50 protein-coding genes and 2 pseudogenes (2 of these 52 running past the window's edge) are annotated in these 56,766 nt (G+C 70.8%); 35 read left to right on the top strand and 17 right to left on the bottom strand.

Annotation, left to right across the window (positions count from 1 at the left end; genetic code table 11):
• Positions 1-319, bottom strand: partial view of a PhoH family protein gene (locus AB0N14_RS05700; RefSeq protein ID WP_366024439.1) — the 5' end (the start) only. 752 nt of this gene lie to the left of the window's left edge; the window shows 319 of its 1,071 coding nt (coding positions 1-319); it begins with the start codon at positions 317-319; its stop codon lies off the left edge, out of view.
• 276 nt (positions 320-595) lie between these two features.
• Here AB0N14_RS05700 and AB0N14_RS05695 point away from each other — a divergent pair, with 276 nt between their 5' ends.
• The 4 genes from AB0N14_RS05695 to AB0N14_RS05680 all read left to right on the top strand — a co-directional run bounded on the left by AB0N14_RS05695 (position 596) and on the right by AB0N14_RS05680 (position 4,640).
• Positions 596-1,666 carry a M4 family metallopeptidase gene (locus AB0N14_RS05695; RefSeq protein WP_366024438.1) on the top strand — a complete coding sequence of 357 codons (1,071 nt, stop codon included), beginning with the start codon at positions 596-598 and terminating at the stop codon, positions 1,664-1,666.
• Positions 1,667-1,687: 21 nt separating this feature from the next.
• On the top strand, positions 1,688-1,954 hold the full coding sequence (locus tag AB0N14_RS05690) for a protealysin inhibitor emfourin (RefSeq protein ID WP_366024437.1): 267 nt from the start codon (positions 1,688-1,690) through the stop codon (positions 1,952-1,954).
• A gap of 57 nt (positions 1,955-2,011) precedes the next feature.
• Positions 2,012-3,343, top strand: coding sequence for a GH1 family beta-glucosidase (locus AB0N14_RS05685; RefSeq protein ID WP_366024436.1), 1,332 nt, complete (start codon positions 2,012-2,014; stop codon positions 3,341-3,343).
• Between the two features lie 118 nt (positions 3,344-3,461).
• A complete protein-coding gene (locus AB0N14_RS05680; RefSeq protein WP_366024606.1) occupies positions 3,462-4,640 on the top strand; it encodes an MFS transporter in 1,179 nt (392 codons plus the stop codon).
• A 15-nt stretch (positions 4,641-4,655) separates the two neighbouring features.
• On the opposite strand, the gene AB0N14_RS05675 is transcribed toward AB0N14_RS05680, so the two are convergent.
• Positions 4,656-5,465 (bottom strand): SDR family oxidoreductase, encoded by an 810-nt coding sequence (locus AB0N14_RS05675; RefSeq protein ID WP_366024435.1) that lies wholly within the window; start codon positions 5,463-5,465, stop codon positions 4,656-4,658.
• A gap of 448 nt (positions 5,466-5,913) precedes the next feature.
• On the opposite strand from AB0N14_RS05675, the gene leuA reads away from it, so the two are divergent.
• Both leuA and AB0N14_RS05665 read left to right on the top strand, forming a co-directional pair.
• Entirely contained in the window at positions 5,914-7,635 is a 1,722-nt protein-coding gene (gene leuA / locus AB0N14_RS05670) for a 2-isopropylmalate synthase (protein WP_366024434.1), read from the top strand.
• Between the two features lie 183 nt (positions 7,636-7,818).
• Positions 7,819-8,526, top strand: coding sequence for a TerB family tellurite resistance protein (locus AB0N14_RS05665; protein ID WP_366024433.1), 708 nt, complete (start codon positions 7,819-7,821; stop codon positions 8,524-8,526).
• A 404-nt stretch (positions 8,527-8,930) separates the two neighbouring features.
• Here AB0N14_RS05665 and AB0N14_RS05660 read toward each other — a convergent pair whose 3' ends face one another.
• On the bottom strand, positions 8,931-9,866 hold the full coding sequence (locus AB0N14_RS05660; protein WP_366024432.1) for a dihydrodipicolinate synthase family protein: 936 nt from the start codon (positions 9,864-9,866) through the stop codon (positions 8,931-8,933).
• 212 nt (positions 9,867-10,078) lie between these two features.
• Between AB0N14_RS05660 and AB0N14_RS05655 the strand changes: the two are divergent.
• Positions 10,079-10,557, top strand: a pseudogene (locus AB0N14_RS05655) (protein phosphatase).
• On the opposite strand, the gene AB0N14_RS05650 reads toward AB0N14_RS05655, so the two are convergent.
• Positions 10,538-11,071 carry a GNAT family N-acetyltransferase gene (locus AB0N14_RS05650; RefSeq protein ID WP_366024431.1) on the bottom strand — a complete coding sequence of 178 codons (534 nt, stop codon included), beginning with the start codon at positions 11,069-11,071 and terminating at the stop codon, positions 10,538-10,540. The pseudogene AB0N14_RS05655 and the gene AB0N14_RS05650 sit on opposite strands and share 20 nt — an antisense overlap.
• A gap of 263 nt (positions 11,072-11,334) precedes the next feature.
• On the opposite strand from AB0N14_RS05650, the gene AB0N14_RS05645 reads away from it, so the two are divergent.
• From AB0N14_RS05645 to AB0N14_RS05620, 6 genes are all read left to right on the top strand, one after another.
• Positions 11,335-12,138: an SCO2525 family SAM-dependent methyltransferase gene (locus AB0N14_RS05645; RefSeq protein ID WP_366024430.1), complete on the top strand. Its 804-nt coding sequence runs from the start codon at positions 11,335-11,337 to the stop codon at positions 12,136-12,138.
• Between the two features lie 72 nt (positions 12,139-12,210).
• Positions 12,211-14,049, top strand: coding sequence for an SCO2524 family protein (locus AB0N14_RS05640; protein WP_366024429.1), 1,839 nt, complete (start codon positions 12,211-12,213; stop codon positions 14,047-14,049).
• 2 nt (positions 14,050-14,051) lie between these two features.
• Entirely contained in the window at positions 14,052-14,969 is a 918-nt protein-coding gene (locus AB0N14_RS05635) for an SCO2523 family variant P-loop protein (RefSeq protein WP_366024605.1), read from the top strand.
• Entirely contained in the window at positions 14,966-15,949 is a 984-nt protein-coding gene (locus AB0N14_RS05630) for an SCO2522 family protein (protein ID WP_366024428.1), read from the top strand. Before AB0N14_RS05635 ends, AB0N14_RS05630 begins: the two co-directional genes overlap by 4 nt.
• Position 15,950: 1 nt before the next feature.
• Entirely contained in the window at positions 15,951-16,919 is a 969-nt protein-coding gene (locus AB0N14_RS05625) for an SCO2521 family protein (protein ID WP_366024427.1), read from the top strand.
• Positions 16,920-16,959: 40 nt separating this feature from the next.
• A complete protein-coding gene (locus tag AB0N14_RS05620) occupies positions 16,960-17,961 on the top strand; it encodes a DUF6879 family protein (protein WP_366024426.1) in 1,002 nt (333 codons plus the stop codon).
• Positions 17,962-17,976: 15 nt separating this feature from the next.
• Here AB0N14_RS05620 and AB0N14_RS05615 read toward each other — a convergent pair whose 3' ends face one another.
• Positions 17,977-18,882 carry a helix-turn-helix transcriptional regulator gene (locus tag AB0N14_RS05615; protein ID WP_366024425.1) on the bottom strand — a complete coding sequence of 302 codons (906 nt, stop codon included), beginning with the start codon at positions 18,880-18,882 and terminating at the stop codon, positions 17,977-17,979.
• Between the two features lie 124 nt (positions 18,883-19,006).
• On the opposite strand from AB0N14_RS05615, the pseudogene AB0N14_RS05610 reads away from it, so the two are divergent.
• Positions 19,007-19,105 (top strand): annotated as a pseudogene (locus AB0N14_RS05610) (tautomerase family protein); the annotation flags it as partial.
• On the opposite strand, the gene AB0N14_RS05605 reads toward AB0N14_RS05610, so the two are convergent.
• A complete protein-coding gene (locus tag AB0N14_RS05605) occupies positions 19,071-19,772 on the bottom strand; it encodes a helix-turn-helix transcriptional regulator (RefSeq protein ID WP_366024424.1) in 702 nt (233 codons plus the stop codon). The pseudogene AB0N14_RS05610 and the gene AB0N14_RS05605 sit on opposite strands and share 35 nt — an antisense overlap.
• Positions 19,773-19,888: 116 nt before the next feature.
• Here AB0N14_RS05605 and AB0N14_RS05600 point away from each other — a divergent pair, with 116 nt between their 5' ends.
• The 5 genes from AB0N14_RS05600 to AB0N14_RS05580 all read left to right on the top strand — a co-directional run bounded on the left by AB0N14_RS05600 (position 19,889) and on the right by AB0N14_RS05580 (position 22,445).
• On the top strand, positions 19,889-20,140 hold the full coding sequence (locus AB0N14_RS05600; RefSeq protein WP_366024423.1) for a hypothetical protein: 252 nt from the start codon (positions 19,889-19,891) through the stop codon (positions 20,138-20,140).
• Positions 20,137-20,358, top strand: a complete 222-nt coding sequence (locus AB0N14_RS05595; RefSeq protein WP_366024422.1) for a hypothetical protein — start codon at positions 20,137-20,139, stop codon at positions 20,356-20,358. The genes AB0N14_RS05600 and AB0N14_RS05595 overlap by 4 nt, the downstream gene beginning before the upstream one ends.
• Positions 20,359-20,402: 44 nt before the next feature.
• Complete coding sequence (gene recO / locus AB0N14_RS05590) at positions 20,403-21,149, top strand: DNA repair protein RecO (protein WP_200417284.1); 747 nt, start codon at positions 20,403-20,405, stop codon at positions 21,147-21,149.
• 93 nt (positions 21,150-21,242) lie between these two features.
• Complete coding sequence (locus AB0N14_RS05585; RefSeq protein ID WP_366024421.1) at positions 21,243-22,076, top strand: isoprenyl transferase; 834 nt, start codon at positions 21,243-21,245, stop codon at positions 22,074-22,076.
• A 168-nt stretch (positions 22,077-22,244) separates the two neighbouring features.
• On the top strand, positions 22,245-22,445 hold the full coding sequence (locus tag AB0N14_RS05580) for a hypothetical protein (RefSeq protein WP_366024420.1): 201 nt from the start codon (positions 22,245-22,247) through the stop codon (positions 22,443-22,445).
• A 7-nt stretch (positions 22,446-22,452) separates the two neighbouring features.
• On the opposite strand, the gene AB0N14_RS05575 is transcribed toward AB0N14_RS05580, so the two are convergent.
• From AB0N14_RS05575 to AB0N14_RS05560, 4 genes are all read right to left on the bottom strand, one after another.
• Positions 22,453-22,869 (bottom strand): transcriptional repressor, encoded by a 417-nt coding sequence (locus AB0N14_RS05575; RefSeq protein ID WP_366024419.1) that lies wholly within the window; start codon positions 22,867-22,869, stop codon positions 22,453-22,455.
• A 183-nt stretch (positions 22,870-23,052) separates the two neighbouring features.
• Positions 23,053-23,955 (bottom strand): metal ABC transporter permease, encoded by a 903-nt coding sequence (locus AB0N14_RS05570; protein ID WP_366024418.1) that lies wholly within the window; start codon positions 23,953-23,955, stop codon positions 23,053-23,055.
• Positions 23,955-24,722, bottom strand: a complete 768-nt coding sequence (locus AB0N14_RS05565; protein ID WP_366024604.1) for a metal ABC transporter ATP-binding protein — start codon at positions 24,720-24,722, stop codon at positions 23,955-23,957. Before AB0N14_RS05565 ends, AB0N14_RS05570 begins: the two co-directional genes overlap by 1 nt.
• Positions 24,723-24,748: 26 nt before the next feature.
• On the bottom strand, positions 24,749-25,708 hold the full coding sequence (locus tag AB0N14_RS05560) for a metal ABC transporter substrate-binding protein (RefSeq protein WP_366024417.1): 960 nt from the start codon (positions 25,706-25,708) through the stop codon (positions 24,749-24,751).
• Positions 25,709-25,869: 161 nt separating this feature from the next.
• Here AB0N14_RS05560 and AB0N14_RS05555 point away from each other — a divergent pair, with 161 nt between their 5' ends.
• From AB0N14_RS05555 to AB0N14_RS05540, 4 genes are all read left to right on the top strand, one after another.
• Positions 25,870-27,252 carry a glycine--tRNA ligase gene (locus AB0N14_RS05555; RefSeq protein WP_366024416.1) on the top strand — a complete coding sequence of 461 codons (1,383 nt, stop codon included), beginning with the start codon at positions 25,870-25,872 and terminating at the stop codon, positions 27,250-27,252.
• A gap of 164 nt (positions 27,253-27,416) precedes the next feature.
• On the top strand, positions 27,417-29,816 hold the full coding sequence (locus AB0N14_RS05550; RefSeq protein ID WP_366024415.1) for a glycosyltransferase: 2,400 nt from the start codon (positions 27,417-27,419) through the stop codon (positions 29,814-29,816).
• 148 nt (positions 29,817-29,964) lie between these two features.
• Positions 29,965-30,363, top strand: coding sequence for a hypothetical protein (locus tag AB0N14_RS05545; protein WP_366024414.1), 399 nt, complete (start codon positions 29,965-29,967; stop codon positions 30,361-30,363).
• 137 nt (positions 30,364-30,500) lie between these two features.
• Complete coding sequence (locus AB0N14_RS05540) at positions 30,501-31,502, top strand: glycosyltransferase family A protein (protein WP_366024413.1); 1,002 nt, start codon at positions 30,501-30,503, stop codon at positions 31,500-31,502.
• On the opposite strand, the gene AB0N14_RS05535 is transcribed toward AB0N14_RS05540, so the two are convergent.
• Positions 31,499-31,957 carry a VOC family protein gene (locus AB0N14_RS05535; protein WP_366024412.1) on the bottom strand — a complete coding sequence of 153 codons (459 nt, stop codon included), beginning with the start codon at positions 31,955-31,957 and terminating at the stop codon, positions 31,499-31,501. The two genes, AB0N14_RS05540 and AB0N14_RS05535, sit on opposite strands and share 4 nt — an antisense overlap.
• 21 nt (positions 31,958-31,978) lie before the next feature.
• On the opposite strand from AB0N14_RS05535, the gene AB0N14_RS05530 reads away from it, so the two are divergent.
• The 5 genes from AB0N14_RS05530 (at position 31,979) to AB0N14_RS05510 (ending at position 35,965) form a co-directional block, all read left to right on the top strand.
• The gene (locus tag AB0N14_RS05530) at positions 31,979-32,599 is read left to right on the top strand and encodes an ABATE domain-containing protein (RefSeq protein ID WP_366024411.1); all 621 of its coding nucleotides are present in this window, start codon (positions 31,979-31,981) and stop codon (positions 32,597-32,599) included.
• Positions 32,600-32,967: 368 nt separating this feature from the next.
• Complete coding sequence (locus AB0N14_RS05525) at positions 32,968-33,705, top strand: chitinase (protein ID WP_366024410.1); 738 nt, start codon at positions 32,968-32,970, stop codon at positions 33,703-33,705.
• Between the two features lie 46 nt (positions 33,706-33,751).
• Positions 33,752-34,558: a thaumatin family protein gene (locus AB0N14_RS05520; RefSeq protein WP_366024409.1), complete on the top strand. Its 807-nt coding sequence runs from the start codon at positions 33,752-33,754 to the stop codon at positions 34,556-34,558.
• 2 nt (positions 34,559-34,560) lie between these two features.
• Positions 34,561-35,421, top strand: a complete 861-nt coding sequence (locus tag AB0N14_RS05515; RefSeq protein ID WP_366024408.1) for a glycoside hydrolase family protein — start codon at positions 34,561-34,563, stop codon at positions 35,419-35,421.
• Positions 35,422-35,518: 97 nt separating this feature from the next.
• Positions 35,519-35,965, top strand: a complete 447-nt coding sequence (locus AB0N14_RS05510; protein ID WP_366024407.1) for a septal ring lytic transglycosylase RlpA family protein — start codon at positions 35,519-35,521, stop codon at positions 35,963-35,965.
• 157 nt (positions 35,966-36,122) lie between these two features.
• On the opposite strand, the gene AB0N14_RS05505 is transcribed toward AB0N14_RS05510, so the two are convergent.
• Positions 36,123-37,550: an MFS transporter gene (locus tag AB0N14_RS05505; protein WP_366024406.1), complete on the bottom strand. Its 1,428-nt coding sequence runs from the start codon at positions 37,548-37,550 to the stop codon at positions 36,123-36,125.
• A 101-nt stretch (positions 37,551-37,651) separates the two neighbouring features.
• Between AB0N14_RS05505 and AB0N14_RS05500 the strand changes: the two genes are divergently transcribed.
• Entirely contained in the window at positions 37,652-38,572 is a 921-nt protein-coding gene (locus AB0N14_RS05500; protein WP_366024405.1) for a helix-turn-helix transcriptional regulator, read from the top strand.
• A 12-nt stretch (positions 38,573-38,584) separates the two neighbouring features.
• Here the strand turns inward: AB0N14_RS05500 and AB0N14_RS05495 are convergent, their stop codons facing one another.
• Positions 38,585-40,030: an MFS transporter gene (locus tag AB0N14_RS05495; protein WP_366024404.1), complete on the bottom strand. Its 1,446-nt coding sequence runs from the start codon at positions 40,028-40,030 to the stop codon at positions 38,585-38,587.
• Between the two features lie 82 nt (positions 40,031-40,112).
• Here AB0N14_RS05495 and dusB point away from each other — a divergent pair, with 82 nt between their 5' ends.
• Complete coding sequence (gene dusB, locus AB0N14_RS05490; RefSeq protein ID WP_366024403.1) at positions 40,113-41,282, top strand: tRNA dihydrouridine synthase DusB; 1,170 nt, start codon at positions 40,113-40,115, stop codon at positions 41,280-41,282.
• Here dusB and AB0N14_RS05485 read toward each other — a convergent pair whose 3' ends face one another.
• The 3 genes from AB0N14_RS05485 to AB0N14_RS05475 form a co-directional block, all read right to left on the bottom strand.
• Positions 41,283-42,845: a CDP-alcohol phosphatidyltransferase gene (locus AB0N14_RS05485; RefSeq protein WP_366024603.1), complete on the bottom strand. Its 1,563-nt coding sequence runs from the start codon at positions 42,843-42,845 to the stop codon at positions 41,283-41,285.
• A gap of 601 nt (positions 42,846-43,446) precedes the next feature.
• Positions 43,447-45,384, bottom strand: coding sequence for a glycogen debranching N-terminal domain-containing protein (locus AB0N14_RS05480; RefSeq protein WP_366024402.1), 1,938 nt, complete (start codon positions 45,382-45,384; stop codon positions 43,447-43,449).
• Positions 45,381-46,958: a hypothetical protein gene (locus AB0N14_RS05475; protein ID WP_366024401.1), complete on the bottom strand. Its 1,578-nt coding sequence runs from the start codon at positions 46,956-46,958 to the stop codon at positions 45,381-45,383. The genes AB0N14_RS05480 and AB0N14_RS05475 overlap by 4 nt, the downstream gene beginning before the upstream one ends.
• A 130-nt stretch (positions 46,959-47,088) precedes the next feature.
• Between AB0N14_RS05475 and AB0N14_RS05470 the strand changes: the two genes are divergently transcribed.
• Together AB0N14_RS05470 and ppdK are read left to right on the top strand one after the other, a co-directional pair.
• Complete coding sequence (locus tag AB0N14_RS05470) at positions 47,089-48,309, top strand: ROK family protein (protein WP_366024400.1); 1,221 nt, start codon at positions 47,089-47,091, stop codon at positions 48,307-48,309.
• A gap of 503 nt (positions 48,310-48,812) precedes the next feature.
• Positions 48,813-51,506, top strand: a complete 2,694-nt coding sequence (ppdK, locus tag AB0N14_RS05465; protein ID WP_366024602.1) for a pyruvate, phosphate dikinase — start codon at positions 48,813-48,815, stop codon at positions 51,504-51,506.
• Between the two features lie 139 nt (positions 51,507-51,645).
• Here the strand turns inward: ppdK and AB0N14_RS05460 are convergent, their stop codons facing one another.
• The gene (locus AB0N14_RS05460) at positions 51,646-52,245 is read right to left on the bottom strand and encodes a hypothetical protein (RefSeq protein WP_366024399.1); all 600 of its coding nucleotides are present in this window, start codon (positions 52,243-52,245) and stop codon (positions 51,646-51,648) included.
• Positions 52,246-52,612: 367 nt separating this feature from the next.
• On the opposite strand from AB0N14_RS05460, the gene AB0N14_RS05455 reads away from it, so the two are divergent.
• The 3 genes in view from AB0N14_RS05455 to nirD are tightly spaced (each overlapping or abutting the next) and all read left to right on the top strand, a layout consistent with a single transcriptional unit that may run on beyond the window.
• A complete protein-coding gene (locus AB0N14_RS05455; RefSeq protein WP_366024398.1) occupies positions 52,613-53,830 on the top strand; it encodes an FAD-dependent oxidoreductase in 1,218 nt (405 codons plus the stop codon).
• Positions 53,830-56,421, top strand: a complete 2,592-nt coding sequence (gene nirB, locus AB0N14_RS05450; protein ID WP_366024397.1) for a nitrite reductase large subunit NirB — start codon at positions 53,830-53,832, stop codon at positions 56,419-56,421. Before AB0N14_RS05455 ends, nirB begins: the two co-directional genes overlap by 1 nt.
• On the top strand, positions 56,418-56,766 hold the 5' portion of the coding sequence (gene nirD, locus AB0N14_RS05445) for a nitrite reductase small subunit NirD (protein ID WP_366024396.1). 5 nt of this gene lie beyond the right edge of the window; 349 of the gene's 354 nt are visible here — the first part of the coding sequence; its start codon is at positions 56,418-56,420; its stop codon lies beyond the right edge, outside the window. The genes nirB and nirD overlap by 4 nt, the downstream gene beginning before the upstream one ends.

Here is a 56,766-nt window from a genome sequence, read left to right as displayed (position 1 = left end):
CGCCCTCGCCGTTCTCGCCCGCCCGGAGCATGGCGATCGAGCGTTCCACTGCGTCCTCCGTCATCGGCTGCCCGGTGCGGAGCACCAGCATCATCTCTGCGAACAGGCGCTGGACCAGGGCGACCTCCGCCGGGTCGCCGACCGCGCTGATCTCGTTGCCCCGGACATGGATGTCGACCCCGGGGAAGGCCGTCTCGATCACGCGCAGCAGGGAGTCGCCGGAACCCAGCACCATCACCATCGGGTGCTGGGCGGGGACGGTGATCTGTGCACTCGCCTGCCCCTGCGCGGGGGTGTGAGCTGTCGGTGTCTGAGTCATGGGCCGGCTCTGTAGGCCTGCGATTCCTCCTCCGTACGGCCGCGCGACTGACGGCGGCCTCGCGACTTCAAGAGTACGACGCGGGGCTGACAGAGCCGTAGGGCTTTTCGTCGCGGTCTTGCACCGCCGCTCGGGTGACCTTCGCCGCGGGCGCCACCCTCAGGCGCGGAGATCCTTACCACCTCTTCGCGGAACACACCGCTCCGTATCGCGCCTTTTCATCAATCATGGTTGCGAGAGGTGACAGAGCGGTGACGCAGTGCAATGGTGCCGCACATGACCAGTCACGGGGGCCACGGGCCCGTCTTCTGCGCCATCGTTCCACCGCACGTCCTCGACAAACTCGCCCAGCACGAGGACGCCGCGCTCGCCACTCCCGCGCGCCGCACCCTGGAGCGCGACGCCCTCGAGCGCACCCGCCGCCGGCTGACCACGGTCATCGGCGCACCCACGGCGGCCCCGCCCCAGGACACCGCCGGCCAGCCGCACCGCACCGTCTACGACGCCGGGCACCATCAGACGCTGCCCGGGAAGAAGGTCCGCGGCGAGGGCGACGAGCCCGGCAAGGACGCCACCGTCAACCGGGCCTACGCGGGCCTCGGTGCCACCTTCGAGCTGTACCGGACGGCGTACGGCCGCGACTCCATCGACGGCAAGGGTCTCCCGCTGGACGCCAGCGTGCACTTCGACGAGGACTACGACAACGCCTTCTGGAACGGCGAGCAGATGGTGTTCGGCGACGGGGACGGCAGGGTCTTCCTCGACTTCACCCTCCCGGTGGACGTCATCGGGCACGAACTCACCCACGGCGTCACCCAGTACACGGCGAACCTGGCCTACTTCGGCCAGTCGGGTGCCCTCAACGAGTCCGTCTCGGATGTCTTCGGCTCGCTGATCAAGCAGTACACCCTCGGCCAGACCGCCGACCGGGCCGACTGGCTGATCGGCGCCGGACTCCTCGCCCCGCATGTGAACGGCACGGCGCTGCGCTCCATGAAGGCGCCGGGCACCGCGTACGACGACCCGGCGCTCGGCAAGGACCCGCAGCCCGCGACCATGGCCGGGTACGTGAGGACCAGCCAGGACAACGGCGGCGTGCACATCAACTCCGGCATTCCCAACCACGCCTTCTACCTGGTCGCCACCGCGCTCGGCGGACACGCCTGGGAGCGGGCCGGGCAGATCTGGTACGACGTGCTCACCGGCGGCGGACTGCAGCAGGACGCGACCTTCGCGGACTTCGCGAAGCTGACCGTGACGGCCGCCAAGTCCCGCTACGGCGCCACCGGCCAGGAACAGGAGGCGGTACTCAAGGCCTGGGAGGAGGTGGGGGTGCCGATCACGTAGTTCTGTACTACACAGACACCCATGCGTATTCACGTCAGGCGCACGGGCGGTTTCGCGGGCATCGAGCGGCAGGCCGAGGTGGACACCTCGGGGCGGCCCGACGCACCCGAGTGGCATGCCCTGGCCGAGCGCGCGCTCGCGGCCGGCCAGGGGACGCCCCCGGCGGGGGTTCCCGACGGGTTCAGCTACCGGATCACCGTGGACGGCAGGACGGTGTACGCCGCCGATCCCCGGCTGACCGAGGAGCAGCGGCAGCTGGTCTCGCGGGTACTGAAGGAAGGGGCCTGACTGCTCGTCCACGCCTGCCCGTTGACTTCTGTTACCGGCGGTAAGGATGATCCGCGCATGGCGACAGACGAGCGCATGGCGACGGACCCGATACCTCAGTTCCCGCCCGGCTTCCTGTGGGGCGTGTCCACCTCGGCCCACCAGATCGAGGGGGCGGCCGACGAGCGCGAGCCCTCGGTGTGGGACGCCTTCACCGCCGAGCCCGGCCGGGTGAAGGACGGCTCGACCGCGGAGGTGGCCTGCGACCACTACCACCGCTACCGCGAGGACGTGGCGCTCCTGGCCGGCCTGGGCGTGGACGCATACCGCTTCTCCGTCTCCTGGCCCCGGGTGAACACCCCCGGCGGCCTCGACTTCTACGACCGCCTGGTCGACGAGCTGTGCGCGGCGGGCGTACGCCCGGTCGTGACCCTCTTCCACTGGGACCTGCCGGTCCCGCTGGACTGGCTCCAGCGGGACACGGCGTCGCGTTTCGCCGAGTACGTGTCGGTGGTGGCCGGCCGTCTCGGCGACCGCGTGCACAAGTGGATCACCCTCAACGAACCCGCCGAGCACACGCTGCTGGGCCACGCGCTGGGGGCGCACGCGCCCGGCAGGCAGCTGATGTTCGACGCCCTGCCGGTGGCCCACCACCAGCTGCTGGCCCACGGCCTGGCCGTACGGGCGCTGCGCGCGGCCGGGGCGGGCGACATCGGGATCGCCAACTCGCACGGCCCGACGTGGCCGGCGTCCGAGAAGCAGGAGGACGCGGAGGCGGCGGAGTTCTACGACGTCCTGCTGAACCGGTTGTTCTCGGACCCGCTGCTGCTCGGCCGGTACCCGGAAGGCATCGGCGAGCTGATGCCGGGAGACCCCGAAGACGTCGACGCGGACCTGAAGGTGATCGCGGAGCCGGTCGACTGGTACGGGATCAACTACTACGCGCCGACGCGGGTGGGCGCCCCACAGGGCGCGGAGATCGAGTTCGGCGGCCTGACACTCCCCGCCGAACTGCCCTTCTCCGTCCGGGGAATCGAGGGCCACCCGGTCACCGACTTCGGCTGGCCGGTGGTCCCCGAGGCGCTCACCGAGCTGCTGACCGGCTTCCGCGCACGCTACGGCGACCGGCTGCCGCCCGTGGTCATCACCGAGAACGGCTGCTCCTACGAGGGCGTCGACGACCAGGAGCGCATCGCCTACCTGGACGGGCACATCCGGGCCCTGCACCGGGCGCTGGAGGCGGGTGTCGACGTACGGGGCTACTTCGTCTGGTCGCTGCTGGACAACTTCGAGTGGGCCGAGGGGTACGCGCGCCGGTTCGGGCTGGTGCACGTGGACTACAAGACGCAGGAGAGGACGCCGAAGGCGTCGTACGGCTGGTTCCGGGACCTTCTGCGGGCGCGGGGATGACGACGGCCGACCGGGCCCTGCCCGACGTCGACGCCCTCGCCGAACCCGGCATCGGGGTCCCCCCGGTTCGAGCGAAGCCGAGAACTGGGGGAGCGCCGGCCGCGGCTGGACCGCCGCCCTGTCGCTGGCCAACGGGGCGATCTGGGTCGGCTGGTACGGCCCGCTGCAGATCCTGCCGGCCTCCCAGGCGAAGGACTTCGCGAGCGGCTCCGGGATGTCCAAGGAGACGATGCTGGCCTGGGTGACGGGCGCGGGCGCGGCGGTGTCGCTGGTCGCCAACCCGTTGTTCGGCGCGCTGTCGGACCGGACGACGGCGCGTTGGGGCCGCCGTACACCGTGGATCGTGGCCGGTACCGCGGGCGGCGCGGTGTCGCTGCTGCTGCTCGCGGGCCGCGGTCCCTGGAGCATGGCGCTCGGCTGGTGCCTGGTGCAGCTGACACTGAACGCGGCCTTCGCCGCGGTGACGGCCGCGGTGCCGGACCGGGTGCCCCGGCCGCAGCGGGGTTCGGTGGGCGGCTGGCTGGGGGCGGCGCAGATCCTCGGCGTGGTCGGCGGGACGGGCCTGGCGACGGTGGCCGGGGGCATCGGGGCGGGCTACGCGGCGTGCGCGGTGTTCACGGTGGCGGGCGTCCTGCCGTACGTCCTCGGCCACCAGGACCTGCGGCTGCCGGTGGTGGCCCGTCCGCACTGGTCCTGGCGGGGCTTCCTGGCCGGCTTCTGGCTGAGCCCGCGCCGCCACCCGGATCTGGGCTGGGCCTGGCTGACCCGCTTCCTGATCAACCTCAGCAACGCCCTGTTCCTGCTGTACCTCCTGTACTACCTCCGGGACCGCGTCCACCACCACGACCCCGACCAGGGGGTACTGATCCTCACCGCGGTGAACGGGGTGACGCTGCTCGCCACGGTCGTGGTCGGCGGGGTCTGGTCGGACCGGGTGGGCCGCCGCAAGCCGTTCGTGATCTGGTCGGGGGTGTTGATGGCGGTGGCGACGGCGGCCCTGTCGGCGTGGCAGACCTGGCCGGGGGCGATCGTGGCGGCGGCGGTGCTGGGCGTGGGCTTCGGGGTGTTCACGTCGGTGGACTTCGCCCTGATGACGGATGTCCTGCCCAAGGCCCTGGACCGGGGCGAGGACCTGGGGGTCATCAATGTCGCCAACGCCCTGCCCCAGGTCGCGGCCCCCGCGCTGGCGGCACCGATCGTCACCTACCTCGGCGGATACCGGGTCCTCTACCTGGTGGCGGCGCTGATCGGGATCGCGGGGGCGGGGCTGGTGGGGCGGATCCGCGGGGTGGACTGAGCCCGCCCTCTCGATTCACGGGCGCCGCCAGTCGTCACCGGCCATATGAGAGCCGGCCATCGGGCCCATGCGCAGCATGCCGCCGTCCACGCTCCAGGAGGCGCCTGTGACATAGGAGGCGTCGGGGCCGGCGAGGAAGGCGATCACAGCCGCGACCTCACGGGCGTCGCCCGGGCGCCCGAGCGGAACCCCGGGGCGGCGTTCGGTGTGCACGTCCGTGTCCTCCTGCCCGGTCATGGGCGTGGCGATCTCGCCGGGCGCCACCGCGTTGACGGTGATGCCGTGCTCGGCCAGTTCCAGGGCCATGACCTGGGTGAGCAGGCCGAGACCGCCCTTGGCCGCGCAGTACGGGGCCGCACCCACCCGCGGCTGGTGTTCGTGCACGGAGGTCACGTTGACGATCCGCCCGCCGTCGCCCTGCCGGATCATCCTCCGCGCCGCGCGCTGACCGCACAGGAACGGTCCGAGCAGGTCGACGTCCAGGACCTGGCGCACATCGTCCAGTTGCAGGTCCAGGAAGGGCGTCATGGTGCCCGTACCGGCGTTGTTGACCAGGACGTCGATGCGGCCGAGTTCCTCGCACAGTGCGTCGACCCTGTCCGCGGCCTCGGGAAGCCGGGTGAGGTCCACCTGGGCCACGGCGGCCCGCCGCCCCTTGTCGCGGACCTCCTCGGCGGTCTGTTCGGCGCCCTTCTGGTCGCTGTGCCAGGTGATGCCGATGTCCATCCCCGCCTCGGCCAGGCGGACGGCGGTGGCGCGGCCGATACCGGAGTCGGATCCGGTGACCACGGCCACCTTGGACGTGGACGGGGTGGGGGCGGACATACGGGCCTCCCGTGAGGTGTGCGGTCCTGGACGAGCGGTCGACGAGGGATCGCAGTACCCGGGGACGTACGGGGCAAACGATGACTGGAGCGCCCCAGCCTCGGACCGCCCGGCAGCCCGCCACCAAGCGGCACCAATGCGTGCACGTCGCCGCACACGCCGGTGGGTCCGCAGGACCTGTCACCGAGCGGGACCGCACGGCAAAGGTGACATTAGGAAAATGTGACTTTAGGAACTTTTTGTCCGGAAGCTGTCCCTGGTCCCGCATACTGATACGGGCCTTCGCATCCGGCGCGCCTCGGCTAGCATGCGGAGCATCATGCGTTTCGGGCTGCTTCTCCTTAGCTGCCGCGGCGAGGGCCTGTAGTCGAGGCCGACTCCCTCCCCGCGGTGCTTGGCGTTGCGTCGTCGGCCGTCCTTCCCGGACCCCTTGAGGAGCCCACGCACCATGGCGAACCGCCAGCAGCCCACCTCCATGCCGATCCACAAGTACCGGCCGTACGAGCAGGTCGACATCCCCGACCGCACCTGGCCCGACCAGCGGATCACGAAGGCCCCGCGCTGGCTCTCCACCGACCTGCGCGACGGCAACCAGGCCCTGATCGACCCCATGTCGCCGGTGCGCAAGCGCGCCATGTTCGACCTGCTGGTGAAGATGGGCTACAAGGAGATCGAGATCGGCTTCCCGGCCTCCGGCCAGACCGACTTCGACTTCGTGCGCTCCGTCATCGAGGAGGAGGGCGCGATCCCGGAGGACGTGACGATCTCCGTCCTGACCCAGGCTCGCGAGGACCTGATCGAGCGGACCGTGGAGTCCCTGAAGGGCGCGCGGCGCGCCAACGTCCACCTGTACAACGCGACCGCCCCGGTCTTCCGACGGGTCGTCTTCCGCGGTTCCAAGGACGACATCAAGCAGATCGCCGTCGACGGCACCCGGCTGGTGATGGAGTACGCGGAGAAGCTGCTGGGCCCCGAGACCGAGTTCGGCTACCAGTACAGCCCCGAGATCTTCACCGACACCGAGCTGGATTTCGCCCTGGAGGTCTGCGAGTCGGTCATGGACGTCTGGCAGCCCGGCCCGGACCGCGAGATCATCCTCAACCTGCCTGCCACCGTTGAGCGTTCGACCCCGTCCACGCACGCGGACCGCTTCGAGTGGATGCACCGCAACCTCTCCCGCCGCGAGTTCGTCTGCCTGTCCGCCCACCCGCACAACGACCGCGGCACTGCCGTCGCCGCCGCCGAGCTGGCGGTGATGGCGGGCGCCGACCGCGTCGAGGGCTGCCTGTTCGGCCAGGGCGAGCGCACCGGCAACGTCGACCTGGTCACCCTGGGCATGAACCTCTTCTCCCAGGGCGTCGACCCGCAGATCGACTTCTCCCACATCGACGAGATCCGCCGTACCTGGGAGTACTGCAACCAGATGGAGGTCCACCCGCGCCACCCCTACATCGGGGACCTCGTCTACACCTCCTTCTCCGGCTCCCACCAGGACGCCATCAAGAAGGGCTTCGACGCCATGGAGGCCGACGCGAAGGCCAAGGGCGTCACGGTCGACGACATCGAGTGGGCGGTGCCCTACCTGCCGATCGACCCCAAGGACGTCGGCCGCTCCTACGAGGCCGTGATCCGCGTCAACTCGCAGTCCGGCAAGGGCGGCATCTCCTACGTCCTGAAGAACGACCACAAGCTGGACCTGCCGCGCCGGATGCAGATCGAGTTCTCGAAGATCATCCAGGCGAAGACGGACGCCGAGGGCGGCGAGATCACGCCGAAGGAGATCTGGGACGTCTTCCAGGACGAGTACCTGCCGAACCCGGACAACCCGTGGGGCCGCATCCAGGTCAGGACGGGTCAGACGACCACCGACAAGGACGGCGTCGACACCCTGACGGTCGAGGCCACCGTCGACGGCGAGGACACCGTCCTGACCGGCACCGGCAACGGCCCGATCTCCGCCTTCTTCGACGCCCTGCAGTCCATCGGCATCGACGTACGCCTGCTGGACTACCAGGAGCACACGATGAGCGAGGGCGCCTCCGCGCAGGCCGCCTCGTACATCGAATGCGCGATCGACGGAAAGGTGCTGTGGGGGATCGGCATCGACGCGAATACGACACGTGCCTCGCTGAAGGCGGTCGTCTCCGCGGTCAACCGAGCCGCCCGCTGACCCTCTGACCTCCACGTTCACGGCCCCGTCCGCCTCCTGAGGCGGACGGGGCCGCGTCGTGCACCGGCCATTTCGGCCGAAGATCACGAGGAGGTCTCGTCCGGGGTACTGACTCCGCCTCAACAATGTGGCTAACATCACGCCAGCAGCGGCGATGTTGCCGCGGCGATACGGAGGTGCGACGTGCTGCCAGGACGGGGACGCAACGGCCCAGAAGCCCGCAAGGGCCGCATTTCGCAGGTCCTCGGCGTCCGCACCGCGTGGACCACCGTCGGCGACGGCGAGTTCTTCTGCCCCGGCTGCGGGGGCGACCGCAACTACCAGCGCCTCACCGGACGCCGTCGCCTCACCCTCGCCGGCCTGCCGGTCCTGCCGCGCGGGGAGACGGGTCCGGTCGTGGAGTGCGCGGCCTGCGGCCACCACTACGGCACGGACGTCCTCGACCACCCGACCACCACCCGCTTCGCCGCGATGCTCCGCGACGCCGTCCACACCGTGGCCCTGGCGGTCCTCGCCGCGGGCGGCACCTGCTCCCGTATGCCCCTGGAGACGGCCGCCGCCGCCGTCCGCTCCGCCGGCTTCGACGACTGCACGGCGGACGGGCTCAGCGCCCTGGTCGACGCCGTGGCCGCCGACACCGGCCGGGTCTGCGGCGAACCGGGCGGCGGCGCGAGCCTGGCCATAGAGCTGCACGAGGCCCTGGACCCGCTCGCCCCGCACCTCGCCCCCACCGGCCGTGAGTCGATCCTCCTCCAGGGCGCCCGCATCGCCCTCGCCGACGGCCCCTACACCCCCGCGGAACGCGACGTCCTGGCCACGGTGGGCGCCGCCCTGACGATCTGTTCGGAGGACGTGACCCGCCTGCTCGCGGCGGCCCGCACGGTGTCCTAGGCCTTTCGTTCGGACCATGCCGGGCTCGCGGGGCCTGGCACGCACTCCCCCACTGCCTTGACGGCGTGGGGCACCCCCAGCGGCGTTGTCGTCGGTCGCCGACTCCCCCACGCTCGAACACGCTCGCGCGGGGGGACCCCCATCGCGTCGCCCGCCGCGGTAGCGGCTGATGTCACAGCCTCCTCCGCCTTGCAGCTGCACGCACCAGGCCCCGCTCCCTGATCCGGCCTGATCCAAACGAAAGACCCCAGCCGTGCGACGGGGCACTGGTCGCTCGGTCCGGTGATGGCCCGACGGTGGGGGAGGGGGAGTCGGTGGGGGAGACCTTGGGGAGCGGGGGACGGACAACGGTTACCGAGGCGATCCGGTTCCGGCGCATCCCCCTCGCCGACCCGGAGTGACCGTCACAGCAGCCCGGCCGCCGCGAGATACTTCCCCACCGCCTCCCGCTCCTCCTGCGTGAGCGGCACCTGGGGCTCCGCCGTCGCCGGACACGCGATCACCCCGCGCAGATGCAACGCCGCCTTGAACGCCCCCAGCGCCGACGAACTCCCGCCCATCCGGGCCGGGTCCCCGACGCCGACCATGCCGTACAGCGCGCACAGCCGCTCCTGTTCCGCCCGCGCCGCCTCCCAGTCGCCCGCGCGGCACAGCCGGTCCAGGCGGACATAGCCCTCCGGGTCCACGTTGGCCAGCCCGGGCACCGCCCCGTCCGCGCCGAGCGCCAGTGCCGAGTCCACGACCAGCTCCGAACCCGTCAGCGCGCTGAACCCGGTGAGCGCGGGACGCGACCGCACCCCCGTCACGACCGCACGCAGACCGGCCAGGTCGCCGCTGGAGTCCTTCAGCCCGGCCAGCGTCCCGTCCGCCGCCAGCTCCAGCACCAGCTCCGGGCCCAGCTTCACGTGCACGGAGACGGGGATGTCGTAGGCGACGACCGGCACGGGGGAGCGCTGGGCGACCAGCCGGTAGTGCCGGGCGATCTCCGCGGGGTGTGTCCGCGTGTAGAACGGCGCCGTCACGACGACCGCGTCCGCGCCCGCCCGCGTCACATAGGCCACATGGTCCAGCACCCGCGGTGTCGTCATGTCGATGGCCCCGGCCAGTACCGGCACCTGCCCGGCGACGTGGGCCACCACCGACTCGACCACGGCAGCGCGCTGACGGTCCGTGAGGTGGGCGGCCTCGGAGGACGACCCGAGCACGAACAGGGCGTCCACCCCGCCGTTCAGCAGATGGTCCACCAGCCGCAGCAGCGAGGGCACATCCACCTCGCGGCCCGGTGTCAGAGGGGTGCAGACGGGCGGGATTACTCCGGTCAGCGGGGCGGGGAAGGGCATCAGGGCTCCCGGACGTGTTCCTGTTCCCGGCGGTGCGCCGGCCAAGGCGGTGGCCGTGGAGGGCCGGGACGGCCGACCTGTTCGGCTCGGGGGCGGCTCGCCCCCTCCCCAGGATGGTGGCAGCGAGAGCGGTGGCCGACGGCCGCCGACGCGCCCGTCCGCCGCCCGCGAAACGGCCCGCCCGCGCGGGCCCGCCGGCCGACACTGGACCGATGAGCGATCCCGAACCGGACAACGGCACGGGCAGGGCCGACGGCGAAGGCCGGGGCCCCGAGGCGCCCGGCGTCCTGCGGCTGCCGTCCGGGCGGCTGGTGCGCGGGCGGGGCCTTGGGCGGCCCGTGCCGCACGGGCCCGCGCCCACGTACGGCTGTATCTGCTCGGCAAGCGGCCCCCGGACGTGCCCTGGGCCTCCGACTGGCTGCGGTGGCCCGACTTCCGGCTGCCCAGCAGCCGTGGCGAGGCCCGGCGGCTGCTGACCGAGGCATGGGAGCGGGCCGCGCGCGGGCGCGTCGAGGTCGCCTGCGGCGGCGGACGCGGCCGTACCGGCACCGCGCTCGCCTGCCTCGCCGTCCTGGACGGCGTACCGCCGAAGTGGGCCGTGGCCTACGTGCGCGCCCACTACGACCGGCACGCCGTGGAAACGCCCTGGCAGCGGCGGTACGTACGGCGCTTCACAGTCCCAGCGTCATGATGAGCCGGTCCTCTCCGGCCCCGAAGTAGTCCTTGCGCACCCCCTCGTCGGACGAGAAGCCCAGCGACCGGTAGAGCATGATCGCGGCCGCGTTCGCCGGCTCCACCGTCAGCCGCACCTCGCGCACCTCCTCGGCCCGCAGCCGGCGCAGCACCTCCAGCATCAGCCGCCGGCCGAGCCCACGGCCCCGCTGGTCACGGGTCACACCGAGGCTGACGATCCAACTCCGGTAGCGGTCGGGCGTGGTGACGTACAGGACGTACCCGTGCAGGCTCTGCCCGTCGTCCAGCACCAGCAGGCAGTCCCCGTGCAGGTCGAACAGCTGGCGCAGCACGAAGTAGGGATACGGCTCGTCGGGGAACGCCTCCCTGTCCACCCGCACCAGCCGGGGCAGGTCGTCCTCCGTGACCCCCCGCATCGTCAGGGGGCGGTCGACGAACGACCGATCGTGGAACAGAGCCGGTCCGGTGGGCCCGCCACGCGAAGGGAAACGTTCCTCTGGAAACACAGTCATGCCGCCCCCCTGCGGAATGGAGTCAAGCGCGGGTGACCATCCGTACGGGTGGTACGAGTGGGACGCGCGCTGTCTGCCGTTCGGGTATGTTCGACAGATTTCCGACCATCTTGAGCGGGACGATCCAGGCCGTTCAAGGCGGGATCAGGTCCAATAAGTCATTCGCCCCGATGCGCCCCCGGTGCGCCCCAAGTGGCCCAACTGCGTCGCCCGGTTGGCTCAAGGGGGATCCCGCCTGGTCCTCCGATTGGTACGCTCGACCAATGACCTTCAGATCGCCGGGGGATGTACAGCTGAATGCGGACGTATCATGGGCCGCATTCGACCCCATTGCCTACGTCGAGCACAATTACCGCGGTCTGCAGGCGGAGGACGCGGAGATCCTTCAGATCGTGGGCGATCATTTCGGCGATCATTTCCAGGGACGTGACACCGCCGGCGTTTCGGGCATCGACGTCGGGGCCGGCGCGAACCTCTACCCGGCGCTCGCCATGCTCCCCTGGTGCGAGGAGATCACCCTCTACGAGCGCTCCCCGTCGAACGTCCGCTACCTCGAGAGCCAGGTCGCCTCCTACGACGGGAACTGGGACCAGTTCTGGGGCCTCCTGCGCAAGAACGAGGCATACGGCGCACTGGAGTTGGACCCGCGCGCCAGGTTCCGGGACGTGGTCCGGGTCCAGTCGGGCAACCTCTTCGACCTGGTGCGGCACCAGGGCCGCTGGTCCATGGGGACCATGTTCTTCGTCGCGGAGTCGATGACCACCTCGCACGCGGAGTTCGCCCGCGCCGTCGAGTGCTTCCTGCGCGCCCTCGCCCCCGGCGCGCCCTTCGCCGCCGCGTTCATGGAACATTCGTCCGGGTATCACGCGGGCAAGCATTTCTTCCCGGCGTGCGACGTGGGAGAGTTGGAGGTGTACGAGAGTCTCGTGCCTTTCGCGGGCGAGTTCAAGACCATGCGTCTCAAGGCTTCGGCCGCCGTGCGTGAAGGCTATTCGGGAATGATCGTCGCCTACGGCTGGAGGAATTCGGAGTCCGACATTCCGGAGTCCGATATTCCGGCCGTTTGAGGACCGCATCGTCACAACAGAAGACGGCACGTCCTCCAATGATGGCAGCGCGGCCTGTGTGAGGGGCATGGGATGCAGATCAAGCCACGCCAGCATCTGCTGGACATCTGGCAGGCGATCGCCCGCCACTCGTTCGACGGCGGGGAGTGGACCTGGGGCAAACGGGGTGGGGAAAGCAGCGTCGCCGACGCGGAGCGCCTGCTCTGCATCCTGTACCCGGCCACGGAGATCCCCGCCTTCCGCCTGGACGACCCGGACACCACACAGGACGACGTCCAGAGGGTGATGAAGAAGGCGGGCGGGCGCCTGGAGATCCCCGCGAACCTCGTCACGGCCACCGCCGAGTTCATGCGCAGGCACGCCGACGAGAAGAGACCCACGTTCGCAGGCGGCCACTACTTCGTGTCCGGGGACGAGGACCGCGACCTCACCCAGGAACAGCGCGACCTCGGAGTCGTCGACTCGTACTCCATGTCGATCACCCTGTGCCTGGCCACCCTCGGCTTCCTCAAGATCTACGAGTCCAAGACCCGGCGCGGCGACATCCTGGAGACCATCCAGGAAGTGCGCGCCGCCACCAGCAACCGCCTCACCGCGGCCATGGTGAGCCTGCTGCGCTCCTTCACCATCAACGTCTTCGACATCGACTCCTCCCAGGGGCGCACCCTGTGCGAACTCCTCGGCCAGGGACGGCTGTCGCAGCGGCACGTGCTGCGCAGGTTCCAGGACCGCTTCGAGGCCCTGCGCGCCGCCGTCGTCGAGAGCTTCGTCCTCGGTGTCGACGTCGAGGAAGGCCTCAAGGACCCGAACCAGCTCTTCGAATGCGGCTGGGGCTGGAGCATCGTCAGGGACGCGCCCGAGGTCGAGACCGCCGAACCCATCGGGCCGCAGCCCCAGGGCGTCGCCAACCCGGTGCCGTACCTCTACTTCACCGTCGTCGCCCTCGACGGTATCCAGGACCTGTTCTCCGACCGCACGCTCACCCTCGGCCTGCTCAACCCCGAACAGCAGCGGCTCGCCGAGGCGTTACGACTGCGCTGGGAGATCACCCAGCAGTTCTGGTCCGGCATCGCGCGCTTCGGCGGCGACCGCTGGCCCCTCGAGGACATCCCCTGGCGCACCACCGGCCAGAAACTCGAATCCGAGTACTTCTCCCTCTCCGTCGCCGCCATCCTCGTCCACGACCTGATGCGGCGCCGCGCCACCGACGACGACCTGACCCGCACCGTCAGCGTCATGGAACGCCTCGCCGAACGCGGCCGTATCACCAGCCGCATGACCCAGGACGACCCCATGGTCCGGCTGCACCACCCCGGCGTCACCCTGCCGCTGCAGGGCAGCGAGAGCGTCGGACCGCCCATGCAGTGGATCATGAGCGACTTCTCCGCGCAGCTGCTCAAGCGGACCATCCAGCTGTGCACGCTGTCCCGCAACCTCGGCTCGCACGACCGGCTGCTCCGGCTCGCCGAGGACATCTTCGACCACCTGTGGCGGCGCCGGATCGGCGACGGCGAGGGCACCGGCCTGTGGGACAACGTCCACGCCGCCTACCCCGAGACCCCGGCCTACGAGGGGCAAGTGTCCTGGAGCATCACCGAGCGCGTCACCGAAGTGATGGTCCAGGTCCACCAGATGTACAAGCAGCCGCCGATCCGCAGCGCCGAACTCACCGACCTGGCGCGGGCGCTGCTGAGCGAGTCCACCCACCTCCTCGGCAACGAACAGATGGAGCCCGCACCGGCCTCCGAGGGCAACCGAGGCATGGAACTCAGGAGCATCGAGGTCAAGTTGCGCCGCGCCCGCAAGCTCGTGGACGAACAACCCGGCACCGCCTGCTCGTTGACACTCGACGTTCTCGGACAGCTCGACGCCCTCGCCCGGGCCCGGGAAGCCGCGGCCCAGGGGGTGTGACCGTGCTCGTCTTCGCGGCCTCCGACAAGGGAGGCACGGGCCGCTCCGTCACCAGCGCCAACCTCGCCTACCACCGGGCGCTGGCCGGTGACGACGTCTGCTACCTGGACTTCGACTTCGGCTCGCCCACCGCGGCGGCCGTCTTCGACGTACCCGACGCCCGCCGGGCCGCCGAGGACCGCGGCCTGCACTCCTACCTGACCGGCGAGGTCGGCGAACCGGCCCGCATCGACGTCTGGGCCGACACCGAACACCCGGTGCTGCGCAACCGGCCCCCCGGCTCCGGCAGCCTGGTGCTGATGCCCGGCGACGTCAGCGGCGGCGAGTTCGCCACCACCGACGAGACTCTGCGCCGCTGCGTCGACCTCCTGCTGCGGCTCAACGGCGAGTTCGACATCATCGTCGTCGACCTCAGCGCCGGCCGCAGCTACGCCGTCGACATGGCCCTGGAGGCCACCTCCCAGCGCGAGCTGCGCGGTGTCCTGGCGCGCTGGCTGGTCTTCCACCGGTGGACCCGGCAGCACGTGGGGGCCGCGGCGAGCCTGGTCTACGGCAAGCGCGGCATCGTCGCCGGCGGGGTGGCCCGCGGCCACGACGAGGAGGCGCTGCGCAACGTCATCCGGTTCGTCCGGGCCGCCGTACCCGACCCCGAGTCCGCGCTGTGGTCGCAGGTGTCGGCGACCCAGTCGGCGTGGATGCGCGCCTGCGACCGCGACCTGAAGCAGATGTCCTCCACCCTCGGCATCGGATACACCCAGGTCCTGGGCTCGGTGCCGCTGGAGCCCGTCCTGCAGTGGCGCGAGCAGCTCATCACCGACGAGGACGTCCTCGACAGCCAGATCGCCAACCGGGAGACCTGGGAGGCACTGAGCGAACTGGCGAACCGGCTGACCGACGACAAGCACTGGGAGCAGCCGTGACGGAAGCCGTGTTCCGCGAGACCACCGCAGAGCCCCGCACCCAGTCCGTACCGCTCGCCCACCTCTCCCTCGAACTCGGCCACCTCTACATGGAGGACTTCGAGGCAGGGCCCGAGCGGCTGCGCGAGCACTTCGCCGAGGTGCGCGTCTGGGTGGACGCCGCCCGGGCCGCCGCCGCCCGCCGCACCGGCGGCAAGCGGCCCCGCATCAGCACCTGCTTCCTCATCGACGACTACTTCACCCGCTTCTCCACCCCCGCCGAACTCGTCCCCGTGGTGCTGGAGGAGGCCGAGCGGGCCGGCCTGGTCATCGACTACCTGGCCCGCGAGTCGGGCTGCGCCGTCGCCGACAAGATCGAGCTCGCCGAGGCCGTGATGCACCGCCTCGTCGAGTCACCGCCCCCGGGCAGCTACGGCTCCCGCCCGCCCGTCAGCCAGACCGGCTGGCTCGCCAACGGGCAGCGCAGCCCCGGGTCGCGCAGCGCCATGGGGGAGATCACCGGCTGGCAGCCGCCCCAGGAGACCGCCGCCCGCAACCACTCCGTGTTCATGGACGTCGAGCTGTGGTCCGAGAAGGACGGACAGCGGCTGTGGTCCTGCCCGTACCTCGCCGCCGTCTGGCAGCTCGCCCGCCTCGGCCTGCTGCGCCACCTCGGCGAACCCGTCCTCGTACCGCGCCCCTGGAACGGCCGCGACTTCCCCCACGAGTGGGACCGGCTGCCGCCGCTGATCCAGCTCAACCCGACGGCGGCGCCGTTCAGCGCGTACCGCACCTGCACCCTGATGCCCAACCGCTTCCTCGCCGTCGAGGACGCCGTACGGCTGATCCTCGACCAGATAGACGTCGACTCGGGCGCGCTCGAGCAGGTCGCCGAGCGTTCCGCCCGCGAGGGCGCGGCGGTGCCTGACGCGGTCGCGCAGCGCGCCACGTACGTCTTCTACGAGGAGCCCGCCGGCGCCTTGACCGCCGAGGGGAGCTGAGATGCCGGCCGGGGGACAGTCGGCGCGTCCGGTGCTCGCCTGTGGTGAGGTGCGGACCTGTCTGCTGCCGTCCTTCCACGCACTGGACGGCCGGGCCGCCGCCCAGCTGCTGAGGCTGCGAGCCGACGAACACGTCCGGGTCTCCGAGCGGCCCAACCTGTACGCGCTGTCCCCGGACGTCCTCACCGGCGTGGACTGCCGGCTGCCCACCTCCAACGGCGCCAAGGTACGCGCCGTCGGCACGGTGGCCGCCCGCGCCGCGCTCACCGAGGGCCGCGTCCTGCAGGCCACCGCCTACTTCAGCGCCCCGTCCGCCGGCCCCGACACGCGCCGCCCCTGGGGCCACTACCTCGTCAGGCCCGGCCTGGTCGAACCCTTCGGGAAGCTCCCCGAACAGGCCGCCGCCGAAGGCGTCCTGCGCGGCGGCGCACGCGGCGAACTCGACCTCGGAATGATCGCCGAGGGCCTGCTCGCCCAACTGCTGCGCCACCCGCTGCTCGACCACAAGGCACCCTTCAAGTCCCGGCGCACCCATCTGCGCTGGGTCGCGCGGCGCGCCCCCGAGGGCGAGGGGCCGTCGCTTCAGCGCTTCACCCTCGCCGAACACGGGCTGCGCACCGTGGAACTGAGGCTTCCGGAGGACGTCCCGGCCGCCGCGGCCGCCGGCCTGTGCGAGGACCTCGCCCTGCACGACTGGCTGCTGACGACCGTCGTGCACATGCTGGACAGCAGCCGGCTCGGTGCGGCGGACGGCCCCTCGGCCGTCCTCGCGCTGCGCCCGGCCGTCGATCACCTGCTGCATCTGTGGATGCCGCGCGCACACGTGGACCGCACCCTGGGTCACCTGTGGGACGTGCTGGAACGGGAGCCGGGGTTCACCCGTCAGTGGCAGACCCTGGTCCAGCGCATCCGCGACCAACTGGCCGTCCAGGCCATTCCGTTGCTGCACGAGGCGCTGAGCACACGCTGAGGGGCGGCACGAACCGACAATCGGGACGGGGGAGACCGACATGACCGGAGCGTCAGGAGCGTCATCAGGGGAAGCACGCAGGGCGTCGAGGAGCGAGGAGGGGCAGCACTCGCCGAACCTGTTACGGAAGACACTGGTCACGGCGGTGGTGGCCGGTGCCACCTACTTCCTGACCAACGTCCTGAACCAGGACAAGAACGGGGTGTGGCAGCTGACCGTGTCCGTCGTCCTCGGCGGCGCGGCACTGATCATCCAGTACCTCGTGGACTTCGAGCAGCGGCTGAACTCGATGGAGCAGGGCCTGGACAAGTACCACCTGGAGATGCGCAGGGAGGTCGAGGGGGCCTTCATCCGGATCAGTGAGGCCACCGAGCTGTTCAGCGAGGTGGACCGCTCGGTGCTGCGGTCCGACGGCGTGGCCCGGCTGGCCCGCGCCTACACACATGTGGGCCGCCAGGAGTCACAGCTGGTGAAGGACTTCGCCCAGGACCGGATCGCCCAGCTCGCGTCCACGATGGAGAGCCTCAGCCGTGGCAGCACCGACTGCCCGGGCGAGGAGCACGACTGGCTGATCGCCCTCACCGCGTGCTGCGCCGGCACCCTCGAGGCCACCAGCACCCCGGTGGACCGTGACTTCTGGACCAGTGAGCCCGCCAACCGCTACCTGAAGGCACAGGAAGAGGCCGTGAAGCGGGGAGTGCGCGTGCGGCGGCTGTTCCTCGTGAAGAATCCGCTCGAACGCACCGAGGAACTGGAGGACCTCTGCCGCAGCCAGCGGGACCTCGGCATCGACGCACGCATCGCGGTCCGCTCGGAACTGCCGCAGCGCGCCCGTCTCACGCTCACGAACGACTTCATCGTCTTCGACGGGCAGCTCTGCTACGAGATAGAGCCGGACGTGGACGTCGTACCGGCCAAGACGCTCCTGAAGATGACACCCGAACACGTCCAGGAGCGCATGAAGCGGTTCAACGTCCTGTGGGAGGCGACCGAGCCCGCCGGGCCCGACCCCCTGCCCGCACCGACCGCCGCGTCCGGCTGAGCGGTACGCCGCACGTCACCCGCTGCGGCGTCCACGGTCCTCTCCGGGCGGCCCTGCTCTGCCGGCCCGCTCTGGGGACAGGTCATGGGTGCCGATCACCGAGAGCAGTTCCAGTTGGGCGGCGCCCTCGGTGCCGGGCGGCGCGGAGAACCACAGCAGGCGCTGGCGGCCGTCCTCGCTGAACAGGCTGTGGCAGTCCAGTTCGATGACGCCGAGGGCGGGGTGGACGATCCGCTTGTGGTCGGTGCGGCGCAACGCGACGTCGTGGGTGTCCCAGAGACCGGAGAACTCCGGACTGCGCCGGCGCAGCGTGGCCACCAGCCGGGTCACCTCGGTGTCGTCGGCGCGCCGGGCGGCGACCGCCTGGAGGTCGGCGACGAAGACACGGGAGTGGTGCGGGTGGTCCTCGGCGGGGTAGATCCCGCGGGCGTCCGGATCGGTGAACCAGCGGTACACGAAACTCGCCTCCGGGCCGCGCACCACCGGGGCAGGGCCGAGGAGCGCGACGGCAAGGGGATTCTGTACGAGAGTCTCGTGCACGTCCGTGATGACCTGGGCGGGAGTCGTGGTGAGCCGGTCCAGCAGACCGAGCAGGCCGGGCTGGACGTGCGCGGTCGGGCCCTGCGCCGCCGGAGGGACCGGGCGGTGCGCGAGGTGGAACAGATGGTCGCGCTCGTCGCCGTTCAGCCGTAGCGCCCGGGCCAGGGCCGCCAGCACCTGGACCGAGGGCTGCGCGCCGCGTCCGCGTTCCAGCTCCGTGTAGTAGTCGGCGGACAGCCCCGCCAGCTGGGCGACCTCCTCGCGCCGCAGCCCGGGCACCCGGCGCCGAGGGCCGTGCGGCAGGCCCACGCCGGAGGGGCGGATCCGGTCGCGCCGGGACTTCAGGAAAGCGGCGAGTGCGGAGTGGTTCACGCGTTTCATGGTCCCCACCGCGAAGGGCCGAGCCAGGGGACGGCGACCCCAGGGTGAGCAGAGCCGTGGCACGGGTCGCAGGCCGGGCCCAGGCTGGAGGCACGTCAACACCAGCGAAGAAAGGAGAGCCGTCGTGCCGTTCGCCAACTTCAAGGTCATCGCCGGAACCCTAGACGAGGAGCAGAAGGAGAAGATCGTCACCCGCACCACCGAGCTGTGCGTCGAGATGTATAGGCAGTTGGCGGCGCGTCGTCGAACTCCATCAGCTGGAGCATCCCGCTCATGGCGGTGTGTGCCCCCTGCGCGTACGGCAGCACCTGCACCAGCGCCCTCCGCTCCCGCGCCATCCCCGCCACGTGCTTCAACTGCTCGGCCATCGCCGCCGGGCCGCCCACCGCGATGCGCAGCACGTTCTCGTGCTGCACGACCCAATACTCGGGCCTTGTAGCGTCGGTCAGGATGCGTGCCCGCTCCAGCCGTGCGGCCACCGTCTCCTCCACGTACTCGGTGGCGGCGAACGGGTTGTTGGCCAGAGTTACCGCGCTTGCGTACTCGGCCGTCTGCAACAACCCCGGCACCAACGTAGGCGCGAACTCGCGGATCTTCGTGGCCGTCCGCTCGAGCTCCACCACCTCCGCGAAATAATCCGCATACCTCGCGTCATCAATGAGCTTTCGCCACGTGCGCTCGAAAAAGCCCTCGGTTTGCAGGACCTCGTCGATCCGCTGTGCCACGTCCAACTGAGGTCTGCGAATCGCCTGTTCGAATTGGCCGATGTAGCCGCCCGAGACGAAAACACGCGCGCCCAGCGCCGCCTGGGTGAATCCCGCGTTCTCCCGTCGCCGTTTCAGCTCGGCGCCGAAGAACTCCCACGCCGCCTGCCGCGCACCGTTGGCCATGGCTCAACCCGTCGCTGCTGCCCCGCACTTGTAGGGCACAGACACCTGTCGAGTGTAGATGCAGAGCGTCACCATGGAGATGCGAAGCGTGAAATTGCACGGGGAAGGGGAGCACGGTGACTGCAGTACAGGTATCACTCGGGGGACGAGACTCGGCGCACCGCGCCGAAGAGGCGGAGGAGACAGTGAAGGAATTGCGGGCTGCGCTCGCGAGCGTCGGAATCACATTGCCGTCGCTCCGGCTCGACCCGGCAAGTCTGGCACGGGAGACGCCCTGTCCACTGGTGGAATTGGGCGGCTGTTCCGTCGATGTCGCCGCCCGGCTGGCGGCGGCCCTGCGGGCGCGGCCGGCGGCGGAGGCGCGATGAAGAAGAAGCCGCCGATCGGGTCGTGCGCCGTCGACACCCGCACCGGGAGGGTGGGCGTCGTCATGGGGCACGAGGGCCCCTACGTACAGCTCAGACCGTACGGCGGGGGCAAGGAGTGGGACGTCGAACCGGAGGCCGTGCGCCCCGCGACGCCGGCCGAGCGCCTGCGGGCCGCCACCGCGTACGCCAACGCACGCAGCCGCGGTGAGGTCCCTTGAGGACCCGGCCCGAGGCGGGCCCGCCGTAGGCGAGAATGGACCCCATGAGTCTGTTCCGCGACGACGGCATCGTGCTGCGCACCCAGAAGCTGGGTGAGGCGGACCGGATCATCACGCTGCTCACGCGGGGTCACGGACGTGTACGCGCCGTGGCCCGCGGGGTGCGCCGGACGAAGTCGAAGTTCGGGGCCAGGCTGGAGCCGTTCTCGCACGTGGACGTGCAGTTCTTCGCGCGCGGGAGCGAACTGGTCGGGCGGGGGCTGCCGCTGTGCACGCAGAGCGAGACCATCGCCCCCTACGGTGGTGGGATCGTCACCGACTACGCCCGGTACACCGCCGGGACCGCCATGCTGGAGACGGCCGAGCGGTTCACGGACCATGAGGGGGAGCCGGCCGTCCAGCAGTATCTGCTGCTGGTCGGGGGCCTGAGGACGCTCGCCCGTGGTGAGCACGCGCCGCACCTCGTCCTGGACGCCTTCCTGCTGCGCTCCCTCGCCGTCAACGGGTACGCGCCCAGCTTCGGCGACTGCGCCAAGTGCGGCATGCCCGGGCCGAACCGCTTCTTCTCGGTCGCCTCGGGCGGGTCCGTGTGCGCCGACTGCCGGGTGCCCGGCAGCGTCGTACCCTCGCCGCAGGCCCTGGAACTGCTCGGCGCGCTGCTGACGGGAGACTGGGAGACCGCGGACGCGTGCGAGGCGCGGTACGTCCGGGAGGGCAGCGGCCTGGTGTCGGCGTATCTGCACTGGCACCTGGAGCGGGGGCTGCGCTCGCTCCGGTACGTGGAACAGTAGAGCGACGCGGCGTCACAGCTGTCAGAGCGGCAGACCGACACAGCGATACAGCGACAGAGCGAACAGATCGAAGAACCGAGGAGCGAGAAGCACATGGCCGTACGCGGGTTTCTGGGCCGCCAGCGCCGGGAGTACAGGACGCCGGAGCCGCACCCGTCCGGCGCGCGGCCTCCGAAGCTCCCCGGGGAGCTGGTCCCGAACCACGTGGCGATCGTCATGGACGGAAACGGGCGGTGGGCCAAGCAGCGCGGGCTGCCGCGCACCGAGGGGCACAAGGTCGGTGCCGAGCGGGTGCTGGACGTCCTGCAGGGCGCGATCGAGATGGGTGTGGGGAGTATCTCCCTCTACGCCTTCTCCACCGAGAACTGGAAGCGCTCGCCCGAGGAGGTGCGCTTCCTCATGAACTTCAACCGCGACTTCATCCGCAAGACCCGCGACCAGCTCGACGAACTCGGCGTGCGGGTGCGCTGGGTGGGCCGTATGCCCCGGCTGTGGAAGTCCGTCGCCAAGGAGCTCCAGGTCGCCCAGGAACAGACCAAGGGCAATGACCGGCTCACGCTGTACTTCTGCATGAACTACGGCGGCCGCGCGGAGATCGCGGACGCGGTGCAGGCCATCGCGGAGGAGGTCAAGGCCGGCCGGCTCGACCCGTCGAAGGTCAACGAGAAGACGGTCGCCAAGCACCTGTACTACCCGGACATGCCGGATGTCGACCTGTTCCTGCGCCCGAGCGGCGAGCAGCGCACCTCCAACTACCTGCTGTGGCAGAGCGCCTACGCGGAGATGGTCTTCCAGGACGTGCTGTGGCCGGACTTCGACCGGCGCGACCTGTGGCGGGCGTGCCTCGAGTACGCCTCCCGCGACCGCCGCTTCGGCGGCGCGATCCCGAACGAGGAGCTGCTGGCGATGGAGGGCAGGCAGGAGTAGGCCCCGGGGCCGGCTGTCCGGCCCCGCGGTTACGATCACGGCTCGCCACCGAAGAAACGGGGAATGGGCGCTGCTGATGTTCCGCGCGCCCCACATGACGGCCCGCGGACTGCTGAGGGCGAACCAGCACCACGGTCTGATGCGGGTGACCGTCGGGGAGGCGGGCGTGTGGACGACGAGCGCCCACGCCGACGTACGCCTGGCATGGGCCAACTACGGCAGCTACGCCGAGTCGGCCGCTGCTTCGTCCTGCGCAGCCCCGACCGTGCCGGGTACTGCGCGGCGGTGCTCCTCAAGCGGGGCGCGCGCACCCCGGAGGACGTGGACCGGCTGCGCGCCCTGCTGGACCGCCACCTGCCCCGCGTCTGAGCCCCGCTCAGTCCCCGGCCGCCGCGCACTCCGCGCACGTGCCGAAGATCTCCACCGTGTGGGCGACGTTGACGAAGCCGTGCTCTGCCGCGATCGCCTCCGCCCACTTCTCCACCGCCGGGCCCTCGACTTCGACGGCCTTGCCGCAGACGCGGCAGACCAGGTGGTGGTGGTGTTCGCCGGTCGAGCAGCGGCGGTAGACGGACTCGCCGTCGGAGGTGCGCAGGACGTCGACCTCGCCGGCGTCGGCGAGCGACTGCAGGGTGCGGTAGACCGTCGTCAGGCCCACCGAGTCGCCCTTGTGCTTGAGCATGTCGTGGAGCTCCTGCGCGCTGCGGAACTCGTCGACCTCGTCGAGGGCCGCCGCGACAGCGGCACGCTGCCGGGTGGCGCGGCCCTTCACGGGCGGTCCTGCGGTGGTCACCGGTTGCCTCCTTCTTGACGGCTCGTTCGCCTGCGGGCGCTCCGAGCCGGTGCGGGACCGTGACCGTGCTCAGCCCTTCGGGCCTCCGCGAGCCACGATCTCAACACCGGCGCGCCCCTTCGGCTCTCCGCGCCTCACGTCTGTGCCCTGCCGGGCCATTGTGCCAGCCCGGCCTGTGCGCGGTCAGACTCCGACCTCGTCGCCGGTCCCCCGAGTGGCCGGAATCGCGCACTCTGCGGGGTCCCCGGAGGGCTGCGCGGCGGCGAGCGCCCGCGCGCGTCGCCGGGCCAGCGGAGTGGCGAGGGCGGTGAGCGCGATGAACGCGGCGATGGTCAGCAGCACGATCGTCGCGCCGGGCGGCACGTCCTGGTAGTACGACGTGATCGTGCCGCCGAGGGTGACGGTGACGCCGATGGCGACCGCGATCGCGAAGGTCGCCGCGAAGCTGCGGCCGAGCTGCTGCGCGGCCGCCACCGGGACCACCATCAGCGCGGAGACCAGGAGGAGACCGACCACCCGCATCGCGACGGTCACCGTCACGGCCGCCGTGACGGCCGTCAGCAGGTTCAGGGCGCGCACCGGCAGGCCCGTCACCCGGGCGAACTCCTCGTCCTGGCTGACCGCGAAGAGCTGGCGGCGCAGGCCGAGGGTGACCAGGACGACGAAGGCCGCGAGCAGGCAGATCGCCACCACGTCGGACTGCGAGACGGTGGACAACGAGCCGAACAGGTATGACGTCAGGTTCGCGTTGGAGCCGCCCGGCGCGAGGTTGATGAACATCACGCCGCCGGCCATACCGCCGTAGAAGAGCATCGCGAGCGCGATGTCGCCACGTGTCCTCCCGTACCAGCGGATCAGTTCCATGAGGACCGAGCCGAGGACGGAGACGGCCGTCGCCATCCACACCGGTGAGGTGGACAGGAGGAAGCCGAGGCCGACGCCCGTCATCGCCACGTGGCCGATGCCGTCGCCCATCAGGGCCTGGCGGCGCTGGACGAGGTAGATGCCGACGGCGGGGGCCGTGATGCCGACCAGGACGGCGGCGAGCAGGGCCCGCTGCATGAAGGCGTAGTTCAGGAAGTCCATCAGCTCAGCAGTCCCGTGCGGATCGGTTCGGTGCCCGCGGCGTCGTGCGGGTGGACGTGGTCGTGGCCGGGCAGGGCGTGCTGGCCCACGGCCTTCGGGGGCGGGCCGTCGTGCAGTACGCAGCCGTCGCGCAGGACGACCGCCCGGTCGATCAGGGGCTCCAGGGGGCCCAGTTCGTGCAGCACCAGCAGGACGGTGGCGCCGGAGGCCACCTGGTTCCTGAGCGTCTGCGCGAGCACCTCCTGGCTCGCCAGGTCGACGCCCGCCATCGGCTCGTCCATGATCAGCAGTTCGGGCTCGGAGGCGAGCGCGCGGGCGATGAGCACGCGCTGGTGCTGGCCGCCGGACAGGGCGCCCACGGAGTCCTTGGCCCGGTCCGCCATGCCGACGAGGTCCAGGGCGTGGCGTACGGCCTCGTGGTCGGCCTTGCGCAGGATGCCGAAGCGCGCCCGGGACAGGCGGCCCGAGGAGACCACCTCGGTCACCGTGGCGGGCACACCGCCCGCGGCGGTGGTGCGCTGCGGCACGTACCCGACGCGCCGCCAGTCGCGGAAGTCGCGTCGCGGGGTGCCGAAGAGTGCGATCTCCCCGGCGTTCACCGGCACCTGGCCGATGACGCTGCGCACGGCGGTCGACTTGCCCGAGCCGTTCGCCCCGAGCAGCGCGACGACCTCACCGCGGCGGACGGTGAGGTCGATGCCGCGCAGGACGGGGCGCGAGCCCAGGTCGGCCCGTACGCCCCGCATCGATATGACGGGCTCGCCCATCGCGTCCATGGCGTCCTCCGTAGCGATCACTTGGTGCCCAGGGCGGTCTGCAGGGCCTTGAGGTTGGACTCCATGACCTGGAAGTAGTCGCGGCCGCGGGACTTCGGAGTGATGCCCTCGATCGGGTCGAGGACGTCCGTCTTGAGGTTCGCGTCCTTCGCGATGGTCTTCGCGGTCTTGTCGCTGACGAGCGTCTCGTAGAAGACCGTGGAGACGCCGTCGGCCTTGGCCGTCTTCTCGAGGTCGCGGACGCGGGCGGCGCTGGGCTCGGACTCGGGGTCCAGACCGTTGATGGCCTCCTCGGTGAGGCCGTAGCGCTCGGCGAGGTAGCCGAAGGCGGCGTGTGTGGTGAGGAAGACCTTGGTCTTCGTGTTCCTCAGTCCGTCCGCGTACTGGGTGTTCAGGTCGTCGAGTTTCTTGACCAGCGCGTCGGTGTTCTTCTTGTAGGTGTCCGCGTGCTTCGGGTCCGCCTTCTCGAAGGCGGCGCCGACGCCGCCTGCGACCTGGGCGTAGCGCACCGGGTCGAGCCAGATGTGGGGGTCCTCGGCGCCGGCCTCCTCGCCCTGGTGGGTGTCGTGGGCGGCCGCGTGCCCGCCGACCTCGTTGCCGTGCTTCTCCAGGGAGGTCAGGGAGGAGGCGTCGACCTTGGTCCTGATCTCGGACTGGGCCACCGCGTCGTCGACGGAGGGCTGCAGGCCCTTGAGGTAGAGGACCGCGTCGGACTCCTGGAGCTGCGCGGTCTGCTTGGCGCTGATCTCCAGGTCGTGCGGCTCCTGGCCGGGCTGGGTCAGACTGGTGACGTGGACGTACGACCCGCCGATCTGCTCGGCGAGGAAGGCCAGCGGGTAGAACGACGCCACGACGTCGAACTTGCCGCTGTCGCCCGCTGCGGCACTGGAGGAGGAGCAGGCGGAGAGGGCTCCGAGCCCGAGGGCGGTGGCCGCCGCGACCGCGGTCCCGGGTATGAGGCGTCGTCGTACGTTCATGACAGTCATTTTCATCAAACATGGAAACCGTTGTCAACAAGTTCTGGTGTGGGCTTGTGGACGGCACCGATTTGATTGAGGGGGAGCCACCGCCGGTACCCTGAAGCATTCGCTTTGAAGCGTCTCGCTTCGTCGCCCGTCGTCGTAATGAAGAGAGCACCGTGGCCGCCGACAAGATCGACACCATCGTCAGCCTGAGCAAGCGCCGTGGCTTCGTATTCCCCTGCAGCGAGATCTACGGTGGTCAGCGTGCCGCCTGGGACTACGGACCGCTGGGTGTCGAGCTCAAGGAGAACATCAAGCGCCAGTGGTGGCGCTACATGGTGACGTCGCGCGAGGACGTCGTCGGTATCGACTCGTCGGTGATCCTGGCGACCGAGGTCTGGGTGGCCTCCGGTCACGTCGCCACCTTCACCGACCCGCTCACCGAGTGCACCTCCTGTCACAAGCGCTTCCGTGCCGACCACCTGGAGGAGGCGTACGAGGCCAAGCACGGCCGCCTCCCTGCGAGCGGCCTCGCGGACATCAACTGCCCCAACTGCGGCAACAAGGGCCAGTTCACCGAGCCGAAGCAGTTCTCGGGTCTGCTCTCCACCCACCTCGGCCCGACGCAGGACAGCGGCTCCATCGCGTACCTGCGCCCCGAGACCGCGCAGGGCATCTTCACCAACTTCCTCCAGGTCCAGCAGACCTCGCGCCGCAAGCCGCCGTTCGGCATCGCGCAGATGGGCAAGTCGTTCCGCAACGAGATCACGCCGGGCAACTTCATCTTCCGCACCCGCGAGTTCGAGCAGATGGAGATGGAGTTCTTCGTCAAGCCGGGCGAGGACGAGAAGTGGCACGAGTACTGGATGCAGGAGCGCTGGAACTGGTACACGGGTCTCGGCCTGCGTGAGGAGAACATGCGCTGGTACGAGCACCCGAAGGAGAAACTCTCCCACTACTCCAAGCGCACCGCAGACATTGAGTACCGCTTCCAGTTCGGCGGCTCGGAGTGGGGCGAGCTGGAGGGCGTCGCGAACCGCACGGACTACGATCTGTCGGCGCACTCCAAGGCCTCCGGCCAGGACCTCTCCTACTTCGACCAGGAGGCCGGCGAGCGCTGGACGCCGTTCGTCATCGAGCCCGCGGCGGGTGTCGGGCGCACCATGCTGGCGTTCCTGCTCGACGCGTACGTCGAGGACGAGGCGCCCAACGCCAAGGGCAAGATGGAGAAGCGCACGGTGCTGCGCCTCGACCACCGCCTGGCTCCCGTGAAGGTCGCGGTGCTGCCGCTGTCCCGGAACCCGGAGCTGTCGCCGAAGGCGAAGGGCCTCGCGCAGGCGCTGCGGAAGCACTGGAACATCGAGTTCGACGACGCGGGCGCGATCGGCCGCCGCTACCGCCGCCAGGACGAGATCGGTACGCCGTACTGCGTGACGGTGGACTTCGACACGCTGGAGGACAACGCGGTGACGGTGCGTGAGCGTGACTCCATGAAGCAGGAGCGGGTGTCTCTCGACCAGATCGAGGGGTACCTGGCCGGGCGGCTCCTGGGCTGCTAGGCGCTGGGCGCTCGACGCGGGACGAGAACGCCGGGCGGGCTGGAGGGTCTCCAGCCCGCCCGGCGTCTTTTGTTCGGATTCTTGGGGTGCCGCCCGGGTGAATGTGCGGTCGACAGGTCCTGCCGGAGCCGCTCGGAAGCAAAAAGGATCTTCATGCTGCATCTATGCGGACACCGGAGAAGATTCCCACCCTGATCCATCAGACCTGGAAAGACGCCGACGTACCTCAGAAATGGCGGAAGTGGATCGATTCCTGGCGTCTGCATCACCCCGGCTGGGGATACCGGCTGTGGACCGACGCGGACAACCGCGCCTTCCTCCAGGAGCACTATCCCTGGTTCCTGCCGGTGTACGACGGCTACCCCGAAGCGATCATGCGGGCCGACGCGATCCGCTACTTCCTGCTCGATCATTTCGGCGGGCTCTACGTGGACATGGACTTCGAGTGCCTGAAGCCGGTCGACACCCTCCTGGACGGACGTGAACTCGTCCTCGGGTGCGAACCCGAGGCGCACACACGGCTGCTGCTGGCCCGCCAACGCGGATTGCGCCGCATCGTCGGCAACGCGTTCATCGCGTCCCGTCCGGGCCACCCCTTCTGGGCCCACGTGCACCGGCAACTGGTCGGCGCGCACCGGGCGCCCGGTGCTCTGGACGCCACAGGCCCCTTCTTCCTCACCAGGGCCGTCGACAGCGCCCCGCAGCCCGCCTCGGTCACGGTCCTCGGGCCGGAAGTCCTGTATCCCGAGGTGAGCCCTTACGCGGCAGAGCTGTTCGGCCCTCAGGAGGCGAACTACGAGCATGCGTACGCCGTGCACCACTGGTCCGGCAGCTGGACGCCCGCCGTCCCCGCAACGCCGCGGACCTCGGCCGGCAAGCGGTTCCCGTTCTGGACCAGCCAGGGGATGCACCCGCTCGCCGAAGGCCTGCTCAGCCTTGACGCGCAGCGCCGTCGCTGGGCCTCGGGCGCGCCCACGCCGACGGTGTCCTGCCTGATGGTGACCAAGGACCGCTCGTCGACGGCCCGCCGCGCGATCACGTGCTTCCGTACGCAGACGTACCCGGACCTGGAACTGGTCGTCGTGGAGGACGGCACGGACGACGGTCTCGAGCAGCACATCCGCGAGCTGGGCGACCCGCGGATCCGCCATCACCGGCTCCCCCCTGAGGGCCGGCCGCTCGGTGAACTGCGCAACGAGGCGGTGGACCGGGCGACCGGAGCGTACGTATGCCAGTGGGACGACGACGACCTGTACGACCCGGAGCGGGTCGAGACGCAGATGGCGGCGATCCTCGCACTCGGCGCCGATGCCTGCTTCCTCGCCCGTGAACGGCTGTGGTGGGCCGCTCGCCACAAGCTGGCGATCTCCTGCGCGCGGGTCTGGGAAGGGTCGATGATCTGCGCAAAGGACCGGATGCCGCGCTATCCGGCGCTGCGCCGGGGCGAAGATACACCCGTGGCGGAAGAGCTGGTCCGCACCGGCCGGGTCGTATCGGTCGACGCACCGGAGCTGTACACATACGTCTGTCACGGCGGCAACACGTTCGACGAGTCCCACTTCGCCGAGCACTTCGAGGTCGCGACCGAGATCTGGGCCGAACCCGGTGCCTACGCCGAGCGGTTGCTGGCCATGGCGGACCGGCTGCCGATCGAGCCGGAGGACATCGTCCACGCCGAGACCCATCCCGCCGCCCGGGCGTCCGAGCGACGGCCGCGGGCGGACGTCGAGCCCGCCCCGGGTCCGGCGAGTGAGCGGCCCCGGGTTCTGGTGCTCACCCCCGTCAAGGACGCGGCCGCGTTCCTGCCCGGCTATCTGGAGGGGCTTCGCTCCCTCGACTACCCGCGCGAGGCGATCTCCCTGGGGTTGCTGGAGGGCGACAGCACGGACGCCACGCCGGAACTTCTGCGCCAGGCCCTGCCCGGCCTGGAGGCCGAGTACCGCCGGGTCACCCTGGTGCACCGGGACTTCGGGCTCCAGTTGACCGGCCCTCGTTGGGAGCCCGGTGTCCAGCGCCGACGCCGGTCGGTCCTGGCCAAGGCCCGTAACCATCTGCTCTCCCGAGCCCTCACCGACGAGGAGTGGGTGCTGTGGCTCGACGTCGACGTCACCGGCTACCCGGCCGACCTCGTCCAGCGCCTGCTCGGAGCGCGCAAGGACATCGTCGTTCCGCACTGTGCCGGCACGGCCGGTGGTCCCACGTTCGACCTCAACACCTTCGTGCTCCACCCCGGCGCCCGCACGCTCAACTGGTCCCAGTGGCTTCGCGACGGCATTCTGCAGCCGCCCAAGGGCTTCGGCCGGATCTACCTCGACGCCTTGCGCGGGAAGGGGCTCATCCGCGTCGACTCGGTCGGCGGCACCGTACTGCTCGTGCGCGCCGACCTGCACCGTGACGGCCTGAACTTCCCGTCCTTCCCGTACCAGTACCTCATCGAGACCGAGGGCCTGGCCGCGATGGCCCGGGACATGGGCACCGCCTGCTGGGCGCTGCCCGACCTGGAAGTCCTGCATCCGCACCATGCCCCCGATCCGGCGGACACCGCGGCCCTGTCCCCGTCCTGAGCGGCACGGTGGCGCTACTCGCCCCCGCCACTCGCCCAGCGTAATCATTTTGCCACGCTATGTATGCAAATCCTACGGTGACGCTGCTGCCCCTGCCGTGAAGGCCGTCGGCATGCCGGGGCAGCTTCCCTGACAGGAAGGCACCACCGTGAAAGCTCGTGTCATGTCCTCGCTGGCCCTCCCGGCCGCACTGGCAACCGCCGGACTGCTCAACACCGCGGAGGCCGCCTACGCCTCTGCTCTCGGCCAGGACACCCTGACGGCGTCGGCCCCGTACGCGCACCAAGGGCAGCCGATGAGCGGCGACGCCACCCTCATACCGGGGGCGGAGCGCCCCTGCAAGAACCTGGCCAATGTCACCATCAGTGACTACAGCCACTGCTGCCCATCCATGGCCAACGTCGTCATCAGTGACTACAGCCACTGCTGCCCGTCGATGTCCAATCTGACCATCTGTGACTACGGTCACCACCACGGTCACCACGGCTCCGGCAACTACTCCGACTACGCCGACCGCGACTACGCGCCCAGCCTTCGCATCGGCTAGCAGGTGATCGGCGGGTCCGCTGCGACGTGGCCCTGACTCAGGGCCGGGGGGGGCGCCCGCGCCCGGCATCGCGGAGGCCTGCCACCCGTGGTCCGGATCCTCTTCCCTCCCCTTCCGTTCCGAGCGAAAGACGGCTCATGCCCCACGGTTCCGACCCTGTGGTCTCGGTGGTCATCCCCTGCCACGACTACGCCCGCTATCTGCCCGAGGCGGTATCCAGCGTCCTCGCCCAGACGTTCCGCGACTGGGAACTCGTCATCGTCGACGACGGCAGCACCGACGACACCGTCGAGGTGGCAAAGGGCCTGATCGCCCGCCACCCCGACCGGCGCATCCGGCTGCTCCAGCAGGCCAACGCCGGAGTCTCCGCCGCGCGCAACACCGGGATCGAGGCGGCCGCAGGCCGCTACATCCTCCCGCTGGACGCCGACGACGTGATCGCGTCCACGATGCTGGAGAAGACCGTCGCGGTCCTGGACGGCGACCCCGGCATCACCATCGCGTCGACGGACGTCTTCACCTTCACCGACGACGACCTGCCCCCGCAGGCGATGCCCCTGCCCGCGTACAGCCGAGAACTGATGCTCCAGCGGCTGATCATGTTCTACTGCTCGCTGTACCGCCGTGAGGCCTGGCAGGCCGTGGGCGGGTACGACGAGAGCATGCGGGCGGGGGAGGACTGGGACTTCTGGATCGGCTGCGTCGAGCACGGCTTCGACGCCCACCACATCCACGAGCCGCTGTTCGGGGCGCGCAACAAGGACACCGGACTGCATCTGGAAGCCGCCGAGAACGACCTCGCCATCCGGGCGCGGATCGTGGTCAACCACCCGAGCCTGTTCAAGCCGATCACGCGTGGCTGGGCGCAGGCCGTACTCGGTCAGGATGCGGAAGCGTGCCTGCGGGACGAGAACGTCCCCGACGACATCCTCACCCGGGCCGCCGAGATGGATCAGTTCCTCGGCGCGGTCATGGCCCTGCAGCGCACCACGCGGGTGCAGTACTACCACATCCGCCGCCTGGAGAAGGCGCTGGCCGCGCACACCGGCGCCACCGCCGCACCCACCCGGGAGAGCGACCCCGCCGCCCCGCCCACCCGGGAGAGCGGCCCCGCCGCGACGGCTTCCGCCGTCCGCTAGGCCACGCAGAACTCGTTGCCCTCCGGGTCCCGCATGACCCACCAGTGCCCGGCCGGGCCCTTGTCCACCTCCTCGACGCGACGCGCGCCCAGGGCCTCCAGGCGGGCGACCGTCGCGTCCCGGGCGTCCGGGCCGGCGTGCACGTCGAGGTGGAGGCGGTTCTTGGCGGATTTCGGCTCGGGGACGTCCTGGAAGAGGATACGGCGGCCCCGGCCGATGCCCGTCTCCTTGTCGTACGGGTCGTCCGGGTGTCGGATGGCGGCGAAACCCCGGAAGATCCGCGTGCCGTCGTGCTCCGCGACCGCCCCCTCCGGGAGCTGACCCGCCGTCAGCAGACCGTTGATCAGTGCGCTGTTGTCCTCCACCTCGTACCCCAGCGCCGCCGCCCAGAAGTCCGCCAGGACGGGCGCGTCATGCGTGTCGACGACCAGTTTCCAGTCCAGAGCTGCACTCATGTAACCACTTATATTGGTTACATGGAGTCGTCGTCCAGAGGTCGGGCCGGTATGCCCGGGCTCGTGCTGCGGTCCCGCACCGGGGCCGAATACCGCTTCGACGCGGGCGCGTTGAGCCTCGAGCTGCTGCCGACCGGCGGTCCGGGGGCCTTCCGGCGTTACGAGGTGCTGCACGAGCCCGCCGACCTGGCCGCGTGGGCGCGGCGGTCCCGGCTGGCGCCGACGCCGGCCCTGGAGATCACGGACGAGGACCTGGCCGCGGCGCGGAGGGTGCGTGACGCACTGTGGCGGATCGTTCTCGCGCGGACGGAATGGGCGTCGTCGGGCGCTTCCGGCGACGTACGCCTCCTCAACGAGGCCGCCGCGCGGCCGCCCCTCGTCCCGGCGATCGACGCGGACGGCGCGCGCGCCTGGGCCGAGCCCGGCCGTGGAACCCAACTGCTGTCCACGGTGGCCCGGGACGCCGTGGACCTGCTCACCGGCCCCTTGGCGGATCGCATCCGCATGTGCGCCGCCGAGGACTGCCAGTTGGTGTACGTCGACACCTCCCGTCCGGGCCGCCGCCGCTGGTGCTCGATGGAACACTGCGGCAACCTGCACAAGGTCCGCACGCTGCGGGCGCGCAGGGCCGAGGAGGCGTGACGCTCTTCACGGGGGCAGAAGGCCGGATTCGGTCAAGGGTCGGACGTCCGCACCTCCGGTGATCCGCGTGGTCGGACCGCGCTGCCCGCCCACGCGGAACCGCGTGCGCCGCGCGACCGGCGTCGACAAGTGGCGTTGCACGCGGAGCCCGCCAGCGGTGGCGGGACCACAGGATGTCCGGAAAGACGCGGGCAGGTGGTCCGGACCATTGACAGGTCCCTGCCGGATGACTGTCATGGGGAGCCGCCAGATCCTGTGAGCGCTCTCAGGAGGCCTGCGAGGACGATTGTCATGCGCTCAACAATCCCTGTCATGACAACATTGCCGGTCCTCACCTGAGCCACCCCCCGTCCCTCAGGAGAGACACCATGCTCATTCGACGTGCCCTCGTGGCCGCCACCGCGGCGGCCGCCGTCTCGGCGGTCGTCCTGCCCGTCTCGGCCGCCACCGCGTCCACCGCCGGTGCGCCGGCGCGGCCGGCCGCGGCCGACTTCGTCGTGACCGCGGCCCAGTTCCTGCAGATGTTCCCGAACAAGAACGCCTTCTACACCTACGACGCCCTGGCCAACGCGACGGGCGCCTACCCCGCCTTCGCCCACACCGGAAACGACCGGGACCGGAAGCTGGAGGCGGCGGCCTTCCTGGCCAACGTCAGCCACGAGACCGGCGGTCTGCGCTACATCAAGGAGCAGAACACCGCCAACTGGCCGACGTACTGCGACACGGGCCGCCCTTACGGCTGCCCGGCCGGGCAGGCGGCCTACTACGGGCGCGGCCCGCTCCAGCTCAGCTGGAACTTCAACTACAAGGCAGCCGGGGACGCGTTGGGGATCGACCTGCTGCACAAGCCGGACCTGGTGGCGACCGACGGCCAGGTCTCCTGGAAGACCGCGCTGTGGTACTGGAACACCCAGACCGGTCCGGCGACGATGACGCCCCACCAGGCGATGGTCTCCGGGGCAGGGTTCGGCGAGACCATCCGCAGCATCAACGGCGCCGTCGAATGCAACGGCCGCAACCCCGCCGAGATGCAGGACCGGGTCAACCTCTACCGGCAGTTCGCGCAGATCCTCGGCGTGACCCCGGGCGCCAAGGTGGCCTGCTGAACCCCAGCTCCGTGCTGCTCTTCATGACTCATCCGACGGAGGAGTTGTGCGCAGAATCCTGACCACCGCGGCCGCCCTGGCCGCCGCCCTGCTGGTGGCCGTGGCACCGCACCGGACGCCCGCGCCGGACCAGGCGAAGGCGACTACGGCCGCCGCACCCCACCGGGTGGTGCCCGCCGCAGCCGCAATCAATCACACCGTCACGTTCGTCAACCACACCGGACGCAGGATCTGGATCGGAAGCACCGTCAACGCCGACGGCTCCCAACCCCTGACCGGGCTGCCGATCCTGGATCCCGGCCAGTCGGCGACCGCGACGATCCCCGAAACGGCGGCGCCCGGCCACTGGCGCGGCAAGTTCTTCGCCCGCATGGGGTGCAGCGGCACCCCGGGCAGCACCTTCCACTGCCAACTCGGCGACTGCGGGGTGTACGCCCAGAAGTGCGACACCAACAGGACCGAACAGCCCGTGAGCCTCGCGGAGTTCAACTTCGACAGCGCCGACGGTCTGGCTCCCTGGTACGACGTCAGCTACGTCAACGCGTTCTCCGTGCCGATCACCATCACTCCCGTGAACGTGACCGGAAGCGGCGGCGGCTGCGCCACCCAGGGCTGCTCCCAGGACCTGCTGCCGAAGTGCCCGGCAGCCGATCTGACCCGGTGGGCGGACGGGACGCCCATGCTGTGCACCAACCCGAACCGGGACGCCAGGACCACCTACAGCGACATGATCGCCACCAACTGCCCGCGGGCGTACGGCTGGTCGAAGCAGGACCAGGAGCCCGGCAACCAGGTGATGCAGCAGTGCAGCCGGTGCAACGGCTTCACCGTCGATTTCCACAAGGGAGCGTGAGCATGCCGTCGGACGCCCTGCGCAGAAGAAGTGTCGTCGCCGGGCTGCTCGCACTGCCGGCCGCACTCGCCGTCGACGGCCGGGCGGACGCGGCCACCGCGACGGCCGCGTCGGACACGACGGCCGCCGCCGTGAAGAAGAGGGGTGTCAGCGCCTGGAACTTCACCGGGGTCACCCAGGACCTCGCCGACTCCAAGGTCGGCTGGTTCTACACCTGGTCCTCGGGCCGACAGCAGATCACGGCGCCCGCGGGCGTGGAGTTCGTCCCCATGATCTGGGGGCCGGGCTCGGTCACGGACGCGGAGCTCAACCAGGCGAAGCAACAGGGCAGCACGCTGCTCGCGTTCAACGAACCGGACATGGCGGGACAGGCCGACATGACCGTGCAGCAGGCGCTCGATCTGTGGCCGCGGCTGCAGTCGACCGGCCTCAGGCTCGGCGCGCCCGCGGTGGCGACCGGCGCGAACGTCGCCGGCGGCTGGCTCGACCGGTTCCTGCAGGGCGCCGCCGCGCGCGGCTACCGGGTCGACTTCATCCCGCTGCACTGGTACGGCGCCGACTTCGACACGGCGAACGCGGTCGGCCAGTTCTGGACGTACGTCCAGAGCGTCCACGAGCGCTACAACAAGCCGATCTGGGTCACCGAGTACGCGCTGACCGACTTCTCGTCCAGTACGCCGAAGTATCCGACGCAGGCCCAGCAGGCGGCGTTCGTCAAGCAGTCGACCGACTTGCTCCAAGGGCTGTCGTACGTCGAACGGTACGCGTGGTTCACGCTCTCGACCAGCCGCGGCGACGGCACCGGTCTCTACAACGGCACCACCGCCACCCAGGCGGGTGCCGCGTACCGGGCGGCGGGCTGAGCCCGGTCCCGGGGTGGCATCCCCGGCCTTCCCTCCCTCCTTCCCTCCTTCCGTCCGTCATCCATGCGACGACGTTTCGAGAGAGGCAAGAAAAGCGATGAATCGCGTCATACCCTCCGCCCGCCTGGCCGTCGGGACCACGGTCCTCGGCGCGCTCATGGTGCTGGCGCCCACCACTTCCGCCGGTGCAGCGCCTGCCGCGGGCGCCGCGCAGACAGCCGCCGACCAGTGTTGGGCGACGCGCTACGGCCCCATACCGGCCGGCGCGCTGACCGCCAGCGGCGAGGTATTCGACAACAACGCCGACACCGCGGCGACCTCCCTGACCCGGAACCCGCAACTGCCGTTCGGGACCAGGGTGAAAGTCACGAACGTGGCGAACGGCAGGTCCCTGGTCGTCCGCATCAACGACCGCGGCACCTTCCAGCAGACCCCCCAGGAACCCAAGTGCCTGGACCTGACCGACGGAGCCTTCAGCCGGCTCGGCGGCGTCCTCGATCCCGACCAGGGCCACATCGTCGTCACCCAACAGGTGCTCGACTGATGCCGCGGAAGACAGCCGAGGCCGCTGCCGATATCGCCAACCTCTGACCGTCATCAGCGGACTTCGGCCCTCCCCGGCAGAGACCTGCCGCCCGGCGCGGCCACGGAGCGTCCGTGGCCGCGCCGAGTCACGGGCGCCCCGCACCGGGTCACCGCCCTCAGCCGATCGTGCGCGGCAGCCGCAGGCTCAGAGCGATCGTCACGGCGATGCCGGCCAGCTGGACCAGCAGCGTCGTCACCAGGGCGTCCCGCATGCCCATGCCCGGCACCAGCGTCAGGAACAGCGTGCCGAGCGTCGCCACGCCCAGCGCCAGCGCCGACTGCTGCGTCGTCACCATGACACCGCTGCCGACGCCCGCCCGTGCCGTCGGCACCTCGGACGGGACGATCCGCATGATGATCGGGAGCTGGAGCGCCTGGCCCGCGCCCGCGACCGCCGCGCCCGGCAGCAGCTCCCACACGCCCAGATGCGGCCAGGAGCGCCAGGCGGTCAGGACCAGCAGCCCGATGCCGACCGCCTGGATCAGCCCCCCGGCGGTCACCACCCGGGTGCCGAAGCGGGCGACCAGCCGAGGCCCGTACAGCGAGACCACGAAGAACGCCACCGCCATCGGCGTCAGCGCCAGACCCGCGGGGACCGGACCGAGCCCCGCGCCCTGCTGCAGCGAGACCGCGATCACGAACATGAAACCGCTGAACCCGATCGAGAACGGCACCATCATCACCAGTCCACGCCGCAGCGACGTGAGCGCGAGCAGGCTCGGCGGCACCAGAGGCGTACGGCCTTGCCGGTCCGCGCGGCGCTCCACCGCGTAGAACGCCCACGCCGCGAACGGGAACGCGGCCAGTGCCAGCCAGGTCCACAGCGGCCAGCCCGCGGCCCGGCCCTCGGTCAGCGGCGCCAGCAGGGTCAGCAGCGAGACGGCGAGCAGCACCGTGCCGGGCCCGTCCACCGGCTCCGGGTGCTGTGAGCGAGTCTCCGGGACCGCCCGCGCGCCCAGGAACAGGCCGACCACCACGACCGGCACGTTGACGAGGAACACCGAACGCCAGCCGGTGCCCCAGATGTCCGCCGCCACCAGCACACCGCCGAGGATCTGCCCGGCCACCATGGACAGACCGGCCGTCGCGCCGTACAGGCCCATCGCCTTGGCGCGGCGCTGCCCGCTGGTCGCCGCCTGGATCGTGGCGAGCACCTGCGGCAGCATCGCCGCGGCCGCCGCGCCCTGCGCGACGCGCGCCGCCACCAGCGTCCATGCGGTCGGGGCGAGCCCGCACGCCAGCGAGGTCACACCGAAGGCGGCCATCCCGTAGAGGAAGAACTCGCGCCGGCCGAACAGGTCGCCCAGCCGGCCACCGAGTACCAGCAGCACGGCGTACGACACCCCGTACCCGGCGACGACCAGTTCGAGGACGGCCTCACCCGCGTGCAAGTCCTTGCCGATGGTCGGAAGGGCGACGTTGACGATGAAGAAGTCGATGAGGGGCAGTGCCGCGCCCAGCAGCACCGTGAACAGTCCGAGCCCGCCCAGCCGTGGGGTCTCCACGGGCGAGCGGACGATACGGGAAGTCAGAGTCTCGGTCACGCCATCGAGCCTCCGCCGACTCTCAGAGTGGTACCAGAGTGTTCTCATCCTGGTACCAGCACTACCTGGAAACAGGCTCCGCAGGGCGGCAGGCTGGGGGCATGGCGACCATGGTGCAGGAGACGGCGGCGGTCCGCGAGACGAGGGCGGACCGGGAGGCGGAGGCGCCCGATCGGCGCGCATCCGAGATCCGGCGGCATGAACTGGCCGCGTTCCTGCGGCACCGCCGCGAGCACATCACCCCCGAGCAGGTCGGACTGCCCCGCGGCCGGCGCCGCCGCACCCCGGGGCTGCGCCGCGAGGAGGTCGCGCAGCTCGCCGCGGTCGGTGTCACCTGGTACACCTGGCTGGAGCAGGCCCGGGACATCCAGGTCTCCGTCCAGGTCCTCGACTCCCTCGCCCGCACCCTGCTGCTCGACGCCAGCGAACGCGCCCACTTGTTCAACCTGGCCGGGGCCGTCGACCCCGCACCCGGCGCGCACTGCCCGTCGGTCACCGACGCCCAGCGCATCCTGCTGGAACAGCTCGAGCCGCTCCCGGCCTGCATCTCCAACAGCCGGTACGACATCCTCGCCTACAACCGCACCTACGGGCTGCTGATGTGCGACCTCGATGCCGTCCCACCGGCGGACCGCAACTGCATGGTGCTGTGCTACACGCACCCGGACTGGCGGGCGGCGATCGTCGAGCATGAGGCGACCATGCGGCTGATGGCCGCCAAGTTCCGTGCCAACATGGCCGACCACCTCGGTGAGCCCGCCTGGAAGATGCTGCTCAATCGGCTGATGACAGAGTCCGCCGAGTTCCGCGAGGCCTGGGAACGGCACGAGGTGGTCGGCTCCCGCAGCAAGCGCAAGCAGTTCCGCAACGCCCACGTGGGCTTGCTGACCCTCGACCACACCGATCTGTGGCTCGGGCCGCACAACGGGCCCCGGATGGTGACGTACGCGCCGGCGGACCGGGAGTCGCGGGAGCGGCTGGAGAAGTTGCAGGCGATCGCGTCGGAGCGGAGCGCCGCCTGACCCGTGGAGGTGCTAGGCGGAGACGCCGGAGGCCTCACGAACCTCGGGGGACTCGAGCCGGTCAGCCGTGCGCTCGGCCGTCCTCCTGGCCCACCGGCCGGTGGTGAGCGCCCCGAGTATCAGCACAGCCGCACCGCAGGCGACGAGAATCCACCAGCCGGGGCGGGCCGCCGAGACGAACGTCTGCCTGTACGCCGACGCCGTCACACCGGATGCCAGCACCGCGCCGACCACCGCCACGCCGAGGGTCTGGCCGAGCTGGCGGCTGGTGGAGGCGACCGCCGCGGCGACGCCGGCCTGGGCGCGGGGCATGCCGGAGACGGCTGTGTTGGTGATGGGGGCGTTGACGAAGCCGAAGCCGATGCCGAACAGGACATAGCCGACGAGCAGCATGGTGTTCGACGTCTCCGCCTCGAAGGCCGCGAACAGCACCGCGCTCGCGGTCATCGCACAGCCCGCCACCAGCAGCGGCAGGCGCGGCCCGCGGTTGCCGACCAGGCGGCCGGACAGCGGGGCGCACAGCATCGTCGGGGCCGCCAGCGCCAGCATCCACAGGCCCGCGTGCAGCGCGTCCAGGCCGCGTACGTTCTGCAGATAGAGCGTGGACAGGAACAGGAAGCCGCCGAGGGCCGCGAACGCGCTGATGGCGATCACCGTGGCCCCGCTGAACGGCGCCGAGCGGAAGAAGCGCAGGTCGATGAGCGGTTCGGCGCGGCGCGGCTCGTACCAGAACAGGCCGACGAGGGCCACGAACGCGACCACGGCGAACGGGACGATCCTTGCGGCACTCGCGTCCGGGGCCTCGATGATCGTGTACGTCAGGCAGCCGAACAGGGCGATCACCAGCAGCTGGCCGACCGGGTCCGGGCGACGCGCCTTGGGCGCCCGGGACTCGGGGACGAAGCGCAGGGTGAGCAGGAGCGCGGCCAGTCCGACCGGCAGGTTGACCCAGAAGATCGACCGCCAGCCGACCGAGTCCACCAGCAGCCCGCCGACCAGTGGGCCCGCGGCCATGGATATGCCGACCACGGCACCCCACGCACCGATCGCGCGGGCGCGTTCACGGGCGTCGGTGAAGGTGTTGGTGATGATCGACATTGCGACCGGGTTGAGCATCGAACCGCCCACCGCCTGCACCATGCGGAACACGACCAGCAGTTCGAGGTTCGGCGAGAGCGAGCACAGCAGGGAGCCGACGCTGAAGACGATCAGGCCCGCCATGAAAACGCGCTTGCGGCCGATCCGGTCGGCCGTGGAACCCGCGAGCATCAGCAGCGAGGCCAGGACCAGCGTGTACGCGTCGATCGTCCACTGCAGACCGGAGACGCTCGCATGCAGTTCCCGCTGCATCGAGGGCAGCGCCACGTTCAGGACGGTGTTGTCGAGGCTCACGATCAGCAGGCTCATGCAGCAGATCGCGAGCACCAGGAGACGTCGGCGATGGCTGAGCTCGGGCATGCGGTCCATGGTACGACGGCATTGATAGTGTGTCTAACTAATGAGTGCTACCTGATCATTGCCTATACGCGACAATGGGGCAATGCCCATGACCGAGTCCCCCTTGCAGATCGGCCCGCACACCGTCCAGCCGCCCGTCGTGCTCGCGCCCATGGCCGGGATCACGAACGCGCCGTTCCGCACCCTGTGCAGGTCCTTCGCCGGAGGCGAATCAAAGGATGCAGCCAGCGGCGGCAAGGGTCTGTTCGTGAGCGAGATGATCACGACGCGGGCGCTGGTCGAGCGCAACGACAAGACCATGCAGCTGATCAAGTTCGACGCGAGCGAACGGCCGCGGTCGATCCAGCTGTACGGCGTCGACCCGGCGACCGTCGGCAAGGCCGTCCGCATGATCGCGGAAGATGACCTCGCCGACCACATCGACCTCAACTTCGGCTGCCCGGTGCCGAAGGTGACCCGCAAGGGCGGTGGTTCCGCGCTGCCATACAAGCGGAACCTGCTGCGGGCGATCCTGCGCGAGGCCGTCAGCGGCGCCGGCGACCTCCCGGTCACCATGAAGATGCGCAAGGGCATCGACGACGACCACATCACCTACCTCGACGCCGGGCGGATCGCCGTCGAGGAGGGCGTGACGGCCATCGCGCTGCACGGGCGTACGGCCGCCCAGCACTACGGCGGCACGGCGGACTGGGACGCCGTCGCGCGGCTGAAGGAGCATGTGCCGGAGATCCCGGTGCTGGGCAACGGCGACATCTGGTCGGCCGAGGACGCGCTGCGGATGATGCGCGAGACGGGCTGCGACGGGGTGGTCGTGGGTCGCGGCTGCCTGGGACGGCCGTGGCTGTTCGCGGACCTGATGGCGGCCTTCGAGGGGCGGACGGAAGACATCGCCAGGCCGACCCTCCGCGAGGTCGCGGACGTCATGGTCCGGCACGCCACCCTGCTCGGCGAGTGGCTCGGCGACGAGTCGCGCGGCGTCATCGACTTCCGCAAGCACGTGGCCTGGTATCTGAAGGGCTTCGCGGTCGGCTCCGAGATGCGCAAGCGGCTCGCGATCACCTCCTCCCTGGAGGAACTGCGGGCCGGCCTGGACGAACTGGACCTCGACCAGCCCTGGCCGTCCGGCGCCGACGGGCCCCGCGGCCGTACGTCCGGCAACAACCGGGTGGTGCTGCCGGACGGCTGGCTGAAGGACCCGTACGACTGCGCGGGGGTCGGCGAGGACGCGGAGCTCGACACCTCCGGAGGCTGATCAGTCCTTGGAGGGGTGCGGCGTGGAGCCGTACGCCGTCAGGAAGCGGTCGCGGAAGGAACTCATCTTCCACACCGGCGCGTTGTGCGCGGGCCGCAGGCCGTCCGTCCAGCCCCAGCTCGCGATCCTGTCGAGGACCTTCGGGTCTTTGGCGACGATCGCGCAGGGCACGTCATGGCTGGCGTGGTTGCCGCTGACGTGGGCGTTCGCCTGGTGGTCGCCGAGGAAGACGAGCACGGTGTCGTCGTTGCCGTAGCGCTCCAGGAACTGGGTGAGGGCGGTCACCGAGTACTGGACGGACTTGCCGTACTCCTCCTTGGAGTGGGTGTCGCTGGTGTAGGTGTAGTCGGGCTTGTTGCCTGCCTTCTGGATGGCGTCGAAGATCGAGCCGTTGCCGAGCTGGTCCCAGCCGACCATCTTGGGGATGGGGGCCCAGGGGGTGTGGCTGGAGGTCAGGATGATCTCCGACATCAGCGGCTTGTCGCGCTTCTTGCCGTGCTCCAGGCGCTGGAACGCCTCGAGCGCGTACTGGTCGGGCATGGTGGACCAGCTGAACTTCGGGCCCTTGTAGCCCATCTCGAAGGCGTTGTAGACCTTGTCGAGGCCGTAGAACTTCTGCTCCGGCCAGCCCTTCTGCACACCGGGCATGACGCCGACGGTATCCCAGGCGCCGGTCTTCTTGAACACCTTGGTGAGGCTGAGGTGGTCGCTGGTGGTGACGGTGCGGTAGCGGCTCTGGTTGTCGATCCACAGGCCCGACAGGAACGTTGAGTGGCCGAGCCAGCTGCTGCCGCCGTACGTCGCCGAGGTCAGCCAGCCGCTCTTGGCGTGGAAGCCGGCCTTGGCGAGGGCCTGGGTGCTGGTGTCGAGGGTCTTGTCGACGCCGGGTGCCATGATCGGGTCCTCGATGGCGCTGCGGCCGTAGCTCTCGATGAACGTGAAGATCATGTCCTTGCCGCGCAGATCGGGCACCAGCTGCGAGCCCGGGGTGGCGCCGAAGGCGTCGACCCTGGCGGTCTTCGCGAAGTCCCGCTCGTCCCTGAGGGTCTGACGGATGAGGTCGGAGCGGACCTTGAGCATCGTGACGGTGCGCTCGGCGGCCAGCGGCACGCCGCCGACCTGGAGGCCGAGGACCGTGCAGGTCATCCACACCATGCTGAGCACGAGGACGGTACGGGTGGTGGTGGTGCGGTGCCGGGCCATGACGTTGCCGAGCCGCACGACCGAGAGCGCCGAGACGGCGAGGACGGCGAGGACGATCGCGACGGCCGCGCACAGGACTCCCAGGGCGCCCGCTCCGCCGAGGGTGTCCTGGAGGTAGGAGTAGGCGTCGCTGAGGAGGGGCCAGTCGAGGACGGCGTTGAAGTCGCGGCCGAGGTACTGGTAGAAGCCGGCGTCCAGCAGGTTGAGCATGGTCTGCACGCCGAGTACGACACCGCCGACCCAGGCGACGACCAGCCGCGGCCGCCGGGGCAGAGCGGTCAGCACGACGGCCCCTATCAGCGCCTCCACCGGTATCCGCGTGAACATGGCCGGCCGGAAGCTCGCGGGCCTGTTGGGCATGACGAGCGAGACGACGACGAGGACACCGGCGAGCACGGTGACGGTGATACCGAGGACGCGGGCGGCGAGCGGGTGGTCGGCCCACCAGGTGCGCCGGCGGAAGCGGAGACGGGGGCCGTTGGCTATGCCGGCCGGGTTTTCCACCGCGTCGGTTTCCGCCGCCTCGTCCTCGGCCGCGGGTGCGTCCTCGGCGTCCGGCTCCGTCGTACGGTCGGCGGGCTCGTCCGGAGCGGCGGGCTCCGCCTCCGGCACCGGCCGCTCGTCCTCCTCCGCCGGCAGGACCCCGTCGGTGGCCGCCCCCGCCTTGCTCGTCGTGTGTGGTGCGCGCGTGTTGAGAGGCAACCCGAGGGTCCTTCCGTGCGAAGCCCGTGGTGGAGGGCGGGCCACGCTGGGGAGGCCGACCCGCCGTCATCCCGTACGGGTGGCCGGGTACATGCGTTCACCACGGCGCCCCAGCACCTGGCAAACACCCGGCAAATCCGAGGTCAACCCACTCTGGGAGTACGTCGGGTCGCACAGGTGAGGCGATCGGGAAAGAGTCGCCCCGGGGCCGCGCGCCGCCCGCCCATTGGCTCCGCGCGGTCCCGGGTGTCTGTGGGGGCTACGCCGTGCCCACTGCCGTGAGCAGGGCGAGTGGTGTCGCCGCCGAGCGGGACTCGCGCACGCAGGCGTGCGGGTACGGCACCGGCTCCGGGTGGCTGTCGCGGCCGTACCCGGCGAGCACCTCCGGCAGCCGGTGGCCCGTCGCCGTCGCCGCGTCGACCAGGGCGTGGGCGACCGCACGGGCCTCGTCGTGCAGGCCGTAGCGGGCGAGGCCCAGCGTGATCAGCGCGTTGTCGTGCGGCCAGACCGAGCCGCGGTGGTACGACATCGGGTGGTACGCCGCCTGGTCCGCGGCCAGGGTGCGGACGCCCCAGCCCGAGAAGAAGTCCTTCTCCAGGAGGCGGCGGCCCACCAGTTCCCCGTACTCCTTGTCCAGCAGGCCCGACCACAGCAGATGCCCCGCGTCCGAGGCCAGTGCGTCCACCTGGTTGCCACCGCCGTCCAGCGCCAGCGCCGGGAACCCCTGGTCGTCCATCCAGAAGTCCCGCTGGAAGCGGTCGCGCAGATCCGCGGCCGCCTGTTCGAGCAGCGCCGCGTACACCTCGTCCTCCCACACCGTGCGCGCCAGGTGCGCGGTGCGGCGCAGCGCGTCGTACGCGTAGCCCTGCGCGCCCGCCGCCACCACCGGCCCGGTGGGGCGGCTCCCGTCGGCGGAGCAGATCGCGCCGGGGGAGTCCTTCCAGTTCTGGTTGGCGAGGCCGCCCTGGTCGGCGCGGTAGACCAGGTACCCGCGCGAGGTGAGGCCGCCGTGGTCCAGCATCCAGCCGATCGCGGCGCGGGCGTGGGGCTCCAGGCGGCGAGCCATCGCCGTGTCACCGGTCTGCTCGACGTAGGCCCCGAGCAGCACCAGGAAGAGCGGTGTCGCGTCGACCGAGCCGTAGTACCGCCCGTACGGCACCTGCCCGAAGTGTGCCAGCTCCCCGTGCCGCACCTCGTGCACGATCTTCCCCGGCTGGGCGACCGACCCCGCGGCGACCTCGGTCGCCTGGGCCGCGGCGAGCGCGGGCAGGGTGGCCGCCGCCGGCTCGGGGCGGTAGGGGAGCACGAAGAGGGAGGTCAGGAGTGCGTCGCGGGCGAGGAGCGTGAGGAACCAGGGCGCGCCGGCCGCCGGGACGCGCAGCTCCTCGCCGTCGGGGCCCATCGCCGGGACCTGGAGCGCGGCCAGGTCGGACAGGCCCCGCGCACAGGCCGTGGCCAGCTCGGGCCAGCCGGTGGGGAAGGCGATGCCTTCCATGAACTCGCCCTCCAGGCGGAGGAGTTGGTGGTTGGCGGCGGCCGGGGACGCGGGGACCACCGGGTCCTGAGCCGCCCCGTGCGGCCGGGCGGCGACCCGCAGGGACAGTTCCGCCGAGCTGTGCGGTTCCAGCTCCAACGTCCACACCAGGCGCCGGGCGCCCGTGCCGGTCTCCTCGACACCGTCCGGAGCGGGCTCCGCCGTGACCCTTGTACAGGACCGCCACTCGCCGCGCCGGTAGCCGAACTCCACGCCGTCCTCGCGTACCCGGCGGAAGCGCACGGCACCCGTCTTGGCGTAGGTACGGTGGTCGGAGCGCAGCTCGAACTGGTCAGTGAAGTCGGCGTCCGCGGTGACCGCGACACGGACCGTGGTCGGCACCGGGCGGTTGCTGGTGACGCGCAGCGACTCCACGAACGCGCCGTCGACGACGGCCTGTTCGCGGAAGAGCGTGTGCGCGGGCGGCTCCTGGCGGCCTCCGCGCGGCACGAGGACGCAGCGCGCCGTGTCCCCGTCGGCGACCGGCGTGAGTGTCTCGGGCACCGCGCCGTCCACGGTGAGCTGCCAGCGGCTCAGATGGCGTGCGTCCCGTACGAACAACCCGGACGGGGAGGTGACGCCCCGCACCCCGGTGATGTCCCCGCTGTCGCTCACGGCGGCGAACGTCCCGCCGCACACGAGCAGATGATGCCGGTCGGTCATCCCCGGCCCCCTCCCTTGTCACTCCTGTCGAACGTGCCGGTGCCCGTCGGGGACACGCCCTGTCCGGGCTGGTCGTGGAGCAGGTCGAGTGTGAGGGCGGCGGTCCAGCCGAAGCCGGCCGCTCCGCACGCCTCGCCGGTGTACGGGTCGACGTACTCCGCGAAGTCGGAGGTGCCCGCGGTCTCCAGCAGGGCCTCGCGCAGCGCGTCGGCGTCCGCCTGCTCGCCGTGCAGGCGCAGACCGCGCTCCAGCAGCCAGCCGGTGTTGAACCAGGCGGGCCCGCGCCAGTACCGGTGCGGGTCGAATGCCTCGCCGAGCAGGTCGTAGCTGGGCACGAGCCGGGTGGCGTCGCCGAGTGAGAAGTGCGGACCGCGCAGGGTGCGGAGGAGGGCGGTGGTGATGTCGCGCGGGAGGGTGGGCAGCAGCAGGGGGATGAGGCCGGAGACGGTGCGCTCGGGGACGAGGGTGCCGGTGGGGGAGCGGCGCTCTGATCCGGGAGCGCTGCTCCCGAAGCGCTGATCTCGATCGAGAGCACCGCTCTTGCGCATCTCGCCCCCATACACGTCCCGGCAGAAGAACATTCCCTCCACCGGGTCCCACAGCCGGTCGATCAGAGCCCCCGTCAGGCGCTCCGCGCGGGCTTGCCGTGCCGTCCCCGGTGCGCCCAACTCCTGTGCGATACACGCCAGCGCGTGCTCCGACGCGATCAGCAGCGCGTTGAACGCCGGGTCCTCCACCGCGAACATGCTGTTTCCGTCGGCGTATCCGCCGTCGCGGTACTCCGTCGCCAATCGTACGTACCGCCCGTAGTCCAGATCCGTCGGCCGGTCCTCCGGCGCGCCGTGGGCCAGGTCGGCGCGGCGGAACGAGCGGGCCGGGGCCGGGGTGATCCGGGACAGCGGCGCGTCCCAGGCGGGGCTGTTGTCCATGCCCTGCTCCCAGGGATGCACCACCGAGGCCAGCCCGCCGCCGCCCAGGTCGCGGTGGTGCAGCAGATAGCGGTGCCAGGCAGCCAGGTGCGGGTACACCCGGGCGAGGAAGCCGCGCGCCAGTGACAGCCCCGGGTCGGCCAGGTGCACCAGCCAGGCCGCCAGCGCGTGTACCGGTGGCTGCACGATGCCCGAGGTCTGTACGGTGCGCGGGGCGCCCGCGGCGCGCCCGGCCGTGGAGGAGCGCCAGAAGTCGGGGCTCGGGAAGTACGCGTCGAAGGGCACGGAGGGGTTGAACACGATGTGCGGAATCCGCCCGTCCGCCCACTGTGCGTCCAGCAGTGTCTCCAGCTCGGTCTGCGCCCGTAACGGCGAGATGTGGCGCAGCCCGATCGCGATGAACGCCGAGTCCCAGGACCACTGGTGCGGGTACAGCCCGCGCGAGGGGACCGTGGACGTCCCCGTCCAGTTGGCGTCGAGTACCTGCGCCGCCCTGACGTGCAGCGATCCCCGAACGGCCGGATCGTATACACGTGCCCCGGAAGGGGTGGTCCCACGGGGGCGGGACGTGGTCGGTGAGCCCGTGGGACCCGCGGGAGGCGCCGGTTCCGCACGGCGGGCGGTGAGTTGGGTCGTGCGCTCCACTCAGGTCTCCCCGAAAGACGTGCGGCCGAACGGTTCGGCGCGGTTCGGCAGTGGCTACCGTAGGGTTACGTCTATTTAACCCGCAAAACTCACTATGTAATGCAGGGTTGGTGAACGCAAGGGGGTGTGCATGAGCGGAAGAGCCGGAAAGCCGGGCGGGTCGGCCGGCGCCGGAGATCTGCTCCAACTGGTGCGCAGTGGCCGCGCCACGACCCGGGGTGCCCTGCAGCAGGCCACCGGCCTGTCCCGGGCCACGGTCGGCCAGCGCCTGGACCGGCTGTTCCGGGCCGGGTGGCTGCGCGAGGGTGCGGGCGGACCGGTCGACTCGCCGCTGGGCGGACGCCCCTCGATCACGCTGGAGTTCGACGACGCCCATGCCGTGGTGCTCGCCGCCGACCTCGACACCCGGCACGCCCGCGCGGCCGTCCTCACCCTGGCCGGTGAGATCCTGGCCGAGCACACCGGCGTCCTGCTCCTGGAGGAGGGCCCGGACGCCGTCCTCGGTGAACTGGGCCGCTGGTTCGCCGGACTCCTCGACAAGGCGGGCCATCAGGCGCACGAGGTCTGCGGGATCGGCCTCGCGGTACCGGGGCCCGTCGACAGCGACACCGGCCGGGTCGTGCAGCCGCCGATCATGCCGGGCTGGGACGGCTACGACATAACGGGGCGCCTCGCCCGCGCCTTCACCGAGCACGCGCGCGGCGCCGCAGACGTCCCCGTCCTGGTCGACAACGACGCGAACCTGATGGCGTACGGCGAACAGCGCACCGCCCACCAGGATTGCCGGGCGTTCGTGCTGGTCAAGGTCTCCACCGGTATCGGAGCGGGTGTGGTCGTGGACGGCCGGATCTACCGCGGCGTCGACGGGGGCGCCGGCGACATCGGGCACATCCGGGTCCCCGAGGGCGCCGACGCGCTGTGCCGGTGCGGGTCCTACGGCTGCCTGGCCGCCGTCGCGAGCGGCGGTGCCGTGGCGGGCCGGCTGGCTCAGGCAGGGGTGCCTGCCGCCTCCGGCTCGGACGTACGGGACCTGCTGGCCGCGGGGCACCCGGAGGCCGTCGCGCTCGCGCGGGAGGCCGGGCGGAGGGTCGGGGAGGTGCTGGCGACCGTGGTGACCCTGCTGAACCCGGGGGTGCTGATGATCGCGGGCGACCTGGCCGGGACGCCGTTCCTGACGGGCGTACGGGAACTGCTGTACCAGCGGGCGCTGCCCCGCTCCACCGCGCATCTGGACGTGGTGGTCTCGCGGCTCGGGGAGCGGGCGGGGCTGGTGGGTGCGGGCGCGTTGGTCGTCGAGCACCTGTACGCACCGGCGCGGGTGGAGGAGCGGCTGAAGGCACTGGGTGTCTGAAGCCCCTGTCCACGCCCGGAGATCCCTCCTGGTTCTTGTCGTGTGCGTGACAGTTGCATTTCGGTCCGGATCGGCGTCCGCATGGTGAAATCGGGCGACCTCGGTTAGCGTGATTCTCGCCACCCCTGATAGGGGTTGCGCTCAGATGAGCGGATCTTGGGCGGTTGCACTTCCTCAAGGGGTGGCACTGAGTGTCACGCCTTGATCGTTCATCGATCGAAAATCAGAAGTGCCGAGACCCGCTCATGTGAGCATCAGACCCCCTCTGCGGGCGTTGATGCCTTCAACAAGTGAAAACATCGCCCGATCGCCACTTGCCAAGCCTTGACTTTCGATCCGGTGGCGGACGAGTGGTTACGGGCGCATGACGGACAAGTGGACGTACCCAGACGCCTTTGATCTGGGTATGTTCCTCGCCGTCAGGGCAGCCACCGCGTCCTCGAGGAGTCGAGACCGTGTCGGAAAACAAAGATCGCCACGTAACAGAGAACGGCGTCGAGGGCATGAAGTTCGTTTACGACTTCACCGAAGGCAACAAGGACCTCAAGGACCTTCTCGGCGGCAAGGGCGCGAACCTCGCCGAGATGACCAACCTGGGCCTGCCGGTCCCTCCGGGCTTCACGATCACCACCGAGGCCTGCAAGGTCTACCTGGACAGCGGCGAGGAACCCCCGGCACTGCGTGACGAGGTGAGTGCGCACCTCGAGGCCCTCGAGAAGAAGATGGGCAAGAAGCTCGGCCAGCCCGACAACCCCCTGCTCGTCTCCGTCCGCTCCGGGGCCAAGTTCTCGATGCCCGGCATGATGGACACCGTCCTGAACATCGGGCTCTCCGACAAGTCCGTGCAGGGCCTGGCGAAGCAGGCCGGCGACGACCGCTTCGCGTGGGACTCCTACCGCCGACTCATCCAGATGTTCGGCAAGACGGTCCTCGGCGTCGACGGCGAGCTCTTCGAGGACGCGCTGGAGGCCGCCAAGGAGGCCAAGAAGGTCGCCGACGACACCCAGCTCGACGCGGCCGACCTGAAGAAGCTGGTCGCCAAGTTCAAGAAGATCGTCAAGACGGAGGCAGGGCGCGACTTCCCGCAGGACCCGCGCGAGCAGATGGACCTCGCCATCAAGGCGGTCTTCGACTCCTGGAACGGCGACCGCGCCAAGCTCTACCGCCGCCAGGAGCGCATCCCGCACGACCTCGGCACCGCGGTCAACGTCTGCTCGATGGTCTTCGGCAACCTCGGCCCCGACTCCGGCACGGGCGTCGCCTTCACCCGGGACCCCGCCTCCGGCCACCAGGGCGTCTACGGCGACTACCTGCAGAACGCGCAGGGCGAGGACGTGGTCGCGGGCATCCGCAACACTGTCCCGCTCGCGGAGCTGGAGAACATCGACAAGAAGTCGTACGACCAGCTGCTGCAGATCATGGAGACGCTGGAGAACCACTACAAGGATCTCTGCGACATCGAGTTCACCATCGAGCGCGGCAAGCTGTGGATGCTGCAGACCCGCGTCGGCAAGCGGACGGCGGCCGCGGCCTTCCGCATCGCGACCCAGCTGGTGGACCAGGGCCTGATCGACGAGGCCGAGGCGCTGCAGCGGGTGACGGGCGCGCAGCTCGCGCAGCTGATGTTCCCCCGGTTCGACGAGAAGGCCAAGGTCCAGCAGGTCGCACGCGGCATCGCGGCCTCGCCGGGCGCGGCGGTCGGCAAGGCGGTGTTCGACTCGTACACCGCGGTGAAGTGGTCCCGCTCCGGCGAGAAGGTCATCCTGGTCCGCCGCGAGACCAACCCCGACGACCTGGACGGCATGATCGCGGCCGAGGGCATCCTGACCTCGCGCGGCGGCAAGACCTCCCACGCGGCCGTCGTCGCACGCGGCATGGGCAAGACCTGTGTGTGCGGCGCGGAGGAGCTGGAGGTCGACACCAAGCGCCGCCGGATGACCGTGCCGGGCGGGCAGGTCGTCGAGGAGGGCGACCTGATCTCCATCGACGGCTCCAGCGGCAAGGTGTACCTGGGCGAGGTCCCGGTCGTCCCGTCCCCGGTCGTCGAGTACTTCGAGGGCCGGATGCACGCGGGCGCCGACGACGCCGACGAGCTGGTCGAGGCGGTCCACCGGATCATGGCCTTCGCGGACCGCAAGCGCCGCCTGCGGGTGCGCGCCAACGCCGACAACGCCGAGGACGCGCTGCGCGCACGCCGCTTCGGCGCCCAGGGCATCGGCCTGTGCCGCACCGAGCACATGTTCCTCGGCGACCGGCGTGAGCTGGTGGAACGCCTGATCCTGGCGGACACGGAGACGGAGCGCGAGGAGTCGCTCAAGCAGCTCCTGCCGCTGCAGAAGAAGGACTTCGTGGAACTGTTCGAGGCGATGGACGGCCTCCCGGTCACGGTCCGCCTGCTGGACCCGCCGCTGCACGAGTTCCTGCCGGACATCACCGAGCTGTCGGTCCGCGTGGCCCTCGCCGAATCCCGCCAGGAGCCGCACGAGAACGAGTTGCGCCTGCTCCAGGCCGTGCACCGGCTGCACGAGCAGAACCCGATGCTCGGCCTGCGCGGCGTACGTCTCGGCCTGGTCATCCCCGGCCTGTTCACCATGCAGGTCCGGGCGATCGCGGAGGCGGCGGCCGAGCGCAAGGCGGCCAAGGGCGACCCGCGCGCCGAGGTCATGATCCCGCTCGTCGGCACGGTCCAGGAGCTGGAGATCGTCCGCGATGAGGCCGACAAGGTCATCGCGGAGGTCGAGTCGGCGACGGGCATGGAGCTGAACCTCGCGATCGGCACGATGATCGAGTTGCCGCGCGCCGCGCTGACGGCCGGTCAGATCGCGGAGGCCGCCGAGTTCTTCTCCTTCGGCACCAACGACCTCACGCAGACGGTGTGGGGCTTCAGCCGGGACGACGTGGAGGCGAGCTTCTTCACGGCCTACCTGGAGAAGGGCATCTTCGGCGTCTCCCCGTTCGAGACGATCGACAAGGACGGCGTGGGCAAGCTGGTCCGCGACGCCGCGAAGGCGGGCCGCGCCACCCGCCCCGACCTGAAGCTCGGCGTGTGCGGCGAGCACGGCGGTGACCCGGAGTCGGTGCACTTCTTCCACGAGGTGGGCCTGGACTACGTCTCCTGCTCCCCGTTCCGCATCCCCGTGGCCCGCCTGGAGGCCGGCCGCGCGGCGTCGCAGTCGCAGGGAAGCGACCACCGGTAGGTCCTCCGGCGGACCTTTACCGAACGCCGGAACCGCTGCCGGTCACCCCGACCCTCACCGACACGGCAGCGGTTCCGGAGCACCGAGAGAGGGCGGCACCCCTGTGCGGGGGGTGCCGCCCTCTCGCGTCAGCAGATCCTTACAAGAAACGGTGCAGTGGAGCGGACTCCGTCAGCAGCATGGTGACCCGGTGGGCGAGCCGCTGCCACGCCTCCTCCTGGGCGTAGGAGAGCCGCACGTCCTCGTCCCCGGCTGCCTCCAGCGCGGCGAGGAGGACGTCGGTGTCGGCGTCGGGCGCGAGGTCCACCATCGACAGCACACGCGCCAACGCACCGACCAGGCCGACCGCGGACTCGCCGGTCGCGGAGGCCTCGCCGAGGAAGCCGGCGACGACGCCTGACCCAGGCGGAACGACAAGGGCTCCGGACAGCTCACGCAGCAGCGCGTACAACAGGTCTGTGTCGCCGGTGGGCAGCTGGAGGGCGCGCAGGCCCTCATGTTCCCAGCGACCGTTCGGCGTCCACACCCTCGGCCCGCGTGCCACAGCTTCGGTCAGGACCGCCCGGATACGCCGGAAGGCCGCGAGCCCGCCCGTGAACAGCGCGTCTTCACCCGCTCCACGGGGAGCCCGGGCCAGGGGAACCAGCAAGTGCTGCTCCACCCGGTCGCATTGAGCGTCCAGTTCCGGATCCACGACGACGAGGCGAACTGACGTGCGCTGCTGGTGCTCCTGCTCCATGTCGAACACTCTGCCAGTCGGCTCTGACAACGGTCGTAGGGGCGTCCCGCGGACCCGGCGCCCGGCCCCCGGCGCCCGGCCCCCGGCGCAGGCCTCGTGGCCGGGCTGTGCGCTGGGCAGCGGCCGCATGAGGCGCGACCCGCAGGTGCGACACATTCACGGGCCGGGCGGCTGCCTGGCCGCCCTCGACGACTGCCTGCGCGGCGCCTTCGGCCACACCGCCCCGCTACTCTGCTTCCGTCTCACAGCGCGCCCCAGCCCCGCCCCGGAACCCTCACACCCACCCCCCGCCCCCGCTGAGGGCAGCGTTCCCCGTGGGAAACAGTCGTGATGCGGCCGGGTAACGTCGGCACCGCACGCTCGACACATGACCTCGAATACGCGTGTGGTGGTGATCGGCGCCGGGCTCGCGGGCGTCCGTCTCGCCCGGCGGCTCGGCGAGCTCGGTGTGCCGGCCCTGGTCGTCGGCGAGGAGGAGCACCCCCCGTACAACCGTGTGCTGCTCGCCGACGTGCTGGCCGGCCGCTACGCGCCCGAGGTGATCTCCCTCCCGGCACCCGAGCGCCTCGTCCGCGCCCGGGTCACCCGGATCGACCGGGCGGCCCGCGAGATCCACTGCTCGGACGGCGAGGTGATCGCATACGACACGCTCGTCCTCGCCACCGGTTCGAACCCCGTCCTGCCGCCCCTGCGCGGCCTGCTCACCCCCGACCGGTCCGAGCTGCCCGAGGGCGTCCACGCGTTCCGCACCATGGACGACTGCCTGGGCCTCGCCAAGGCCGTCCGCGCGGGTGTGCGCGCCGTCGTCATCGGCGGCGGGCTCCTCGGCGTCTCCGCCGCCCGCGCCCTCGCCGCCCGCGGCGCCCAGGTCGTCCTGGCCCAGCAGGCCGAGCGCCTGATGGAACGCCAGCTCGACCCCTCCGCCTCGAAGCTGGTGCGCCGCCACCTCACCGACCTCGGCGTCGAGGTCCACACCGAGACCCGGGTGCGCGGCGTGCGCACCCTCGGCGGCGCCGTCCGCACCGTGGAGATGGCCGACGGCTACGCCCTGGACACCGACCTCGTCGTCCTGGCCTGCGGCGTCCACCCCCGGGTGGGCCTCGCCCAGGACGCGGGCCTCGCCGTCCACAAGGGCGTCCTCGTCGACGACGAACTGCGCACCTCCGACCCGCACATCCGGGCCATCGGCGACTGCGCCCAGCACGACGGCACGGTGTACGGGCTCGCCACCCCGGCTCTGGAACAGGCCGAGGCGCTGGCGGAGTCGCTGGCCGGAGAGCCGAACTCCCGCTACACCGGCACCCGCTCCCTGACCCGGCTCACCCTCGCCGGGCACGACTTCCTCGACCTCGCCGCCTTCGGCGAGACCGAACCCCGCCCCGGCGACGACGTCGTTCAGCTCACCGACGCCACCCGCGGCACCTACAGGAAGGTCGTCGTCCGCGACGACCGCCTGGTCGGCGGCGTACTCGTCGGCGAACTCGGCACCGTCGGCGCGCTCGCCCGCGCCTGGGAGGGAGCGGAGCCGCTCCCCACGGACGGTGCCCCGCTGCTCCACCTGCTCACCAACGATGGAGGCTCCTGATGTCCACGGACACCACCCCCACGATCGTGCTCGTCGGCCATGGCATGGTCGGCCAGCGCTTCCTCGAAGCGCTCGCCGAGCGCGGCCTGACCGCCACGCACCGGGTGGTCGTGCTGTGCGAGGAGCCCCGCCCCGCCTACGACCGCGTCCAGCTCACCTCGTACTTCTCGGGCATCACGCCCGACGAGCTGTCCGTGACCGACATGAAGTTCATCGCCACGCACGGCATCGAGCTGCACATCGGCGACCCGGCCGAGACCATCGACCGGGAGGCGAAGACCGTCACCGCCCGCTCCGGGCTGACGGTCGCGTACGACACCCTCGTCCTCGCCACCGGCTCCTACCCCTTCGTCCCGCCGGTCCCCGGCAAGGACGCCGAGGGCTGTTTCGTCTACCGCACCATCGAGGACCTGCTGGCCATCGAGGAGTACGCGAAGACGAAGGCGACGACGGGCGCGGTGGTCGGCGGCGGTCTGCTCGGTCTGGAAGCGGCCGGCGCGCTCAAGGGCCTCGGCCTGAACACGCACATCGTGGAGTTCGCTCCGCGTCTGATGCCCGTACAGGTCGACGAGGGCGGCGGCGCCGCGCTGCTGCGCACCATCGAGGACATGGGCCTGACCGTGCACACCGGCACGGGCACCCAGGAGGTCGTCGTCGGTGAGGACGGCTCCGTCACCGGCATGAAGCTCTCCGACGGCTCCGAACTCGCCACCGACATGGTGGTGTTCTCGGCCGGTGTCCGCCCCCGCGACCAGCTCGCCCGCGACTGTGGCCTGGCGGTCGGCGAGCGCGGCGGCATCACCGTCGACGAGCAGTGCCGCACGGTCACCGACCCGCACGTGTTCGCGATCGGCGAGTGCGCGCTCGCGGCGGACGGCCGGGTGTACGGCCTGGTCGCGCCCGGTTACGAGCAGGCCGAGACGGCGGCCGCGACCATCGCCGCCGACGAGGCGGAGTTCACCGGCGCCGACCTGTCCACCAAGCTCAAGCTGCTCGGCGTGGACGTGGCCTCCTTCGGCGACGCGCACGGCGCCACCGAGGACTGCCTCGACGTCGTCTACTCCGACTCCCGCTCGGGTCTGTACAAGAAGCTGGTCATCGGCCGCGACGGCACGCTGCTCGGCGGCATCCTGGTCGGCGACGCGGAGGCGTACGGCACGCTGAAGGCCTTCACCGGTTCGGTCCCGCCGGTCTCGCCCGAGTCGCTGGTGCTGCCGGCGGGCGCCGGGGAGTCCGCCCAGCTCGGCCCGACCGCGCTGCCGGACGACGCGATCATCTGCTCCTGCAACAACGTCACCAAGGGCACGATCCGCGGCGCGGTCACCGCGCACAGGTGCACCACCGTGCCCGAGGTGAAGAAGTGCACCAAGGCCGGTACGACGTGCGGCAGTTGTGTCAAGGTGCTGGGCCAGCTGGTCGACGCCGAACTCGAGGCGAGCGGCGTCGAGGTCGACAAGGGCCTGTGCGGCTGCTTCTCGCAGACCCGCGAGGAGCTGTACGAGATCGTCCTCGCCCTGCGCATCAACTCCTACCAGGACCTGCTCGACCGCTACGGCCGCGAGGGCGCCCGCGGCGGCGACGGCTGCGAGACCTGCAAGCCGGCCGTAGCCTCGATCATCGCCTCGCTCGCCCCGGCGATCGGCGCGAGCGGCTACGTCCTGGACGGCGAGCAGGCCGCGCTGCAGGACAGCAACGACCACTTCCTGGCCAACCTGCAGAAGAACGGCTCCTACTCGGTCGTGCCGCGCATCCCCGGCGGTGAGATCACCCCCGAGAAGCTGATCGTGATCGGCGAGATCGCCCGGGACTTCGGCCTCTACACGAAGATCACCGGCGGTCAGCGGATCGACCTGTTCGGTGCGCGCGTCGAGCAGCTCCCGCTGATCTGGGCCCGGCTGGTCGACGCCGGCTTCGAGTCCGGCCACGCCTACGGCAAGGCGCTGCGGACCGTGAAGTCCTGCGTGGGCTCCACCTGGTGCCGCTACGGCGTCCAGGACTCCGTCCGCATGGCGATCGACCTGGAGCTGCGCTACCGGGGCCTGCGCTCCCCGCACAAGCTGAAGTCGGCCGTCTCCGGGTGCGCCCGCGAGTGCGCCGAGGCCCAGTCGAAGGACTTCGGCGTGATCGCCACCGCGGGCGGCTGGAACCTCTACGTCGGCGGCAACGGCGGCGCCACCCCGCGCCACGCGGACCTCCTCGCCCAGGACCTGTCCGACGCGGAGCTGATCCGCCTCATCGACCGGTTCCTGATGTTCTACATCCGCACCGCCGACCGCCTGGAGCGCACCAGTGTGTGGCTGGAGCGGATCCCCGGCGGTCTGGACCACGTGCGCGACGTGGTCGTCCACGACTCGCTCGGCATCTGCGACGAGCTGGAGGCCCTGATGGCCGCGCACGTCGCGAACTACCGCGACGAGTGGGCCGAGACCATCAACGACCCCGAGAAGCTGGCCCGGTTCGTGTCCTTCGTCAACGCGCCGGACACCCCCGACCCGGTCGTCGGCTTCGTCCCCGAGCGCGACCAGATCAAGCCCGACCTGCCGCTGCTCGCCATCGGCACGCGACCCCTGGAAGGAAGCGCCCAGCGATGACCCTGGCACTCGAGACCACCCACCTGAAGATCGAGCTCCGGATCGACGAGGACACCTGGTTCCCGGTCTGCGACATGAGCACGCTGACCCCGGGCCGTGGCGTGGCGGCACTGCTGCCGGACGGCCGCCAGGTGGCGCTCTTCCGGGACCGCTCGGGCCGGCTGTACGGCATCGACAACCGGGACCCCTTCGGCGGCGCCGCGGTCCTCTCCCGGGGGCTGACCGGCACCCACCAGGGCCGCCCCTTCGTCGCCTCGCCGCTGCTCAAGCAGCGCTTCGACCTGGAGACCGGCCAGTGCCTGGACGACGAGACGGTCCGGGTGGCGGCGTACGAGGTACGGGCCG

Origin of the sequence: Streptomyces sp. NPDC051104, from assembly GCF_040682835.1 — a bacterium.
GTDB classification, from domain to species: Bacteria; Actinomycetota; Actinomycetes; order Streptomycetales; family Streptomycetaceae; genus Streptomyces; species Streptomyces cynarae.
The sequence above is the reverse complement of the archived record's forward strand: the minus strand, read 5'-3'. Positions and strand labels throughout refer to the sequence as shown.

Excerpts from the sequence above, each read along its gene's own strand:
- AB0N14_RS05695 (WP_366024438.1), top strand. The coding sequence starts at position 596 with ATGACCAGTCACGGGGGCCACGGGCCCGTCTTCTGCGCCATCGTTCCA.
- AB0N14_RS05690 (WP_366024437.1), top strand. The coding sequence starts at position 1,688 with ATGCGTATTCACGTCAGGCGCACGGGCGGTTTCGCGGGCATCGAGCGG.
- AB0N14_RS05685 (WP_366024436.1), top strand. The coding sequence starts at position 2,012 with ATGGCGACAGACGAGCGCATGGCGACGGACCCGATACCTCAGTTCCCG.
- AB0N14_RS05675 (WP_366024435.1), bottom strand. The coding sequence starts at position 5,465 with ATGTCCGCCCCCACCCCGTCCACGTCCAAGGTGGCCGTGGTCACCGGA.
- leuA (WP_366024434.1), top strand. The coding sequence starts at position 5,914 with ATGGCGAACCGCCAGCAGCCCACCTCCATGCCGATCCACAAGTACCGG.
- AB0N14_RS05660 (WP_366024432.1), bottom strand. The coding sequence starts at position 9,866 with ATGCCCTTCCCCGCCCCGCTGACCGGAGTAATCCCGCCCGTCTGCACC.
- AB0N14_RS05650 (WP_366024431.1), bottom strand. The coding sequence starts at position 11,071 with ATGACTGTGTTTCCAGAGGAACGTTTCCCTTCGCGTGGCGGGCCCACC.
- AB0N14_RS05645 (WP_366024430.1), top strand. The coding sequence starts at position 11,335 with ATGACCTTCAGATCGCCGGGGGATGTACAGCTGAATGCGGACGTATCA.
- AB0N14_RS05640 (WP_366024429.1), top strand. The coding sequence starts at position 12,211 with ATGCAGATCAAGCCACGCCAGCATCTGCTGGACATCTGGCAGGCGATC.
- AB0N14_RS05625 (WP_366024427.1), top strand. The coding sequence starts at position 15,951 with ATGCCGGCCGGGGGACAGTCGGCGCGTCCGGTGCTCGCCTGTGGTGAG.
- AB0N14_RS05620 (WP_366024426.1), top strand. The coding sequence starts at position 16,960 with ATGACCGGAGCGTCAGGAGCGTCATCAGGGGAAGCACGCAGGGCGTCG.
- AB0N14_RS05615 (WP_366024425.1), bottom strand. The coding sequence starts at position 18,882 with ATGAAACGCGTGAACCACTCCGCACTCGCCGCTTTCCTGAAGTCCCGG.
- AB0N14_RS05605 (WP_366024424.1), bottom strand. The coding sequence starts at position 19,772 with ATGGCCAACGGTGCGCGGCAGGCGGCGTGGGAGTTCTTCGGCGCCGAG.
- AB0N14_RS05595 (WP_366024422.1), top strand. The coding sequence starts at position 20,137 with ATGAAGAAGAAGCCGCCGATCGGGTCGTGCGCCGTCGACACCCGCACC.
- recO (WP_200417284.1), top strand. The coding sequence starts at position 20,403 with ATGAGTCTGTTCCGCGACGACGGCATCGTGCTGCGCACCCAGAAGCTG.
- AB0N14_RS05585 (WP_366024421.1), top strand. The coding sequence starts at position 21,243 with ATGGCCGTACGCGGGTTTCTGGGCCGCCAGCGCCGGGAGTACAGGACG.
- AB0N14_RS05570 (WP_366024418.1), bottom strand. The coding sequence starts at position 23,955 with ATGGACTTCCTGAACTACGCCTTCATGCAGCGGGCCCTGCTCGCCGCC.
- AB0N14_RS05565 (WP_366024604.1), bottom strand. The coding sequence starts at position 24,722 with ATGGGCGAGCCCGTCATATCGATGCGGGGCGTACGGGCCGACCTGGGC.
- AB0N14_RS05560 (WP_366024417.1), bottom strand. The coding sequence starts at position 25,708 with ATGAACGTACGACGACGCCTCATACCCGGGACCGCGGTCGCGGCGGCC.
- AB0N14_RS05550 (WP_366024415.1), top strand. The coding sequence starts at position 27,417 with ATGCGGACACCGGAGAAGATTCCCACCCTGATCCATCAGACCTGGAAA.
- AB0N14_RS05540 (WP_366024413.1), top strand. The coding sequence starts at position 30,501 with ATGCCCCACGGTTCCGACCCTGTGGTCTCGGTGGTCATCCCCTGCCAC.
- AB0N14_RS05535 (WP_366024412.1), bottom strand. The coding sequence starts at position 31,957 with ATGAGTGCAGCTCTGGACTGGAAACTGGTCGTCGACACGCATGACGCG.
- AB0N14_RS05530 (WP_366024411.1), top strand. The coding sequence starts at position 31,979 with ATGGAGTCGTCGTCCAGAGGTCGGGCCGGTATGCCCGGGCTCGTGCTG.
- AB0N14_RS05525 (WP_366024410.1), top strand. The coding sequence starts at position 32,968 with ATGCTCATTCGACGTGCCCTCGTGGCCGCCACCGCGGCGGCCGCCGTC.
- AB0N14_RS05515 (WP_366024408.1), top strand. The coding sequence starts at position 34,561 with ATGCCGTCGGACGCCCTGCGCAGAAGAAGTGTCGTCGCCGGGCTGCTC.
- AB0N14_RS05510 (WP_366024407.1), top strand. The coding sequence starts at position 35,519 with ATGAATCGCGTCATACCCTCCGCCCGCCTGGCCGTCGGGACCACGGTC.
- AB0N14_RS05500 (WP_366024405.1), top strand. The coding sequence starts at position 37,652 with ATGGCGACCATGGTGCAGGAGACGGCGGCGGTCCGCGAGACGAGGGCG.
- AB0N14_RS05495 (WP_366024404.1), bottom strand. The coding sequence starts at position 40,030 with ATGCCCGAGCTCAGCCATCGCCGACGTCTCCTGGTGCTCGCGATCTGC.
- dusB (WP_366024403.1), top strand. The coding sequence starts at position 40,113 with ATGCCCATGACCGAGTCCCCCTTGCAGATCGGCCCGCACACCGTCCAG.
- AB0N14_RS05485 (WP_366024603.1), bottom strand. The coding sequence starts at position 42,845 with ATGCCCAACAGGCCCGCGAGCTTCCGGCCGGCCATGTTCACGCGGATA.
- AB0N14_RS05480 (WP_366024402.1), bottom strand. The coding sequence starts at position 45,384 with ATGACCGACCGGCATCATCTGCTCGTGTGCGGCGGGACGTTCGCCGCC.
- AB0N14_RS05470 (WP_366024400.1), top strand. The coding sequence starts at position 47,089 with ATGAGCGGAAGAGCCGGAAAGCCGGGCGGGTCGGCCGGCGCCGGAGAT.
- ppdK (WP_366024602.1), top strand. The coding sequence starts at position 48,813 with ATGAAGTTCGTTTACGACTTCACCGAAGGCAACAAGGACCTCAAGGAC.
- AB0N14_RS05460 (WP_366024399.1), bottom strand. The coding sequence starts at position 52,245 with ATGGAGCAGGAGCACCAGCAGCGCACGTCAGTTCGCCTCGTCGTCGTG.
- AB0N14_RS05455 (WP_366024398.1), top strand. The coding sequence starts at position 52,613 with ATGACCTCGAATACGCGTGTGGTGGTGATCGGCGCCGGGCTCGCGGGC.
- nirB (WP_366024397.1), top strand. The coding sequence starts at position 53,830 with ATGTCCACGGACACCACCCCCACGATCGTGCTCGTCGGCCATGGCATG.